This is a genomic window from Micromonospora noduli (assembly GCF_003264365.1).
In the GTDB taxonomy this organism is placed as follows: Bacteria; Actinomycetota; Actinomycetes; order Mycobacteriales; family Micromonosporaceae; genus Micromonospora; species Micromonospora noduli.
The window spans coordinates 1-54,312 of record NZ_PYAK01000009.1; the positions used below are offsets into that span (position 1 = coordinate 1).

Consider the following 54,312-nt stretch of genomic DNA (forward strand, 5'->3'; position numbering starts at 1 on the left):
CGCGTCCGGGCCGGCCCGCGCCGCGCCCGTCGCGCTGTCCGGCGTGTCGTCGGCCGAATCCGGTCGGGCGTGCGCCGGGCCCGCCAGCGATGATTCCGGTACGCCCACCGCCGGGTCGGACCGGGCGGGCCCGCCCGGCTCCCGGCTGGCCTGCACCGGCTGGCCGGCGCGCGGCAGCCCGTCGGGTGGGCTCACCGCACACGCGAGCACGGGAATTTCCCGGGTCGGCAGATCCGAGCGCACCTCGGCGACCCGGTACGTGTCGCGGCCCGCCGCCTTGGCCGCGTAGAGCGCGTCGTCGGCGGCCTCCAGCACCTCCCGCCCGGTGCTGCCGTGGTCCGGGAAGACGGCGATGCCCACCGACACGGTCACCAGGACCGGCCCGGCGTACGCCTCGACGGCGATGGGCGTGTCGCGCACCGCCGCGCCGAGCCGCTCGGCCACGATCGCCGCGCCCCGCGCGTCGGTCTCCGGCAGCAGCAGCACGAACTCCTCACCACCCTGGCGGAAGGCCAGGTCGACCTCACGGATCTCCCCGCGCACCCGCCGGGCGAACTCGGCCAGGACGGTGTCCCCCGCGGCGTGCCCGTAGGTGTCGTTGACGTCCTTGAACCGGTCCAGGTCCAATGCGAGGACGCTGAGCATCCGCCCGAAGCGGCTGGCCCGTTCCACCTCCCGCCGGATCGACTCGCGCAGGTAGCGGTAGTTCCACAGCCCGGTGAGCGGGTCGGTGAGGGAGAGCCGCTGCGCCTCCTCGTGCACCCGGACGTTGTCCACCGCGACGGCCGCATGACCGGCGAAAGTGCGCAGGGTGGCCAGGTCTTCGTCGTCGAACTCGTCGGCGCCCAGCCGGTCGTAGAGAGCCAGCACGCCGAGCGCGGCCGCCGCGTCCGCCTCGTCGACCGACCCGGAGGGTCCGCCGATGGTGGCCGTGGCACCGCCGGCCGGGGCGGCGAACGGAACCGCGACGTAGGTGCGGCAGTGTGGCTCGCCCGTTGGTGCCTCGGTCGGCTCCGCCCTGCCCCGCTGCGGTTCCCCGGTGGCCGCGACCTCACCGACCACGCCGACGCCGACCGGCACCCGGAGCGTCTGCGACCCGTCCGCCTCCTCGGCCGGCCAGCGCCCGTCCAACCCCTCGGTGCACTGCGCGACGAGCACCCCGCCGGTCTCCACCAGCAGTACGGCACCGGCACGCGCGCCGGTCGCCCCGATGGCACTGCGCAGGATCACCCGCAGGATGCGTTGCAGGTCGTGCGTGCTGGCCAGCGTGTCGCCGAGCACCGCGAGATGCCCGCGCAGCTGATCCCGGTTGCTGGTCAACGCCGCGACGTAGGAGCCGGTCTCCCGGGTCATCCGGTTGAACGCGGCGGCCAACCGTCCCAACTCGTCGCGACTGCGTACCGGCACCCGGGCGGTCAGGTCACCCTGGGCCACCCGGTCGACAGCACCGGCCAGCTCCGCCAGCGGCCGGGTGGTCACCCGGGCCAGCCGCCAGGCGGTCAGCACCGCGAGCAGCCCGGCCAGCACGACCACCCCGAGAAGCGTGGCGTGCAGCCCCGGTGGCCGTTCACTGGGCACGGAGAGCACCAGTGGCAGCGGCTGCGCGTCGGAGGGCCGGAGCCTGCGCACGTACCGGCCCTCGTTGGTCTCGGTGACCTGCTCGCCCCGGACGCCGACGGCTGCGGCCAGCACCGCGTCGCGGACGTCACGGGACTCGGTCGTGTGGGTGACCCGCGCGGCGCTCGCCCCACTGTCGAGCAGGGTGACCGCCACCCCGGTCACCGCCGCCAGCCGGGCCACGAAGGCCGGGTCGACCAGTTGCGCGGCGGTCACAGTGCCCAGCCGGGTGCCGGCGCGGTCGTGCAGGTCGACCTGGGCCGCCAGCGCACGGACCGGGCCGGCCGAGCCTGGGTTCGAGCCCCCGTTCGCGCCCTCGGTCGAGCCGGCGCAGTCCTGCCACGGGGTCGACGGCGCACCGGGCGACAGGTAGGTGACCTGGCCGGCCACGTCGGTGACCAGCACCGCGGCGGCCAGACCCCGGCCGACCAGTTGCGCGGCGGCGACGGCCGGGTCGGCGGTGAGCGCCACCGCGTCGGCGGTGGCGCGTAGCTGCTGGCAGAGCGCGTCGAGCGAGGTACGAACGGTGGACGCCGCCACCGCCAGGCGCTCGGTGGAGCGGCTGCGGTCGACCGCCGCGAGGGTGGAGGCGACGAAGAGCGCGCCGAGCAGGACCGGCCCGAGCACCACCACGAGGAAGGCTGCCGTCAACCGCCCGCGTAGCGTCACTCGGTCCCCCCGGAAGTTCCGCCTCCGTTGCTTGCGATGCTGACACAGTGCAACCGTGGGAGAGGCGTTGCGTCAGGAGTGTTGCGTGCCGGAATTTTCTGATGAAGCGGAAGTGACCCGGATGGCGAAGCGGGACGCCCGCGTCGAGCTGCTCGCTCGCCGCCGGTCGCTGCCCGTCGCCACCCGGGCAGCCGCCGCCGGGCGCGTGCAGGCCGAGCTGGTAGCACTGGTACGCCGGCTGCGCCCGCACCGGATGACGGCGTACGTGCCGGTCGGCTCCGAACCGGGCGGCGGCGACCTGCCCGAGGTGCTGCGGGCGGCCCTGCCGGCGGACGCCGAGTTGCTGCTGCCGGTGCTCCTCGCCGACCTGGATCTGGACTGGGCGGCCTATACCGGGCCGGATGCCTTGATCGCGGCGGGACGGGGTATCCGAGAACCGGTCGGTGCCCGCCTCGGGGTGACCGCCGTGGCGCACGCGGAACTCGTTGTCGTACCGGCTCTCGCGGTCGACCGCCACGGTCGGCGGCTCGGGCGCGGCGGCGGCTCGTACGACCGCGCACTCGCCCGGGTACCCGAGGCGGCCGTGACGGTGGTGCCGCTGCACGATGGTGAGCTGGTCGAGGCGCTGCCGGCAGAGCCCCACGACCGTCGGGTGCGCGCAGTCGTCACTCCCGCCGACGGGGTGCGTACGCTTGACGGCGGCCCGGGTGCGGCGCGCGGTGTCGCGCCCCACACGTCCGCTGGACGAACCCGGGGCGAATGACGCACCATTGGCACTCGAATACGTCGAGTGCCAACTGGCTGAGCCCAGATCCGGAGGAGAACGTGCCCACGTACCAGTACGCCTGCACCACGTGCGGTCAGCAGCTCGAGGCGGTGCAGTCCTTCTCTGACGAGCCGTTGACCGAGTGCCCGGCGTGTCAGGGGCGGCTGCGCAAGGTCTTCAACTCGGTCGGCATTGTCTTCAAGGGTTCGGGCTTCTACCGCACCGACTCCCGGGCTTCCGGTTCCGAGACGACCGCCGGCGGCACGGCCACCAAGCCGGCGAAGTCCGAGTCGTCCTCCGGTGACAGCTCGTCGTCCTCGTCGTCCTCGTCGGGGTCCTCGTCCTCGTCCGGGTCGTCCTCGGGCTCGTCGTCCTCCTCGGGGTCGTCTTCCGGGTCGTCCTCGGGTGGATCGGGCGGCGGCAAGGCGGCGGCGGCAAGTTCCACGTCCTGATCGCCGAGGCCCGACCCCCACGGGTCGGGCCTCGATCAACTCGGTCGCCCCCTCAGCACGCGGGTTGATCCACTCGGGTTCCAGGAAGTCGGCCTGTCCCCGTCGCTCTGACCACCCGGTTTCCGTGATCGCGAGTTGATCAAGGCAGGTGCCTTAGCAGGTCGAGGCGGCGGATGGGCGTTATCCACAGGCCGCGCGGTTGTCCACAGGCGTCGGCCAGAGGGTCAGTCGAGGCGGCGAAAACTGCCTAGCCTGCCGTCCATGGGTGCCACTGCGGCGCTCGGGGACGGGAGGCGGCAGAGGCGATGGTCGATCCGGATTCCGCGCGGGCGTTGCGCCCGCTGCGCCAGCTCACTCTGCCCGGCGGGCGCACCCTGCTCCGGGCCGGTCTGGTCGCCGCGCTGCTCGGCCTGGCCGCCGCAGTCCTGCACACCCCGACCGGATGCCCGCCGGCCGCCGTGCCCTCCGACGCGCCATCGGTGGCCGACGACACGCGGTGAGCTGGTTGAGCCGCCGGGGTCAGTCCCAGTGCGGGGGACGTTCGGCGAGCAACCAGTCGTCGTTGCCGCCGGACCGCTCGCCCCAACCACGGTCGGTGTCGTCAGAGGTCTGCTCGGGCAGCACCACGAAGTCTTCGCTCAGGTCGACGGCGCGGTCGTCGTCTCCAGGTGCGCCGTGCGTGCCGGGGTCTTCGGTGCTCACGAGCGGCAAGACTAGCGCAGCCGACGACGGTAGACCTGACCGTCGACCGTGGCACGCCGGCCAGAAGCGACCGGGCCGCCGGTGGCGTTGGTAGCGTCGGACGGCGTGACGACCCCCAGCGGTGGCAGCACCTCGGACGACTACTGGCGACGGCCCGACACCGACGACGACGCCGCGGCGGACGAACCTCCCGCCGCGCCCGCGGCCACACCGCCGGCCGGGGGTCCTGCCACCGGATACTCCGGCCCGCCGCCGAGCGTGGCGCCGCCGGCGGGTTGGCGTCCACCCGTACATCTGCAGCCGGCGCCGCCACGACAGTTGCCGCCGCAGGACATGGCCGACCTGGACGCGGCCGAGCAGCGCTCGCAGCGGGTCACCTACGGCTTCGGCGCGGCGGCCGGCGTGGTGCTGCTGGTTCTACTCTGCCTGCTCTGCTCGCGAGTGATCTTCTGATCCTCAGCCCTGGGCAGCAGCGACACTGGCTTGGAGGAACAGGCCCGGGAGCGCAACCTCCAGCATGCGTGTTGGCTGGCCTGGCACGTCGATGTGCTGTTGAGCCGCATACCTCAGAGTCATATTCATACCTCTGAGGTATACCGCTCAATACCGTGTCCGCCCCGACGGAGGCGACCGCCGGCTGCGCCCACAGCCCCAGCCAGGCCAGTGCAGTCGATCAGTAGGGCAGCAGCTCAGAGGGTGGTGCCCCAAACCGTCTCGGCACCGGAGTGGCCGGTCAGATAGACGTAGACCAGGGCGGCAATGGAAAGCCCCACGGCCGCTACCGCCAGCACCGGGATGACCAGCGCGGGCAGCTGCGGCACCCGGGGGTGCCCACTCGTCGCCACGAGCAGCAGGATGGCCACGATCCCGAGCGGCACCACGACGCGCAACAGGATGTCACCGTAGCGGGAGTGCTCGAAGATCTGATCGAGGATCGGCCCCTGGAAGCCCCGGGCCACCAGCGCGTCGGTGAGCGCCTCACCCGACTTGACCGCGACGTAGGCGGTCACCGGCGCGGCCACGGCGAGGAGGCCCAGGGCCCAGTCCAGCCGGTGCCGCCACCGCGGTAGTCCCACGTACGCGATGGCCAGCACCGCCAGCAGCGGCACGAACACGACGACCGCGTGGATTACCAGGACATGCACCGGTAGACCCAGGATCTCCTCGAACATCGAACCCTCCAGGTGGATCATGGTCAGGGGTGGTCAGCCTATGGTCCGCCGATCGTCCCCAGGCTCTCGACCGGTGACACGCGCGCCGCGTCGATCGGGTTCATCCTCTGGGCCGTACTCCCGATCTTGCCTGGCTGTGTCGGTGGCCACCCGGAGCGGGCGACGGTTGTCGATGTGGGTCGGGCGTGTTGTCATTGGCCAATGTCGGGTGCCGAGGAGCTGCTGCGGTCGAGGGGCCTGCGTGTCACGCGGCCACGCCTCGCGGTGCTCGACGTGCTGGCCGGCGGCGGCCACCTGGAGGTCGACGAGATCACCCGGCGGGTTCGCGAACGCCTCGACTCGGTCTCCACCCAGGCGGTCTACGACGTGCTGGGCGCGCTGTCCCGGGCCGGGCTGTCACGCCGGATCGAGCCGGCAGGCAGTCCCGCCCGCTATGAGGCACGGGTGGGCGACAATCACCACCACGTGGTCTGCCGGGGCTGCGGCGAGATCGCCGACATCGACTGCGCGGTGGGCAGCGCCCCGTGCCTGGAGCCGAACAGCGCGCACGGGTTCGAGGTGGACGAGGCCGAAGTGACCTTCTGGGGTCTCTGCCCGGGCTGTCGGGCCCGCCGCTCCGCCGACGTCTGATCAGCGGCACCGGTTGGCACGTGACCGGCGAGGTCGGCCCCACCGTGGCACTCTTGAGCGGTGGACTCCGATGACCTCGGCCTTTTCGGTCCGGGTTCGGTCACGTGGAAGGTGCACGAGGAGCCGATCCTGATCGTCGCCGGCCTGCGCTCGCTCTACCTCCAGGCGTTGCACCCCCGGGCCATGGCCGGGGTCGCGCAGAACAGCAACTACCGCACCGACGCCTGGGGCCGGCTGGTCCGCACCGCGACCTACGTGGCGACCACCGTCTACGGGACCACCGCCGAGGCGGAGGCCGCCGGGGCCCGACTGCGTCGTCTGCACGACCGGATGCGGGCCACCGACACGCTCACCGGTGAGCAGTTCCGGATCGACGAACCAGACCTGCTGCGCTGGGTGCACGTGACCGAGGTCGAGTCGTTCCTGAGCACGGCCCGACGCGCCGGGCTGCCGCTGACCGACGACGAGGTGGACGGCTACTACACCGAGCAGCGCCGCGCCGCCGCCCTGGTCGGCCTGGACCCGGCCACCGTCCCGGGCACCGCCGCCGAGGTCGCGGACTACTACGAGGCAGTACGGCCACAGTTGCGGATGACCCGGGAGGCCGCCGAGACAGCGGTGTTCCTCACCGCCCCGCCGCTGCCGTGGAAGCTCAGCCTGCCGGTCCGGTTGGGACTGACGCTGGGCCCGCCACGTTGGGCGTACCTGGGAATCGCCAGCACCGCGTTCGCGCTGCTGCCGACGTGGGCACGCCGGATGTACGGAGGTCTCGGTCTACCGACCACCGCGCTGTCGGCGGACCTGACCGTGCGCGCGCTGCGGCTCGCGTTCGCTGCCGTCCCTCGCCGTTACCTGGAGGGGCCGTTGATCCAGGCGGCCAAGGAGCGGGCCGCGCGGCACGCCGCCGCCTCGCTGGCCGGTTGACCCGACCCTCGACAGCGGGATCAGCCGCCGGCCGGCCGGTCCATGGCCGCCCACGGCTCCTTGCCCGGGGCCTGCGCGCCCGTCGGGCAGTGCCGCCGGAAGTCGCACCAGCCACAGCGCGGGCTGGGCGCCACCGGGAAAGCCTCGTCCGCGTCGGCGCCGTCGGCGACTGCCCGCTCGGCGGCCATGATGTCGCGGGCTGTCTCTTCCGCGCGGGTCAGTTGTCGGGCCAGCGACTCGACGGTGTGGTCGTGGCCGGCGACCGTGCCGGTCGGCAGGTGGTGCAGCTCCACCCGGCGGCACGGCCGACGGAACACACGCTCGGCGGCGTACGCGTAGAGCGCCAGCGCCTGCGAGCCCCGGGCGTCGTCGGTGTCCAGCCCGGTGCGGCCGGTCTTGTAGTCGACGATGACCAGCTCCGGCCCCTCGGGGCCGGGCCGCGAGTCGATGCGGTCGGCGCGACCGTTGAACGCCAACACCGCGGTCTTGACCGCCACCACCCGCTCCACGCCGAGCGGGTCGGAATCCGGCTCCAGCGTCTCGACGTACGCCTCCAGCCATCCCAACGCCCGCCGGTAGGCGGCCCGCTCCTGCTCATCGTCGCGGTAGCCCTCGCGGACCCAGGTGCCCTTGAGCAGCGTGGCCAGCGCCTCGGGACGCCGCCGGTCGGCGGGCAGCGCATACCAGTTCTTCAGGGCGGTGTGCACGCTGGCGCCGAGCGAGTTGTGCGCCCACGGGGGGCCCTTGGGTGGGGCGGGCCGGTCGACGTAGGAGTAGCGGTAGCGACGCGGGCAGTCCGCGTACGTGCCGAGCCTGCTCGGGGTGCAGACGAACAACCGCTCCGGCATGCCCTCGAAGCCGAGCTGCTCGGCGTCGCCGGCGCGCTGCCGCGGGGCCCGGCCGCCGGCGGCCGGCCGCCCCGCTGATGAGGATCGTCGCACGCCTGAGATCCTGCCATCCACCTCCGACATCGCGCGCGTGCCGTCAGGCCATGTTCACGTACTGCGTGACGAAGGCGGCCACCGCGTCGGCGATGAGCTGCACGGCGATCGCGGCCAGCAGCAGGCCGGCGATCCGGGTCAGCACCTCGATCCCGCCCGGACGGAGGATCTTCACGATGCCGCCGGAGAAGCGCAGGACGATCCAGACGGCGACCATCACGGCGAGGATCGCCACGGCGATGGCGCTGAACTCTCCCAGCCCGTCGGCCTGCTGGACGAAGAGCATGGTGGCCACGATGGCGCCCGGGCCGGCCAGCAACGGCGTGCCCAGCGGCACCAGCGCGATGTTGGAGGTGACCTGCTGGCTCGGGTCGTCGGCCTTGCCGGTCAGCAGTTCCAGGGCGACGAGCACGAGCAGGAGCCCACCGGCCGCCTGCAACGCCGGCAGGTCCACGTGCAGGTAGTCGAGCAGGGTCTGCCCCGCCACCGCGAAGATCACGATGACGCCGAGCGCCAACGCGACGGCCTGCCAGGCTGCCCGGTTACGGTCACGGGCGGGCAGCGGGCCGGTCAGCGCCAGGAAGATCGGCATCATGCCCGGCGGGTCGGTGATCACCAGCAGGGTCACGAAAACCTCGCCGAACAGCTTCAGATCCACGTGATCAACCTAGCCGCGCCACGATGGGCGAAATACCCGGATCAGCCCGAAGCGACCTCGGTCACCCCCTCGGCGACGATCCGCTCGTACGCCTCGACGCTGGTGCTGAAAGCGCCGAGCTGGACGGTCTTGTGGGTGCCGTGAAAATCCGAGGAGCCGGTGACGAGCAGACCCAGCTCGGCGGCGAGCGCCCGCACGTGTTCCCGCTCGGCCGGGCTGTGGTCCTCGTGGTCCGTTTCGAGCCCGGCGAGCCCGGCGGCGGCCAGCTCGGCGATCAGCTCGTCGGGCACCACCCGGCCACGTCGGGTGGCGCGCGGGTGGGCGAAGACCGGCACGCCTCCGGCCTCCCGGACCAGTCGAACGGCCCGGAACACGTCGATGTCCTCCTTGGGCAGCCGGTACCGCTCGCCCAGCCAGTCCGGGCCGAACGCCTCCCGGATGCTGTCGACCAGGCCGGCGCGGATGAGTGCCTGCGCGATGTGCGGACGTCCCACGGTGCCGCCACCCGCGCCGGCCAGGATGTCCGGCCAGTTCACGTCGATGCCGTCGGCCCGCAGGAGGCCGACCATCCGTTCGCCGCGCTCCTCCCGGGCGGCCCGGACCCGCGCCAGCTCGGCCACCAGCTCCGGGTGGTCCGGATCGAACAGGTACGCGAGCAGGTGCAGCGGCACCGCCGGCTGCGCACCGGACCAGCGACACGACAACTCGGCGCCCCGGATCAGACGCAGACCTGGCGGCAGCGCGCCCACGGCCGGCGTCCAGCCGGCCGTGGTGTCGTGGTCGGTGATCGCCAGCACGTCCAGCCCGGCGTCGAAGGCCGCGCCGACCAGCTCGGCCGGGGTCAGCGTGCCGTCGCTGGCTGTCGAGTGGGCGTGCAGGTCGATCCGGGGGGCGGAGTCGGTACGCGAGGTCACCGCCCGACGTTACCGAGGAAACAGCGAGCCCGGCTCACATGGGCCACCCGGGGTCAGAAGCCCTGCACCAGGATCGGCCGCTCTCCGGGCGGCACGCCGGGCACCGCAGCGGGGCTGGCGGGCTTTCCCGCCCGCACCTGGCCGACGTCGACCCGGACCAGCTCGCCGGTGCCGTCGAGGTAGGAGGCCTGGGTCCCGTCGCTCCACACGACCGCCCCGGTCATCGGCGGCCCGGCCGCAACGGCGGTCGCCGCCGGCCCGAGCCGCTGCAGGTCGACCAGCAGGGACCGACCGGCGGTGCCGCTCCCACCGTTGACCAGCAGCCAACGGCCGTCCGGCGAGACCCCGCCGACGCCGTCCCGGCTCAGGTCTGGACCGCAGCCGGTGCGTACCGGGTCCAGGCGACGTGTCGGGGCGAGGATGGCGAGGCAGGTCCGGCCCGGATCGGTCGTGGTGACCTGCCCGACGAGCCGCCCGTCGGGCAGCCGCCCGTACACGTTGAGGCTCTTCTGGTCGATGGCCTCGGGCAATGGCCCCGCACCGGGCCGCCAGAGGGTGTGACCGGCGCTGGCCGGGTCGAGCCGGACCAGCACGCTGTCAGCGACGAACCGGACGGGCTCCGCCGCCGCCGGCACCGGGGTGCGCACCGCCCCGATGAGTTGGGTACCGACCACGCCCGCCACCAGCAGATCGTCCCCGTCGCGCCAGGCGACCTGGAGGCTGTCCGGGGCCAGGACGATCGCGCCGGCACCGGCCAGCAGCACCTGCACCAGGCCGTCGTCCTGCACCACCCACAGGGAGCGTCCTGCGGTGCTCGGCGCGCCGACCACCAGCCAACCGCCGCCGCTGGGCAGCGGCTGGACGTGTTCGGCCGGCCCCACGTCGGGCAGCACCAGCCGCCGTCCGTCGGCGTTGACAAGCGTCTCACTGAAGACGAGGGAGGCCGACGTCTTGGGCGAGGGGGCCGAGCCGGGAACGCTGGCCGTCGGGAGCGGCCGGTTGGTCGGGCCCGGGTCGCCGATCACGACGATGGGTGAGCCGTCCCGCCTGGTCTCGGCACCGAGCTGGGCCATGCCGGCGCTGAGCAGCACTGTGGTGACCGCCGCGAGGGCGAGGCCGGCGGCGTTGCGTCGACGCCGGATCCGATTCGCGCGGCGGATGGCCTGACCGGCCGGATCGACGCTCAGTGGGCGGGCAACGGCGACCTGGTGCGAGAGTGTCTCCCGCACCGCACCTTCCAGCTCGTCAGGCCGCACCTGGTATGAACGCTGCGGGCCGTCCGTCAGGTTGTCGCGCCCGCCCGGGAACTGACTCACTGCTGTTCCCCGGAGCCCGTGCCGACGGGCACGGCCGCCGGGGCGGTGGGTAGTACGACCTGCTGGCTGATCGCACGCGGCACGGCGGCGCGGGGAGCGGCCGGTCGGGGCACGGGTCGGCCAGCCGCCCGTTCGGGACGGGGTGTGGCAGCGGCACCGGTGGCCGGGACTCGCCCGGTCCGGGAACCCGAGCCCGTCGTCCGGCGGGCGGCACCGGTCGCGGCCCCTGCACCGGCGGGAGCGACCGACCGGCCGGCGATGCCGGCGGCGGCTGCGAGCTCCGGTGCGTCCGCGCCCAGTCGCCGACGGAGCGTGGCGAGCGCCCGGGACGCCTGGCTCTTCACCGTGCCCGGTGAGATGTCCAGCATCGCGGCGGTCTGCGCCTCCGACATGTCCTCGTAGTAGCGCAGCACCAGCACTGCCCGCTGCCGGTTGGGCAACTCCCGGAGGTGCCGCCAGAGCAGGTCACGGTCAAGTTGCTGCTCGATCTCGTCGACGCCGGCCCGTTCGGGCAGGACCTCGGTCGGGCGTTCGCCGTGCCAGCGCCGCCGCCACCAACTGGTCGACGTGTTGACCATCACACGCCGGGCGTACGGCTCGACCGCCTCGATGCCGCCGAGCCGCTTCCACGCGAGGTAGGTCTTGGTCAGCGCCGTCTGGAGCAGATCCTCGGCCGTGGCCCAGTCGCCGGTGAGCAGATAAGCGGTGCGTAGGAGCGCGGCGGAGCGGGCCGCGACGAACTCGCGGAACTGCTCCTCCAACGAGTCCTTGCTCGCCACCGCCCACCTCCACACCCCTGCCGTCCTGGCAGAGTGCCACGTCAGGGGCGCTCTGGTCCATGACGAAAGGTGCGCACTTGCTCCGATGTTCGGTCGAAAACCTTCACGCCCCGTCGTCGGCCTTGGCCTCGTCGGCCTCCTTGCCGAGCCGCGCCTCGACGGCCTGAGGCTCGTACATCTCCTCGACGACGCGCAGGTAGAGCTCGTTCGGGTTGGGCAGATTCTTGATCTCGCGGAGCGCCTGCTCCTGGCCGGCGGACTCCAGCACGAAGGTGCCGTAGTTGAGCGCCCGGCCGGTCGGAGTCTGCTCGTACTTCATGTCGGTGACCCGGACCAGCGGCATCATCGCCACCTTGCGGGTGACGATGCCGTTGACCACCATGACCCGCTTGTTCGTCAGGATGAACCGGTCATACCACCAGTCGGCGACCTTCCACGCCACCCAGCCCATGACCGCGAACCACAGCAGCACGGCGATGGTGGTCAACGCGCCGACGTCCTGGCCGGCGAGGAAGCCGGAGAGGTAGCCGAGCACGAAGGTCGCCGCGACGCCGATCAACAGCGGGTTGGTGAGGTGGATCCAGTGTCGCTTCCACTCGCCCCGGTAGCGCTCGGTGGGGAAGAGGTAGCGAGCCACCAGCGAACTGGGCTCGTCTTCCAGGGGCAGCACCCGCCGAGGGGTCGAGCCGGTCGCGTCGGCGCGCAACCCGGCCAGCTCGTCCTCGGAGATCTGCGGTGGCTGGTAGCTGGCCTCCGGATCACGGATCCACCCCCGACCGGAACGACCCTGACCGGCATAGCCGGGCCCGTCGCCGTAGCCGACGTCGTCCGAAAGGGACGGACCGTCGGACAGGCCGGGACCGGCCCCGTAGCCCGGGCCGTCATCAGGCCCGATCCGCGGGATCGGCTCGGTGTCTCGCTCGCGACGTTCCCGGTCGGGGTCGTCCGGGTCGAAGGGTGGACCGGAGGGGCTGCCCATCGGCGGCTAGGCGACGAGGCTGGTGAAGAAGTCGCCAAACCCCTGGGCGATATCCATGATCCCGCCGCCGAGCGACTTGAACACGTCCGCCGCAGAGTTTGGCCGGTAGGCGACGAAGAAGATCAAGAATGCGATTCCGGCCCAGGTGAGGACCTTCTTGACCATGGCGGGCCATCCTCTCGCGCGGCGCCGGGTCCCATTACCGCAGCGGCACCCAGAGTATCAGTGTGGTGTCGTACAGTGAATATCTGCGTCCGTTCTCCGTCAATCCGGAAGAGTTGTCAAGCTCTACCAGGTAGATACGGGGACGGTGCGCCGTACACGAGTTCGGGCGGAGTCCACTCGGTCAGGTCGTGTAGCACGACGTCTTCCGCGAGCAGGTGACCCGCACTCGCCGGCCAGGCTATCGCATGGAGCCACATTCCCCGAGCCTCGCCGGCGTACGCGCTTCGATCCTTTGGTGAATTCACCAACCACAGTGGAGTAGGGTGCCCGCCGACCTTGATCTTCGCCTGTCCGACGTGGTCAGGGTGACCGGACCCCGGGTCGGTCAACGCGTCCACCAACTCCGGTCCCGGATCCGGGCCGGTCAGACCGGCGAGCCGGGTGCCCAGGCCGACACCGGGTTCCTCGGCCACGAAGACCAGATCGGCCGGACCACCACCGAGCGGTGCCGGGCCCGCGCAGGCCACCACTGTCGCCCGCACGCCCGTCCGGTCGTCCCCGGCGTACGCCACGCCGGTGAGTGTCCAACCGGGCGGCAGCGGCCACGGGCACCACAACGGCGTCACCGGCGGATCGCCGGTCGCGGTGATCCGTTCCACCACGCTCGCCACGATGTCCGCTCCGATGTGCTCGGGCACGTGCAACGGCGGCACCGGGCCGCAGCGCACACACCTCGAGTCGGTGTTCATCAGATCCGGCGCCCTTACCGGGCCCCCGCATCTCGGACAACTCACCGCGACACTCACATCCCCACCGTCTCCCCGGACCGCCGGCACGTCAAGCCGGAACGTCCGATTCGGCACCGTACGGGGGTCAGTCCGGTGGCGAACCGGCGTGCGCACGGATCCAGGCGTGCATGGCGATTCCGCTGGCCACGCCCGCGTTGATCGACCTCGTCGAGCCGTACTGGGCGATGGAGTAGAGCTGATCGCAGGCGGCACGGGCCGGCGCGGAGAGGCCGGGCCCCTCCTGACCGAACAGCAGCACGCAGTCCCGCGGCAGGGTGCCGGTCTCCAGCGGACGCGACCCGGGCAGGTTGTCGATGCCGAACACCGGCAGCTGCCGCTCGGCCGCCCAGGCGACGAACTCCTCGATCGTCTCGTGGTGTCGTACGTGCTGGTACCGATCCGTCACCATCGCGCCGCGCCGGTTCCACCGTCGCCGTCCGACGATGTGCACCTCGGCGGCGTTGAACGCGTTGGCGTTGCGCACCACAGTGCCGATGTTGAAGTCGTGCTGCCAGTTCTCGATCGCGACGTGGAAGCCGTGCCGGTGCCGGTCCAGGTCGGCGACGATCGCCTCGTGCCGCCAGTAGCGGTAGCGGTCGACGACGTTGCGCCGGTCCCCCTCCGCCAGCAGTTGCCTGTCGTAACGGGGGTCGTCCGGTGGGTCCCCCGGCCAGGGGCCCACGCCCACCTCAAGCTGGTCGTCGGTCACGGTCATCAGAGGGTACGGACCGCGTCGGCGTCGGCCGCGACGACCTGCCGGTCAGCCCAGGTCGAGGGCGGCACCGAGCCGGTCCAGGAAGCGCCGGTCCGCCGGGCTGGCCGGTGGGTCCGCCCGGCGTGCGCCGGCGCCGGGCACCGCGCGACAGACCCGGGCCGCGACCGACTGCACCCACTGCCGGTACGCGGCCGAGTCGGCGGGGTCGGCCCGCCGCCGGAGGACCCGGCTCGCCGCCCGACAGGCGGCCAGCAGGTCCACCAGGTCGGTGAGCCGCTCAGCGGGTTGCGAGGTGCCGTCGTGGCGGGCGTAGATCGTGGCGACCACCGCGCGGACCAGGTCGCTGTCGGAGGCCCGGCCCGCGGCCACGGCATCCAGGCCGGCCAGGCCGGCCATCACGCCACGCTCCGTCCGGCCAGGACCGGGAGCCGCGGCGGCAACGAGAACCCGACCGGGCAGGCCGGTGAGCAGATCCCACTCGGCGGCGGAGTAGACAGCGGTGGTCAACGGTGCGGCTCGGCGGCCGGCAGAGGACGGCTCTCCCGCTACGGAGTGGCTCATCGGAACCTCCGGCGTCAGCATATGCCCCGCGACGGGCACAGGGCCCCTTCCCCAGCAGACCCGCGGTGGGGAAGGAGCCCGGTGTTCGTCGACGGTCGAGCCCGCCGCGACTGTCAGCGCGGCTCGGGGAAGCTGGGCCGCTCCGGATCCACTCCGTCGGGCACCGCAGCGGCCGCGTACTCCCGCTTGGGGACCATGACCTTGCGCCGGAAGACGCAGACCATCGTGCCGTCCTGGTTGTAGCCGCGGGTCTCCACCGACACCACGCCCCGGTCGGGTTTCGAGCCGGACTCGCGCTTGTCCAGCACCGTGGTCTCGCCGTAGATGGTGTCGCCGTGGAAGGTCGGCGCGACGTGCCGCAGCGACTCGACTTCCAGGTTGGCGATCGCCTTGCCACTCACATCGGGCACGGACATGCCGAGCAGCAGCGAGTAGATGTAGTTGCCGACCACGACGTTGCGCTTGAACTGGCTCGCCGTCGCGGCGTAGTGCGCGTCCATGTGCAGCGGGTGGTGGTTCATGGTGAGCAGGCAGAAGAGGTGGTCGTCGTACTCGGTGACGGTCTTGCCCGGCCAGTGCCGGTAGACCGCGCCGACCTCGAACTCCTCGTAGTAGCGACCGAACTGCATGCTGGTCCCTTCGACGGGCGGCGATGGAGTTCGGCACAGCATGCCTTACCGATGGTTAAGGCAACCGGCGGGGCGCGACGGCGGCGGAAATGTCACACCGGTCACTCGCCTGGGGGGAGACGCAATGAGCGGCGGGGCCCTCCCCGGCACCCGCCGCCCACGCTCTGATGTGAGGAATTCTGCCCTACGCCTGCGTAGGTTCAACAGAGATCGCGGTCACATTTATCTTTTTGTAACACTACTGAGCGTGACGAACCGGAGGTTGATCAGCGATCTCCGCAGGCCGGATACCTCCTTGTCAAGGCCCAAGTTACCGATTCGTAGTGCTCAATCGCGTGGATCTCCCTGGAAACGCTCCCATTACGGCAGGTCACGCAAGTGCGTCATGCACTTGCGTTCCGCAGGTCGGGTGTGAACAGATGCCCATCGATGACCCGCAGCACCCCCCGGCAGCCCCGGGCACGTTTCGCACCCCACCGCCCGGGAATTCGATACGGTCAGCCCTGGTTCTACGGGACGTAGATAAACCGCGGTGATCGGAGAGTGCAATGGCAACCGTTGAGCTGACCTCGGCGAACTTCGACGAGGTGACCGGCAACGACGGCATCGTCCTGGTCGACTTCTGGGCCGACTGGTGTGGTCCGTGCAAGCGGTTCGCCCCGGTCTACGAGCGCTCCTCGGAGAAGCACCAGAACATCGTCTTCGGCAAGGTCGACACGGAAGCTCAGCAGGAGCTGGGCGCGAAGTTCGACATTCGCTCGATCCCGACGATCATGGCGATCCGTGACGGCGTCATCGTCTTCGCCCAGCCGGGTGCCCTTCCCGAGTCCGCGCTGGAGAACCTGATCGAGCAGGTCGAGGCGCTGGACATGGACGACGTCCGCAAGCAGCTGGCCGAGCACAAGCACTGAGTCGTCCCCACGACGACACGCGAGGCCGGGCCCGATGCGGGCCCGGCCTTCGTCGTACCCCCACCAACTCCCGCATGATCACCTGCCTGGTCAGGCCGAACTGGCCGTCGGAGGGACCCGACGCCATCGGTACATCCCGTATCGTCACGACCCGATGGAGAACCTGACCACCCGCGGACGCGCGACCCGGCTGGGCGCGACCGCACTGGGCCTCGTCCTGCTCGTCGTCGGCACCTTCTGGGGCAGCGACGACGACTTCCCGTTCGGCCCGTTCCGGATGTACTCCACCTCCAACCCGCCGAACGCACCCGCACCCGACACCCGTGTCGAGGGGGTGAACAGCTCCGGGGCGGTGGTCGACCTCGACCAGAACGCGACAGGCATCCGCCGCGCCGAGATCGAAGGTCAGCAGGCCCGATACGCCGCCGACCCGACGCTGCTCACCGAGGTCGCCGACGCGTACGCCGAACGCCACCCGGACGCCCCCGCGCTGGTCGAGGTCCGCATCGTCATCCGTTGGCACGGCATCCGCGCCGGCCGACCGACCGGTCAACACACCGATCAGACCGTCGTCCGCTGGCAGGCCACCCGATGAACCGCTGGCTGACCGAGGCCGTACCCCGGGGCCGGGTGGCCGCCTTCCGCACCCTGATCTACCTGTTCGTCGCCGCCGATCTGGTGATCTTCACCCCCTGGGTACGCACCCGGGTCAGCGTGCCCGGCGACCTGTACCAGCCACTCCTGATCGGCCGCCTTCTCCCACTGCCGACGCCAACCGAGACGCTGGTGACGGTGATCTTCTGGGCGTTGCTGCTGCTCGCCCTCCTCGCCGCCACCGGACGAGCGCCCCGGCTGCTCGGCTGGGCGGTGTGCGCGCTGTACCTGGAGTGGATGATCATCGCGATGAGCTACGGGAAGGTCGACCACGACCGGTTCGGGCTGCTCGTCGCACTGGCCGTGCTGCCCACCGCCGGTCGCGCCCGACACGGCGACACCACCCGCACCGAGGCCGGCGGCTGGGCGCTACGCGTCACCCAGATCGCGGTGATCTGCACGTACTTCCTGGCCGCCTTCGCCAAGCTGCGCTTCGGCGGGCTGGACTGGCTGACCGGCTCGGTCCTGGCCCGCGCGATCATCCGGCGCGGCACCGACCTGGCGGACCTCATCGCCCAGGTGCCGTACCTGCTGATCGTCGCCCAGTTCGGCATCGTGGCGTTCGAGCTGCTGAGCCCGATGGTCTTCCTGCTGCCACCCCGCTGGCGACTCGCCATGGTCGGCTTCTTCTACTCGTTCCACGCGGTCACCATCGCGACCATCACGATCTCGTTCGCGCCACACCTGGCCGCGATGACCAGCTTCCTACCGCTGGAGCGGGTGCGCCCGCTGGTCTGGGCACGCCGACTAACCGGCCGCAGCCCTTCCGAGGCGGCGACCGACGTCCCTCCGGCGGACGCCGACGCGGTGCCGTCCGGCCAGGACCCCGTGGGAGCTGGCGTGGAGCGGGCGCTCGACGGTCAGGCGCCGGTGGTCGGGCGACCGGTCGGCCCGTAGAGCCGCTCCCGGGCCTCCTGGGGCAGGGAGCAGGCCGCCGTGCCACCGGGAAGCCGGTGCCGGTTGCGCGCCACCCAGCGGTACAACGGCCAGGCCGCGACGCGTACCGGAGGAATCCGCAGGCCGGCGCCGGCGATCCGCCAGAGCGGACCACTCGCGGCGAGCAGCTTCGCGATGGCGTCCGGACCGGCCGCGCGGGAGCCGTCCGCGCCGACCCACTGCACGGCCTCCTCGCACTCGGCCACGGTGAGGCCGAGCGCTTCCAGGTCGGCGAACTGCCAAGGCACCACCCGCGCGGCGGTGGGGATGCGGCGCTCGATGAACTCCGCACAGCTCGTGCAGAACGCGCAGTCCCCGTCGTAGACGAAGGTCGACGTCTCCATGGCGTCCATCCTCCCCTCTCCGACCACCCGGACGCCCACCGGTGTACGGCGGGTCACTTGCGCTCACCTCGTACACGTGTTCGAATAGTGCCCATGCGCTGGGACAACCTCACCGCTCCCCCGGTCGAGGGAGACCCCGAGCGGGCAGCGCCAGCGACGCCACCCCTGCCGCTGGCGCTGCCCGGCGCCGTCGCCCGCACCTTCGACACCCCCGAGTTCGCCGGGATGACCTTCTACGAGGTGCAGGCCAAGTCCATCCTCAACCGGGTGCCCGGGGAGTCCCGCGTCCCGTTCGAGTGGACGATCAACCCGTACCGAGGCTGCTCCCATGCCTGCACTTACTGTTTCGCGAGAAATACTCACACCTATCTCGATCTCGATGCCGGCGCTGACTTTGACCGGAAGGTGATCGTCAAGGTCAACGCCGGTGAGCTGGTCCGGCGGGAGCTGGCCGCGCCGCGCTGGCGGGGCGCGCACGTGGCGATGGGCACCAACGTGGACTGCTACCAGCGCGCCGAGGGTCGTTACCGGCTGATGCCGCAGATCATCGGTGCCCTGCGAGACTTCGCCAACCCGTTCTCGATCCTCACCAAGGGCACGCTGATCCTGCGCGACCTGCCGCTGCTGCGCGAGGCCGCCGAGGTGGCCACCGTGGGCATCTCCTTCTCGGTGGGGTTCGTCGACGAGCACCTCTGGCGCACCGTCGAGCCGGGCACGCCGCACCCACGCCGCCGGCTCGACGCCGTCCGGGCGCTCGCCGACGCCGGCTTCTCCGTCGGCGTGCTGATGGCCCCGATCCTGCCCGGCCTCAGCGACAGCGACGAGTCGATCGACGCCACCGTCTCGGCGATCGCCGCCGCCGGTGCGACGAGCGTGACCGCACTGCCCCTGCACCTGCGTCCCGGCGCCCGGGAGTGGTACGCGCACTGGCTCGCCCGCGAGCACCCGCACCTCGTCCCCCGCTACCGCGAGCTCTACCGGGCCGGTGCGTACGCCCCACAGGCGTACCAGCGGGAGTTGACCGCACGGGTGCGGATCGCCGCCCGTCGGCACGGGCTGCACCGCGGGGAGCGGGGCGACAACCGCAGCCTGCCCGAGCCGCCGCACCCGGTGGCGGCCGAGCAGCTGACGCTGTTGTAGTCGGAGCTACAGTCGGCGGGTGCGTACCGCTTCGCAGATCCTCGCCGACTCCGCCGTGATCGCCGTCGTGGGCGCGTCCCGCGACCCGTTCAAGGCCGCGCACGGCGTGCCGTTGCAGATGCAGCAGTACGGCTGGCGCATCATCCCGGTCAACCCGACCGTCGACGAACTGTTCGGGGAACGGGCCTACAAGTCGCTGGCCGACATCCCGCACCCGGTCGACCTGGTGGACGTGTTCCGACCGGCGGCCGACGCCGCGCAGGTGGTCCGGGATGCGGCGGCGATCGGCGCCCCCGCGGTCTGGCTGCAACTGGGCATCGTCTCGGCCGAGGCGCGGCGGATCGCCGAGGAGGCCGGCATGGACTACGTCGAGGACCGCTGCCTCATCGTCGAACGCGCCGCCGCCAACCTGACCCGCCTGACCTGACCCTCGCGGGGCGGGGCGGGTCAGAGCTTGTATTCCTTGAGGAGACCTCGGGAGATGATTGTCTTCTGGATCTCTGAGGTGCCCTCGCCGATGAGCAGGAACGGGGCCTCCCGCATCAGCCGCTCGATCTCGTACTCCTTGGAGTAGCCGTAGCCGCCGTGGATGCGGAACGCCTCCTGGACGACCTCGGCGCAGTATTCCGAGGCGAGCAGCTTGGCCATCCCGGCCTCCACATCGTTGCGCTGGCCGGCGTCCTTGAGGCGGGCGGCGTTGACCATGAGGGCGTGCGCGGCCTCGATCTTCGTGCCCATCTCGGCGAGCTTGAAGGCGATCGCCTGGTGCTTGGCGAGGGGTTGACCGAAGGTCTTGCGCTGCTGGGCGTAGCTCACGGCCAACTCGAAGGCGCGGATGGAGATGCCGCAGGCGCGGGCTGCCACGTTGACCCGGCCCACCTCGATGCCGTCCATCATCTGGTAGAAGCCGCGGCCCACCTGGTCGGCGCCGCCGAGGATCGCGGAGTCCGGCACGGTCACGCCGTCGAGCACCATCTCGGTGGTCTCGACGCCCTTGTAACCCATCTTCTCGATCTTGCCGGGGATGGTGAGGCCGGGGGCGGTCTCGCCGAAGCCCGGCTCCTTCTCCAGCAGGAAGGTGCTCATGTTGCCGTAGACGGACTCCGCGCCGGTGTCGGTCTTGACCAGGGTGGCCACCACCGAGGAGTAGGCGCCGTTGGTGAGCCACATCTTCTGCCCGTTGAGGACGTAGCGGTCGCCGTCGCGGACGGCCCGGGACTTGATCGCCGAGACGTCGGAGCCGGTCTCGGGCTCGGACATGGAGAACGCCCCGCGCACCTCGCCGGTGGCCATCTTCGGCAGCAGCCGGGCCTTCTGCTCGGCGGAGCCGTGCTGGGAGATCAGGTACGCCACGATGAAGTGGGTGTTGACGATGCCGGAGATCGACATCCAGCCCCGGGACAGTTGCTCCACCACCAGCGCGTAGGTGAGCAGCGATTCACCGAGGCCGCCGTACTCCTCGTCGATGGTGAGGCCGAACAGCCCCATCTCGCGCATGCCGTCGAGGATGTCGGTGGGGTACTCGTCGGCGTGCTCCAACCGCTGGGCGTGCGGGATGATCTCCTTGTCGGCGAAGTCCCGAACGGTCTCCAGGATCGACTGTTGCACATCGGTCAGGCCGGGCGTCTGGGCGAGTCGGGCCATCTCAGCCTCCGGGGATCCGCGCACTACTCATGGGTAACTGAACGCTGGGTCAGTATCGGCCCCTCGGGTCGACGAGGCCAAGGTGACCAGTCCACACAACCGCTGTGAAAAGGTTCACCGCTGCGGGTAGCGTCCGGCAAGAGGGACTTTTCCGGCACCGGCAGGAGGAGGACAGCTGTGAGCTACCCGCCGCCGTCGGGACCGCCCGAGGACGAGCCGCCGCCGTCACCCTACGAGCCACCGAAGGACCAGTCGCCGTACGCGCCACCGCCGGCCGGTCAGTCGCCGTACGCGCCGCAGCCGGACCAGCCGGCGTACGAGCTGCCAGCGGAACGCTCACCGTACGGGCCACCGGCGGGCGAACCGTCGCCGTACGGCCACCAGGGGCCGCAGCAGTCGGCGCACTGGAGCCAGCAACCGCCGTACCCCCCGCAGGGCCCCTACGGTCAGTACGGCCCACCGCCGTCCGGGCCGGGTCGGGGCACCAACGTGCTGGCGATCCTGTCGCTGGTGTTCGCCTTCGTCTTTCCGCCGGCCGGCGCCGTCCTCGGCCACGTGGCCAAGCGGCAGATCCGCGCCAGCGGCGAGGAGGGCGACCAGCTCGCCACCTGGGGGCTGATCCTTGGCTACGTCTTCACCGGGCTCACCGTGCTGGCCTGCTGTGGTTGGCTGGCGCTGGTGGCCTTCAGCAACACCGGCGACAGCGGCGGCTACTGACGAACGGCTCGGTGCCGGCCGGCGCGGTCAGCGGAAGCGGGCCTCGCGGACGCTGTTGCCGCCGTCCACCACGAGCATCTGCCCGGTGATGTACGAGGCGGCCGGCGAGCAGAGGAAGCTGATCGCCGCGGCGACCTCGTCCGGCGTGCCCGGTCGCCCCACCGGGGTGCCCAGCCCCTGCTTGATCTCGGCCATGGTGGACGCCGCGGTGTAGATGGTGCCGGGTGCCACCGCGTTGACGGTCACCCCGTCGGCGATCATCTCCATGGCCAGGGCCCGGGTCAGCCCGACGACCCCGGCCTTCGCCGCGGCGTACGCCGCCTCGGTGGGCAGTGCGTTGACCGGGCCGGCCGTGGCCGCCAGGTTGACGATCCGACCCCAACCCCGCTCGGCCATCCCTCCGATGAACGCCCGGCTGCACAGGAATGCGGTGGAAAGGTTGCGGTCGATCTCACCGCGCCACTCGTCGTAGGTCAGCTGCGCTACCGGCCGCAGCACTCCCTGGCTGGCGCGACTGGCCAGGCCGGCGTTGTTGACCAGCACCTCGACGTCGCCCAACTGCTCGGCGACCGCATCGGCCAGCGCGCCGACCTCGGACTCGTCGGTCAGGTCCGCGACGAAGCCGGTCACCCCCAGCTCGGTCGCCCGCTCGTGGATGCGTCGGGTGGTGGAGACAATGGCCACCCGCGCGCCCAGATCGGCGAGTCGCCGGGCGGTGGCGTAACCGATGCCGTCCGGGCTGCCGGCCCCGGTGACCAGGGCGACCCGCCCGTCGAGGCGCATGGTGACCGGGTCAGTGAGCGCGACCGGCTCGTCGGGACCGGGGCTACCCGCCGGGGCGGCCGTCCGGGCGCGCCGGGCCGCACCCGGGCGGCTGACGTCCCGTCGGGGTCGACTGCCGGAGCGGTCCGCGGCGCGCGCGTCGTATGCCATGTCAGGGATCCTGCCCGTTACGACCGGCCCGAGCAACGCGGCACCCGGAAGCAGGGGCGTCGGGTTTGGGCGGCGCTGGCTACCCTGTCTCCGCACCCCAACCCGACGGAGAGTTCGCATGACCAATCCCCCGCCGCCCGGCAACTGGAGCGATCCCACGTGGTCGGCCCAGCCGTCGAGCCCCGCACCGGACCCGACCCTCGTGGCCGGTCAGCCGGTGCCCGCGCAACCTGGCCCGGTCGACCCGTACGCCCCCGATCCGTACGCCCCGGACCCGTACGCCCCGGTCGACCCGTACGCCGGCGCGAAGCAGCCAGCGGCCCAGCCGATGCCCGGCTACGCCCCACCCGGATACGCCCAGCCTGGCTACCCGCCGCAGTACCCCGGCTACGGCTACCCGCAGCCCCCGAAGACCAACGGGATGGCCATCGCGGCGTTCGTGCTGGCCCTGATCGGTTTCACGTCCTGCATCACCGCGCCGATCGGCGCGATCCTCGGCCACGTGGCGCAGAAGCAGATCCGACTCAGCGGCGAGGGCGGGGCGGGGATGGCGAAGGCCGCCATCATCGTCGGCTGGATTCTCACCGGGTTCCTGGTGCTGGTGATCGCCATCTACGCCGCCGCGATCATCTACGCGATCGCGACGAGCGACAACAGCAGCAGTTACTGACCGGCCCGCGGGCGGGCCGGCGTACCGGCGGTTGTCGGGCCGGACCGACAGCCGGCGGCGGTCGTCCCGGCCCGGCCGGTCACTGCGCCGGTGGGGTGAACGACGAGGTACGGCTCATCCCGGCGGCCCGGCCCTTGGCCGCGACCACCAGCGCCATCTTGCGGGACGCTTCGTCGATCATCTCGTCGCCGAGCATCACGGCACCGAGCCGGCCGCCGGCCTCCGAGGTGTAGTGCTCGTACGCGTCGAGGATCAGCTCGGCGTGGTCGTAGTCGGCCTGCGCCGGCTGGTAGACCTCGTTGGCGGCGTCGATCTGGCCCGGGTGCAGCACCCACTTGCCGTCGAAGCCCAGCGCGGCCGAGCGCTTGGCCACCTCGCGGAACGCGTCGACGTCGCGGATCTGCAGGAACGGGCCGTCGATGGCCTGCTTGTCGTGCATCCGCGCGGCCATCAGGATCCGCATCAGGATGTAGTGGTACGGGTCGCCCGGGTAGTCCGGGATCAGGCCGCCGACCACCATCGACTTCATGTTGATCGACGCCATGAAGTCGGCCGGGCCGAAGATGATGGTCTCCACGCGCGGCGAGGCGGCGGCGATCGCGTCCACGTTGACCAGGCCGGCGGCGTTCTCGATCTGCGCCTCGATGCCGATCCGACCGACCTCCAGGCCGATGGTCTTCTCGATCTGGGTGAGCGTCAGGTCCAGCCACTGCACCTGGGCGGCGGTCTGCACCTTCGGCAGCATGATGCAGTCGAGGTTGGCGCCGGCGCCCTCGACGACCTCGATGACATCCCGGTAGGTCCACGGGGTGGTCAGGTCGTTGACCCGGACCACCCGGGTCTTGCCGGCCCAGTCACCCTCGTTGAGGGCGGCCACGATGTTCTTGCGCGCGTCCGGCTTGGCCAGCGGGGCGACGGCGTCCTCCAGGTCCAGGAAGACCTGGTCGGCCGGGAGACCCTGGGCTTTGCCGAGCATCTTCACGCTGGAACCCGGCACGGCGAGGCAGGACCTGCGGGGGCGACCGACTGCGGCCATGGATGCGCTCCTTCCAGCGTCCGGCGGGCATGCCGACGCCACCTGACGACAGATCCGGGACCTTAACGATCCCAAAGGGCGTTGTGACGCCACGGTAACCTCGCGCCATGACCGGGGTGAATGGACCTGTGGAAGATCTCACTGGGCGCCGACTGGTGGTGGTGACCGGGGCCAGCTCCGGCATCGGGCTGGCCGCCGCCGTACACCTGGCCTGCCGGGGCGACCAGGTGGTGCTGGTCGGGCGGGACCCGGCCCGCCTGCAGGCCGCAGCCGTTCGGGTACGGGAGAACTCCGGTGAACGTCCGGAGCTGTTCCGGGCCGACTTCGCGGTCCTCGACGACGTACGCCGGCTGGCCGAGCAGCTCCGGGCGGCGTACGACCGGATCGACGTGCTCGCCAACAACGCCGGCGCGATCGCGTTGCAACCACTGAGCACTGTCGACGGCTTCGAGATGTCGATCCAGGCCAACCACCTGGCCCCGTTCCTGCTGACCAACCTGCTCGCCGACCGGGTGGGCCGGGTCGTGGTGACCGCCTCCGGCGCGCACCGCTTCGGCGCACTGGACCCGGACGACCTGAACAAGCCACTGCGTGACTACCGGCCGATGGGCGCGTACGGCACCAGCAAGCAGGCGAACGTCCTGTTCACCGCCGAGGCCGCCCGGCGCTGGCCGGACGTTGCCGCGTACAGCTTCCACCCCGGGGTGGTCCGCACCCGCTTCGCCAACGACAGCAGGCTGGTCGCGTTCGGCATGCGGTTCATGCCGTTCCGCAGCCCGGAGAAGGGCGCCGAGACCCTGGTGTGGTTGGCCAACCAGGAGCGCTCCCGGCTGATCAACGGGGGTTACTACGTCGACCGTCGGCCGCGTCGACCGCTCCGCAAGGCGGCCGATCCGCAGCTCGCCGCCCGGCTGTGGGCGGCGAGCGCCAAGGCCGTCGGTCTCGATGGCTGACCGGGCCGGTGTGCTGACGCTCGTCGCGATCGTCGAGTTCGCCGTCGGGGCCGAGGCCGCCGGGCAGCGCTACGAGGACGCCGTGCTGGCCCTGCTCGAACGGCACGGCGGCCGGCTGGAGCGGCGGCTGCGCGGCACCGACGGGCAGGCCGAGGTGCACGTGATCCGGTTCGACGGGCGGGCCGGCTACGAATCGTTCCTCGCCGACCCGGACCGGGCGGCGCTGCGTACCGCCCTCGGTGAAGCCGCGCCGACGACCCGGGTCATCGAGGTGCACGAGGGCTGACCTAGGCGGGGGCCTCGGTCCGTTCGTGTCGCGTCGTCAGTCGGCCAGCGGAGTCGGGTCGGCCGGCAGGGCGCTGGGTTCGCTCCGCCGGCCGCCGAGCACCACCACCGCCACGCCGGCCAGCAGCAACGCCATGCCGAGCAGCGCGTACGGGCGGGGTAGCTGACCCAGCCAGGCCCAACCGAGCACTGCCGCGCCGGGCGCCTCCAGCAGGATCAGCACGCTCACAGTGGTTGCCGGGATTTTCCGCAGGGCGTAGTTGAACATCGAGTGCCCGAGCAGTTGGGCGCCGGCCACCAGGGCCAGGATGGCCAGCCAGGTACGCCCCTCGAAGCCGGTCAGCCGTACGCCGCCGACCAGGCACAGGGCCAGCAGGATCAGCGCGCAGATCCCGTAGCAGATGGTGGTGTAGGTGGTGGTGCTGATGCTGGCCCGGGCCCGTTCCCCGAAGGCGGTGTAGACGGCGGCGAACACGCCGCCGGTCAGCGCCAGCACGTCGCCGAGGACGGCCCGGCCGGAGACCCCCACGTCCACCCCGGTGGCGACCGCCGCGCCGCCGACCGCCACCGCGATGCCGATCCACACCACCCGGGGCAGCGGACGCCCCTGGGCGCGGGCGATCAGCCCCTGCCAGACCGGCTGGGTGGCGACCAGGGCGGTGGACGTGGCGACCGAGGTGAGCTGAGCGCTCGGCACCCAGGTCGCGAAGTGCCCGGCCAGGGCGACCCCGGACAGAACGCAGAACAGGCCCTCCCGCCGCCCCGCGCCAACTGTCAGTCTGCGGAACTCGGCGCGGCGTCGGACCAGCGCGAAGGGGCTCAGCACGGCCACCGCGAGCAGGTTGCGCCAGAACGCGATGGCCAGCGCGGGGGCGGCGGCGTACGCGATCAGCGGCGCGGACGACGACACGGCGACCACGGCCAGCCCGACCGCGCCGGTGGTCAGCGGATCCACTGATGGCCGGGGTGAAGGTGGGGGCACGGGACGTAATCCTCACACGTGTGATGGCCAGCACGGACGGTCATCACTCCGTTACGATCACGCGGGTTCGCGCCGACGACCCTCGACCGCCCGGAGGCGCTCCCCCATGGCCAGCTACCAGGCGGTGCTGTTCGACTTCTTCGGCACCCTGACCCGTTCGGTACAACGCGGTGTCGCGCACGTCGGCACCGCCGAGCTGCTCGGGTGTCCCACCGAGATCTTGACCGAGGTGCTGAACCGCACCTACTACGAGCGGGCCAGCGGCCGGCTCGGCGACGCGGAGGCGACCCTGCGCTGGGTGTGCGCCCAGGCCGGCGTACAGCCCAGCGACCACGCGGTACGGGCAGCGGTGGCGTCCCGGCACCGGGCGGTCCGCGCCGACACCTGGCTGCGGGCCGACGCGGTGCCGGTGCTGGCGGCTCTGCGCCAGCGCGGCCTGCGCACCGGCGTGATCAGCGACTGTACGCACGAACTGCCGGCCTTCCTGCCGCAGCTCGCGATCGCCCCCCTGCTCGACGTACGGGTCTTCTCGGTGCAGGTCGGGCGGTGCAAACCGGATCCGGCGCTCTACCTGACGGCCTGCCAGCGGCTCGGGCTCGCGCCGGGCGACTGCCTCTACGTCGGTGACGGCGGCAGCCAGGAGCTGACCGGCGCCGAGCGGGCCGGGATGACCGCCGTCCGGCTCGCCGCACCGGATCTGGCCACGCACATGGTGTTCAACGCCGACCGGGACTGGCGCGGCCCCACGCTCGGCACCCTGGGCGAGGTGCTCGCCCTTGTCGACGCCGACGCCGCGGTGGCGGGCGTCGGCGGTCGGACCTGATCAACCGATCAGCGGCGGCGGACCCGGTGCAGGCGGAACGGCTTACGGGTGGCCCGGACCGCCGGAGTCGCCCGGGGTGGCTCGGCCTGCGCGTCGGCCGGCAACTCCGTTCCGGCCAGCGGCGTACCGGCCGGGGCGAGGCGGTTCACGGCGCATCCGTCGGCAGCCCATCGGGCCACCAGGTCAGCGGTCGGACCGGGCGCGTTGAGGCGCTTCGCCGCCACCAGCGGCGCGGTGACCTCCCACGCCTCGGTGCCCGGTTGCAACCGGCTCACCCGGGCCGGCCAGGTGACGATCCGACCGCCGTGGTCGCCGCGCAGGGTGACCTGGGCCTCGGTCGCGTCGGCCAGACCCGGTGCGGCCTGCTCGCCCGGCCCGCTGACCACCAGCAGCGCGCCCTCCAGTGGGGCGCACCAGAGCGCGAGCGCCGGCCCGCCGGCAACGCTGACCCAGGCCACTGCGGCCTTCTTCATCGCCTCGTCGACCAGTGGGGTGCCCCCGGGGGCGTCCTCGTCCGTCACACCCGCATCCTCCCGCATCGGCGCCTGCGCTCAACCCACGAACGGCGGCACGGCGATCTCGCCGCGGGCCACCGGCACCACCTGGCCGGCGACCGTCGCGCCGACCGCCACCCCGTTCGCCGCGGTGACCGTGCAGGCCAACGCGGACGGACGGTTCATCTCCACGCCCTGACGGACCGCGTACTCCGACCGCCCCTCGCCGGGCAGCAGACCGCTCGCCACCAGCCAGACACCGAGGCCGAGCGCCGCCGAACCGGTCGCCGGGTCTTCCGGAACGCCCATCCCCGGCACGAAGACCCGGGCGTGCGCGGTTTGCGCGCTCGCGTCCCAGGAGAAGACGCTGACGTGCGACACCCCGTACCGCTGCGCCGCCGCCGGGTCCACCCGGGCGCGGGCCACCGACTCCGGACGCACCGGCAGGTACGGGAACTCCAGCCCGCAGCCGGCGACCCGTGGGGCGGGCCCGACGTGGTCGTCGGCGACCAGCCCGGCGATCTCCAGCAACGGCTCCGGGTCCAGCTCCGGGCCGAGGGTCGGGGTGCCACCGGTCAGCGTCGCCCCGGACGCGGTCACCTCGATCGGCAGCACACCCGCCCGGCACTCCTGGGTGACCTGCCCCACACCGAACATGCCCCGTCGGCAGGCGGTGACCGCCGCGCCGACGCTGGGGTGCCCGGCGAACGGCAACTCCTCCACCGGAGTGAAGATCCTGGCCCGGTAGGTGCTGCCGACCTGGGTCGGCGGCAGCACGAACACCGTCTCGGACAGGTTGAACTCCAACGCGAGCGCCTGCATCTGCTCGGTGGCCAGCGCCTCCGCGCCGAACACCACCGCCAGCGGATTGCCGGCGAAGGGGCGATCGGTGAAGACGTCCACGATCTCGTAGGCCAAGGTCGACATGTTGATAAACACTAGGCGCTTAGGCTGGTGCCCGTGAGTACGCCGACCCGGGTCTACATCGCCCGTCTCGCCGGAGTCGCCGTCTTCGACCCGAACGGCGATCAGGTGGGCCGGGTTCGTGACGCCGTGGCACGGCTGCGGGCGACGAAGCGTCCGCCGGAGGTGGTGGGCCTCGTCGCCGAGATGCCGATGCGTCGTCGGATCTTCCTGTCCATCAACCGGATCACCTCCATCGACGCGGACGCCGTCGTGCTCGGCTCCGGCACCCTCAACCTGCGCCGGTTCGAGAAGCGCCCGAACGAGCTGCTGGTGCTCCAGGAACTGCTCGACCGGCGGGTGCAACTCGACCCGGGCGGCCAGCCCGGCGCGGTCGTGGACGTCGCGATGGAGTGCTCCCGGGGTGGCGAGTGGTCGCTGACCCGTGTCGCCGTACGCGAGCAGACCGGTCGGCTCAGCCGGCGCGGCCACCTGCACCAGGTCGAGTGGGACCGGGTGCGCGGGCTCAGCGGCATCGCCGACAACCGGGGTACGGCGAACCTGCTCGCCGTCCTGGAGGACATGCGCCCCGCCGACCTGGCCAACGCGTTGCAGGATCTGCCCGACGCGCGGCGCAACGAGGTCGCGGCCGCGTTGGACGACGAGCGCCTGGCCGACGTGCTCAGCGAGCTGCCGGAGCACGACCAGGTGGAGATCCTCGCCGCCCTCGACCGGGAGCGGGCCGCCGACGTCCTGGAGGAGATGGACCCGGACGACGCCGCGGACCTGCTCAACGAACTGCCCCCACCCGAGCAGGACGTGCTGCTGGACCTGATGGAGCCGGACGAGGCCGACCCGGTACGCCAACTGCTGAAGTACACCCCCGGCACGGCAGGCAGTGTGATGACCTCGGAGCCGGTCATCCTGCCGCCGGACGCCACAGTCGCCGAGGCGCTGGCCCGGATCCGGGAGCCACAGCTCTCCCCCGCCGTCGCCGCGCAGGTCTTCGTGACCCGGGCACCGCAGAACACGCCGACCGGCCGCTACCTGGGCATGGTGCACTTCCAGGCGCTCCTGCGTGAACCGCCGGCCGACCTGCTGGGCAAGGTGGTGGTCAACGACATCGACCCGCTGCGCCCCACCACCCCGTTGCCGGAGATCACCCGTCGGATGGCCACCTACGACCTGGTCGCCATGCCGGTGATCGACCGGAGCAACCGGCTGGTCGGCGCCGTGACCGTGGACGACGTGCTGGACCACTCGCTGCCCCGGGACTGGCGGGACCGCGACGCCCTGGCCGCCCCGGGCACCACCGACGCGGCGCTGGACGGCGCGGATGGCTGAGCAGCGGCGGAACGAACGGCTCGACCAGCCGCGCGAGCCCCGGGGCATCAAGCTGCCCCGGTTCGACGCGGAGGCGTTCGGCCGGTGGTCGGAGGGCATCGCCCGGGGCATGGGCACCGCGAACTTCATCGTCGTCATGACGGTGGTGATCACGATCTGGTTCCTCTGGAACACCCTGGCCCCGGCGGACCTGCGCTTCGACCCGTACACCTTCACGTTCCTGACCCTGGTGCTGTCGTTGCAGGCCAGCTATGCGGCCCCGCTGATCCTGCTGGCCCAGAATCGGCAGGCCGACCGGGACCGGGTGGCCCTGGAGGAGGACCGGCGGCGAGCCACCGCGCAGAAGGCGGACACCGAGTACCTGGCCCGGGAGATCGCGGCCCTGCGGATCGCGCTGGGTGAGGTCGCCACCCGGGACTTCCTCCGCTCCGAGCTGGCCCGGCTGGCCGAGGAGCTGGACGAGATGGGGCAGCGCCGGCAGAGGCTGGAGCGCCGCCAGCAGGAGAAGGACAGCCGGCAGGAGCGACGTGGCCAGCGGCCGACCGACGGCGTCGGCCTGGAAGAACCCCGCGATGACCTGGACGGCGACCTCACCCGGGACGCCCGGCCGGACGGCACCGGCCCGCGCCGGTCAGAGAGCTGACCAACGGGTCATCGATTGGCTCACACCGCCCCGGGCAGCGGCGGCAACGGATGCCCCGCGACGTAGCATTGCGGGCATGTCAGCACCCGTGAGCACCGTCGAGGACGCGATCCAGGCCGCCCTGGCCACCGTCAACGACCCGGAGATCCGCCGGCCCATCACCGAGCTGGGCATGGTCCGCTCCGCCACGATCGGTGCCAGCGGTGTCGTCCGCGTCGAGCTGCTGCTCACCGTCGCCGGCTGCCCGCTGAAGGACAAGCTGCGTACGGACATCACCGCCGCCGTCGCCGCGGTGCCCGGCGTCACCGGCGTGGAGATCGACTTTGGGGTGATGACCCCCGAGCAGCGGCAGTCGTTGCAGTCGCAGTTGCGTGGCGGCGGCGCCACCGAGGAGCCCGTCATCCCGTTCGCCCAGCCCGGCTCGCGCACCCGTGTGTACGCGGTGGCCAGCGGCAAGGGTGGCGTCGGCAAGTCCAGCGTCACGGTCAACCTGGCGGCGGCGCTCGCCGCCCGTGGGCTCTCCGTCGGCGTGGTCGACGCGGACATCTACGGCCACTCGGTGCCCCGGATGCTCGGCACGGAGGCCCTGCCCACCCGGGTCGAAGACATGATCATGCCGCCGCAGTCGCACGGCGTGAAGGTGATCTCCATTGGCATGTTCACGTCCGGCAACGCCGCCGTCGTGTGGCGCGGCCCGATGCTGCACCGGGCACTGCAGCAGTTTCTGGCCGACGTCTACTGGGGCGACCTGGACGTGCTCCTGCTCGACCTGCCGCCGGGCACTGGTGACGTGGCCATCTCGCTGGCCCAACTGCTTCCCAACTCGGAGATCCTGATCGTCACCACCCCGCAGACCGCCGCCGCCGAGGTGGCGGAGCGGGCCGGGGCGATCGCCCTGCAGACCCACCAGCGGTTGGTCGGCGTCATCGAGAACATGTCCTGGCTGGAGCTGCCGGACGGCTCCCGGATGGAGATCTTCGGCGCTGGCGGTGGTGAGGCGGTGGCCGAGTCGCTGAGCCGGACCATCGGCGCCCAGGTGCCGCTGCTCGGTCAGATCCCACTGGACACCCGGGTCCGCGAAGCCGGCGACGCCGGCAACCCGATCGTGCTGGCCGAGCCGGAGTCCCCGGCCGCCCAGGCGCTCGGCACGATCGCCGACCGGCTCGCCCTGCGTCGCGAGTCACTGCTCGGCAAGCCACTCGGTCTCAAGCCCGCTGGGCGCTGACCACCCGGTACACCGTCAGCCCGTCGGCCACTGTTGGCCGGCGGGCTGAGTCGCGTCGGCGGGTGGTCCAGCCAGGCCGCCGCGACGTGGCTGGCGGCCGGCACGGGCAGGCGGTCGGCACGGGCAGGCGGCCGGTACCGGCCGGCGTGGCCGGCATGGTCAACTCGGGTTTCAGGAAGTCGGCCGCTCAAACGGCGTGGGATACCGCGACTTCCGGGGACCCGAGTCGATCAAGCCGGCGCCGGGCCCAGGCGGGCACGATCCGGCCGAGTCCGGGCAGGGCGAACTGGCCGGTCGGGGTACGGGTCGGTCAGGTGGCGTCGTCGTAGCTGGCGCGGGGGGCCGGAGCCGAGGGGCTGCTGGTGGCCGTGCCGGACCGGGCCTCGTTCGACCGCAGGTCGGCGGCGTTGGCCACGTCCTTCAGGTCGTTGTGCACGCCGCTGACGTCCGCGCGCAGGTTGTCGTAGACGCCCTGCAACGGCTTGCGGATCGCCGCCTCGTCCTCCTCGCTGAGGAGGTGCTTGCGGATGAACGCCTTCGGGTGCAGGTCTTCCAGCTGGATGTCGGTGCCCAGCTCACGGCTCAGGTCGCCGGTGGCGTTGCGGGCCATGTTGCGCAGGTTGCGCACCAACCGCAGGCCGTCGGTGATCACAGCGGGGAGCCGGTCGCCGAAGATCAGCAGCGCCAGGAGCAGCAGCGCACCGATCTCCCACCAGTTCAGGTTGTCGAGCATCCCGCGGGCCTCCTCTCGGCGTCAGCAGCAAGACTACGCACGGCGGACGGCTTTCGGGCAAGGGGTGCGCCGCTGTTCACTTCGCTTCCGCGGTGAGTCACTTCGCGTCCGCGGCGAGAGTTACCGAGGTGTTCTGCCGGGCGGAGCCCCGCCGATACTCGACGGTCACGACCGAGCCCGGCGCGTACTTGCGGACCAACGCGGTCAGATCCGTCGGCTCGGTCATCGGCCGCCCGTTGATCTTGAGGATCACGTCGCCCACCTTCAGTCCGGCGCCGTCCGCGGGGCCGGACGGCTCCACCTCGGCCAGCCGCAGACCGCCCCCGACGACCCCGGTCGGGCCGTCCGCCCGGGCGCCGATCACCGTACGCCGGGCCTTGCCGGTGCCGATGATGTCCTGGGTCACCCGCTTGGCCTGGTTGATCGGGATGGCGAAGGCGAGCCCGATGTTGCCCGCCTCCTGCCCCTCGGCGACAAGTGACTTGATGGTGGAGTTCACGCCGACCACCCGGCCGGCGCCGTCGACAAGTGGGCCGCCCGAGTTGCCGTGGTTGACAGCGGCGTCGGTCTGGATGGCGGCGTAGTAACGCACCGGCCCGCCCGGCTCGCCGGCCTGCATCGTCCGGTCCAGCGCACTCACGATGCCGGCGGTGACCGTGTTGGCCAGCGACAACGGCGAGCCGATGGCGAGCACGGGGTCTCCGACCGCCAGCGCGTCGGAGTCGCCGAACTCCACCGGCCGCAACCCGGGACGACTCACCTTGATCACCGCGATGTCCGACTCCGCGTCCTGACCGACGATGGTCGCCGGCGCGGTGCTGCCGTCGTTGAAGACCACCGAGGCCTTTCCGGTGCCGCCGGCCACCACATGGTCATTGGTGATCACATGGCCGTCGGCGGTGGCGACGAAACCGGAGCCCTCACTGGTCCCGCCGAGGCTGCTCACCCGGACGGTGACCACGCTGGGCAGGACCCGTTCGGCGACCCCGGCCAGCGACTCCGGTTTGCGCTGCGCCAGCGCCGGCACCTCCGCGGGCGCACCGCCGAGGACCGCCGCACCAGCGCCGCCGCGCACCGCGAACGCGTAGCCCAACGCACCGCCGAGGGTGCCGGCCAGCAGCGCGGTGATCACGGGAATGAGCAACAGGTGGCGCAGTGTCGGCCGGCCCGGCGCGTCTGGGTCGGTGACCGGTTCGGGCTCGGCGCCGGGGGTCACCACCCCGGGGACCACCACAGCGGTCGGGGCCGCCGGGTCGCGCCAGGGGTCGGCGAGCGCGTCCGACCACCAGGCCGACGCGTCGGCCGAGTTGGGCCCGCCCGCAGCCGGCGCGCCGTAGGACGCCGGCCCGACGGGAGACGCCGGCCAGCCCGGTGTCGTTCCGCTGCCTGGCGAGGCGAGGGGCGTGCGGTCAGCCCCCGGCATGGTCGGCGGCCCCACCGACGGGGCTCCTGCCCCGGGCGGTCGCGCCGGAGCCGGAGTCTCACCGCCCCGGCGCCAGTCCCAGCCGTCGGTCACGTCGGTGCCTCCCAGTCCGTCCCCGGATCCCGTGCCGCGTCGCCCGGCCACGGGCCGGTCTGGTCGCGGCTGACGGGATACCGCCTCCAGGATTGCACGGATGGACGCGGTGCAGTCAGCGGTTGCCCCGGTGATCGCTTCCGGCGGAGGCGCGGCTGCGCCCCACGACGGTCGCCTCTACGCTCACAGTGCCAACCCGCCCCCGCACCACGCACCGCCCCCGGAGGTGCCCCATCGCCACGGTCGCCGGTTCCGGCAGTTCGACGACACAGGCCCAGCACTTCGCCGAGTCGTACGTCACCGAGGATCTCGTTCTGCGTACCGCCCGCAGCCTGGCCCGGGAGGTGGGCCTCGACGCGGTCACCCCCGGCGCGGGGGCGGCGCTGCGGCTGCTGGCCGCCGCCGGCAACGCCCGTGCGGTGGTGGAGATCGGCACCGGCACCGGAGTGAGCGGCGTCTGGCTGCTGCGCGGCATGCGCGTCGACGGCGTGCTCACCACCATCGACGTGGAGGTGGAGCACCAGCGGATCGCCCGGCGGATCTTCGCCGAGGCGGGTTTCGCGGCCGGGCGTACCCGGATCATCACCGGTCGGGCGCTCGACGTGCTGCCCCGGCTCGCCGACGGTGCGTACGACCTGGTCTTCGTGGACGCGGAGGCGACCGGCTTCCACGCCTGTGTGGAGGCGGCGCTGCGGCTGTTGCGCCCGGGGGGCGTGCTGGCGCTCAACGGTGTGCTGGCCAGCGACCGGATCGGCGACCCGTCCGCCCGGGACGCGGAGACGGTGACGGTCCGCGAGACGATCAAGGCGGTCCGGGAGTCGGAGCACTGGATTCCCGCGCTGCTTCCGGTCGGGCACGGGCTGCTCGCCGCGGTGAAGTGCTGATTCGAGCCCAGGACAGGTCAGAGCCCCGGTCGCGCCGAGGCTCTGACCTGCGCCCTAGTTGACGTCGGCCAGCCAGCGCAGCAACGACCGGACGCCCCAGCCGGTGGCGCCACGACTGACCTCGGCCTGGTCGCCGTCGGCCCAGGACGGGGCGGACATGTCCAGGTGCAGCCAGCGGTCCCGTAGGTCGCCGGTGAACTCGCGCAGGTAGAGCGCGGCCATCACCGAGCCGGCACCCTGCGTCGGTGCGCTGAAGAGGTCGGCGATCTCGCTGCCGAGGTACTCGACGTAGTCGGTGTGCAGCGGCATTCGCCACGCCGACTCGCCGGCGGCCTCAATCGCCGCCAGCACGCTGGCGGCCAGCTCGTCGTTCTCGCTGTACAGGGCGGCGGTGCGCTTGCCCAACGCCACCGAGTTCGCGCCGGTGAGCGTGGCCAGGTCGAGCAGCAGGTCCGGTTTGAGCTGCTGCACCGCGTACGCCAGCGCGTCGGCGAGGACCAGCCGACCCTCGGCGTCGGAGTTGGTCGTCTCGCTGGTCGTACCGCCGTAGTGCCGGATGACGTCGCCGGGGCGGAACGCCGAGCCGCTGACCATGTTCTCGGCCAGCGGGGTCAACGTGGTGATCCGGACCGGCAGTCGCAGCGCGGCAGCGCCCAGGGTGGCGGCGACGACCGCGGCCGCGCCCGCCATGTCCTTGCGCATCAGCTTCATCGACGCCACCGGCTTGATCGAGATGCCGCCGGTGTCGAAGGTGATGCCCTTGCCGATCAGCACCACGTGGGTGCGCGCGTTGGCGGGGTGCCAGTCCAGTTCGACCAGCCGGGGTCCGCTGGCGGAGCCACCGCCCACGGCGAGGATCCCGCCGAAGCCCTCGGTGGTCAGCTCGGCCGGGCCACGCACCCGCAGCCGCAGGTCCGGAAGGTCGGCTGCGGCGGAGGCCACCTGGTCGGCGAACCACTGCGGGGTCTTCACCGAGGAGGGGGTGTTGGTCAGGTCCCGGGCGAGATGGGTCATCGCGGCCGTGGTCCGGGCCGTGGCGATGGTGTCCTCGTACCCGGTCGGGTCGTCGAGCAGCAGGTCGACGTCGGTGAGCGCCGGTCGGTCGCCGGCCTCGGTGAGTCGGAACCGGTACGGGGCGAGCAGCAGCCCCTCGGTCAACCCGCGAACCGCGGCCGGAGTCACCCCGGCCGGCAGCGCGATGGTGATATGCGTCTCAGCTGAAGCTGAGCGGGCCAGGGCCGCGCCGGCCGTCCGCCAAGCCGCCTCGCCGCCGTCACCGATGCCGAGCAGCAGCAGCCGGCCGGGGGTACGCCCGGGGCGCAGCTGAGTGTGGATCTCGCCGGATCGGCCCGTCAGCCGGGCCGCTGACGCCAGCGCGGCCGCCTCGTCGTCCGTGCCGTCCGGGCCCGCCACGGCGGTCGGTACGGGCTCGGCCGAGGTGTCGCCTTCCGCCGTCGAATCGGCGGAGCGGACGGGCAGGACGAGGACGTCGAGCCGGTCGGGCTCGGCGATCAGACGGATGGCGAGCACGCGGAACCGTACCTCCAGGAAAGTGTCGCGGACCGGCGGCGAACCCACCTGACCGCAGCGTTGAAGACCCTGAGCCACCGGCGATTCCGGTGGCTCAGGGCCCAAAGAACGTTCCGGGCGGCGTGAGCCGCCCGGAGCACTCCTTACTCAGCCAGCCGCTGCCTTCAGTGCGTCACCGAGCGCGTTGGCCTCGTCGGGAGTCATCTCGACGACGAGCCGGCCACCGCCCTCCAGCGGGACCCGCATGACGATGCCCCGCCCCTCCTTGGTGACTTCCAGCGGACCGTCGCCCGTCCGCGGCTTCATCGCCGCCATGTTGTCTCCCCTCAGACCTACACCAGGGTCGGTGGGTTGCCCCACAGCCACTTCGTCACGACCACCCGCAACGGTCACGGGGGTGTCGACCAACGATTTTCCCTGATGAACACCGCCGGACCCAAACCGGAGCAGCATTGATGTAACAGCATCTAGCTTATCTTGAGAAGGCCTGTCACAATGTGCGGTCATGCAGGCACGGTCGGCACTCTTCGACCTGTACGGCGACCACCTCCGTCCGAGGGGTGGCCGGGCACCGGTTGCTGCCCTGGTCAAGCTACTGGCGCCGCTGGGAATCGCACCGCCAGCAGTTCGCACCGCCGTCTCCCGGATGGTGCGTCAAGGCTGGCTCGAGCCCCTCCGGTTGGTCTCCGGACCGGGATATTCGATCACACCGAAAGCTGCCCGCCGACTCGACGAGGCAGCGGCCCGGATCTACCGGACCGGCCGGGTCACCTGGGACGGCCGGTTCGATCTGCTGGTGTTGGAGGCCCCGGGCTCCCGGCGGGACCGCCAGCGGCTCGCCGCCAACCTGAGCTTCCTCGGCTACGGGACGCTCGACGAGCAGACCTGGGTCGCCACCCGTCCCGCCGAGGATGTCGACCTGCTCCTCGCCGAGACCGGCATCCGGTTCGAGCGGTTCACCGCCTCGCACTTCTCCGGCACCCCCGGCGCGATGGGCGTGGTCCGACGCGCCTGGAACCTGGCCGAAATCGGCCGCGCCTACGAGCGGTTCGTCGCGGACCAGCGCCCGCTGCTCGCCGCGGTCACAGTGCGCAGCAGCGACGAGGAGGCGTACGCGACGCGGTTCCGCCTCGTGCACGCGTGGCGTACGTTCCTCTTCCAGGATCCGCAGCTGCCCCCGGCGCTGCTGCCCGAGCGGTGGCCCGGCACCGCCGCGGCCAGTTTCTTCGACCGGCACGCAGCCCGCCTGCGTCCGGCCGCCGACCGGTACGTCGAACAGTGCCTCGACGCCGGCAACCGCATCGTCCGACAGAAGGGTCGTTAGACACGTGACCGAGCCGCTGCTGGTCGACCGGACCGATGCCGTCGTCACCCTCACGCTGAACCGGCCGAACGCGATGAACGCGCTCGACGTGGCGCTCAAGGAGGCGCTGCGGGACGCCCTCGCGGAGCTGGAGACCGACCGGTCCTGCCGAGCGGTTGTCCTTGCCGGGGCCGGCGGGTCGTTCAGCGCCGGTCAGGACCTGCGCGAGCACGTGGCCACCCTGGAAAACGCCGCCAGTGACCCGTTGGGCACCGTGCGGGCGCACTACAACCCGATCGCCGCCCGGCTCGCCAACCTGCCCAAGCCGGTGATCGCCGCGGTCCGCGGGATGGCCGCCGGGGCGGGCGCGTCGCTGGCGTTCCTGGCCGACATCCGCATCGGCGGTCCGACCACCAGTTTCCTGATGGCCTTCGCCAAGGTCGGTCTCGCCGCCGACACCGGTGCCTCCTGGACGCTGCCCCGGCTCGTCGGCCACGCCAAGGCGGTGGAGCTGCTGCTGCTGGCCGAGCCGGTCCGCGCCGAGGAGGCCTGCCGGCTGGGGCTGCTCAACCGGATGACGGACGACGACGAGCAGGTGTTGCCCATCGCCCAGGAGTTGGCCGCCCGCCTCGCCGCCGGCCCGACCGTCGCGTACGGGGCGATCAAGCGACAGCTCTCCATCGCCGACGCCGGTACCCTCGCCGACGCCCTCGCCGCCGAGGCGCAGGCCCAGTCGATCTGCGGTGCCACCGCCGACCACCGGGCGGCCACCCTCGCCTTCGTCGGCAAGCAGAAACCGGTCTTCGAGGGACGCTGAACGCGATCCGGACGCCGCCCTTACCGTCCTCGAACACGGGACGCCTAGCGTCGGCCGGTATGAGCGATCGTGAATCGGTGGCGCACCTGCTGCGCCGGGCCACCTTCGGGCCGACCGCCGACGAGGTGGACGCGGCCGAGCGGGCCGGGCCGGCGGCGACACTGGACCGGCTGCTCACCCGGCCCGCCACGGACCGGGGTGCGGCGGCCACGCCGGTTCCGACGCTGCCCCCGGACCCGTACGCCGGTCTGACCAAGGACTCCACCCGCGAGCAACGGCAGCAGGCCAACGCGGAGCGCCGCAAGCAACTCCAGCAGGTCACCGAGTGGTGGCTGGACCGGATGGTGGCCGCCGAGGACGGGCTGACCGAGAAGCTGCTCTTCTTCTGGCACGGGCACTGGGCCACCAGCGCGCAGAAGGTCAAGTCGGCGCGACTGATGGTGGGCCAGCTGGAGACGCTGCGCCGGCACGGTCGTGGGCCGTTGGGCCCGCTGGTCGCCGCGATGGTGCGCGACCCCGCCCTGATCGTCTGGCTGGACGGGCAGAAGAACACCCGCAAGGCGCCGAACGAGAATCTGGCCCGCGAGCTGATGGAACTGTTCACCCTCGGCATCGGCGCCTACAGCGAGGCCGACGTGAAGGCCGGCGCGCGGGCCCTGACCGGCTGGGTGGTCGACCGGCGTACCGGCGCGGTCCGCTTCGAAACCAAGCGGCACGACCCTGGCGAGAAGAGCATCCTCGGGCAGAGCGGCCGGTTCGACGCCGAGGCGTACGCCGGCCTGCTGGCGGCCCAACCGGCGGCGGCGACCTTCGTGGCCGGTCGGCTCTGGTTCCGTTACGCCGGCACCGCAACCCCGGCGCCGGATGGCCTGGCCGGCGCGGACACCATCGCGACAGTGCGCGCGCTCTTCTCCGCACCGGCCTTCGCGCAGACCCGGGGCACGCTGGTGAAGCAGCCGGTGGAGTGGTTGGTCGGTGCGCTGCGGCAGCTCGGCATCCGACCGTCCGCGTTGCCCGAGCAGCAACGTAGACAACTGCTGGCCGGTCTGAACGCGCTCGACCAGGTGCCGTTGCGCCCACCGAGCGTGGGCGGTTGGCCGGCCGGGTCCGCCTGGCTGACCACCTCGTCGTTGCAGGCCCGGCTGCGGACGGCCGGGGTGCTCGCCGCCGCCACGGCACCAGCGGTGCTGGCCCGGCTGACCGCCGCGCCCACCGCCGGCCGACCGGACGCGCTGGCCCGACTGCTGGTGGTCGACGGCTGGGGCGCGCGCACCCGCGCCGCTCTCACCCCGCTGGCTGGTGAGCCCCGCAAGCTGCTGGCCGCCGGCCTGGTCAGCCCCGAATACACAGTCAGCTGAGCGGAGGAGTCGACATGGACACAGTGACCCGACGCAGGTTCCTACTGACCAGCGGGGTGGTCGGCGCGGGCGCGTTGGCCGCCGGGGCCGGCGCGTACAGCCTGCGGGACCTGCTGGACACCGGCGGGGACCGGGACCCGCAGTCCCGCACGCTGGTGCTGGTGACCCTCTACGGCGGCAATGACGGTCTCAACACGGTCATTCCGTACGGCGACCCGGCCTACCGGGCGGCTCGCCCGGAGCTGGCCTACCCGGACGGGGAGGTGCGGCGGTTGGACGACGACTTCGGCCTCAACCCGGCGCTGGCCGGCCTGCACCAGCGCTGGTCCGGCGGTGGGTTGGCGATCGTGCGCGGAGTCGGCTACCCGAAGCCGGACCGCAGCCACTTCCGTTCGATGGACATCTGGCACACCGCGCAACCGGACCGGCCCGGCAACACCGGCTGGCTCGGGCGGTGGCTGGACCGCGCCGGTGGCGACCCTCGGCTGGCGGTCTCCTTCGAGCCGGCGCTGCCGCCGCTGCTGGCCGGGGCGGTGAGCGCCGGTGCGGCCGTGCCCGTGACCGACCGGAAGGCCGCAAAGGGGCTGCCCGCGGCGACACTGACCGCGTTCGCCGCCGCCGAGGCGGGCGAGTCGGCGGCCCGGGGCCGGGCCGCCGCCTGCTTCGCCGACCTGCGGTCGGTGGACGAGATGATCCGCCAGGTGCGCGACTCCGCCGACCCGGACACGGCGGACCCGGACGGCGAGCAGGCCCCCGCGACGGCCACCGGTGGGGCCCGCACCCCGCTGGACGCGCAGCTCGACCTGGTCGCGCAATGCGTCGAGGCGGGAGTGTCCACCCGGGTCTTCTCGGTGTCGCTGGGCGGCTTCGACACGCACGCCGACGAGAAGCAGTTGCAGGCCGTGCTGCTGGGTCAGCTGGACCGGGCGTTGACCGGGTTCGCCGACCGGATGAGTCGCACCGAGGCTGGCCGGAAGGTGGTGGTGGCTGTCTACTCCGAGTTCGGCCGTCGGGTACGGGCCAACGCCTCGGACGGCACCGACCACGGCACGGCCTCGGACGTGCTGCTGCTCGGCGCGGGCGTCCGGGGCGGCTGGCACGGCGCACCACCGAGCCTCACCGACCTCGACGACGGCGACCTGAAATACACCACCGACTTCCGGGACGTCTACGCCACGCTGCTGGAGCGGGTGCTGGACACCGACCCGGGCCCGGTCCTCGCCGACTGGCGGGGACGAGTGGACAAGCTTTTCTAGTCGTCCTCTTCCGGGTCCTGGTTGGCCTGCTCGCCCAGCACGAACGCCTGCATGGCCAGCTCGTCGCCGGCCGGCGAGACGAAGGCGGGCAGTTCACGCGGGCCCAGCTCCTGCACGTAGGACCAGAACAGCCGAACCGCCTCGGCCGGCGTGCCGGCCTCGATCGGCAGGTCGAGGCTGACCAGCCAGGTGCGCCGCGCCGGGGGCGGGCCGAGCTGGTCGGCCAGCGCCCGGAAGGCCGCCGGCTCCACAGCGGTGACCGGCCCGTCGAGCGTCAGCAGGTCGGCCGGCACCGGCTCGTCGAAGGCCCGCCGGGTGTACGCGACGACGAGCGTGCCCGGCTCGACCGGGGACTGCGGGTCGTCCGGGTCTTCGCGGTGGCGTCGACCCGGCGCGGTGACCCGGCCGAGGGCCACCAGCCGTGGCGGCGCGTCGACCAGCACGGCGACCTGGTCGCCCAGCGCTGGTCGGGTGACGTCGGTGAGCCCGGTCAGCTCCAGCGTGTCGTGGTGCACGAGCCGCTCGGCCTCGTACCGTTCGGCGGGCAGCAGCACCGCCCAGGTGCCCACCCCGTCGGCGTTGCCGGCCGCACCGGCCCGGTGCGCGGTCTCGGTCGTCATGCCTGCCATCTCATCACGCCGCCGCTGGAAGGGTGACGTGACAGCCGACGATGTGATCGTCGACCATCCCGGTGGCCTGCATCAGCGCGTACGCGGTGGTCGGGCCGACGAACCGGAAGCCGCGCTTCTTGAGTGCCTTGGCCATCGCCGTCGACTCCGGGGTGATCGGCGCCAGTTCGGCGAACGAGGCGGGACGAGTTGGCCGGGGATCCGGCGCGAAGGACCAGAGCAGCGCGGACAGGCCCTCCGGCAGCTCCAGTGCGGCGCGGGCGTTGGCGATCGCCGCCTCGATCTTGGCCCGGTTGCGGACGATGCCGGCGTCGGCGAGCAGCCGGGTCACGTCGGAGTCGTCGTAGCGGGCGACGGTCGGGATGTGGAAGTCGTCGAAGGCCAGTCGGAACGCCGGACGCTTGCGCAGGATGGTCAGCCAGGACAGCCCGGACTGGAACGCCTCCAGCGTCATCCGCTCGTAGAGCGCGTCGTCGCCGCGCAGCGGCCGCCCCCACTCCGTGTCGTGGTAGATGGCGTAGTCGGGGGTGCTCGACCCCCAGGCGCAACGAGCCAGCCCATCTGCGCCGATCACCAGGTCAGTCACCCCGTACACGCTAGGGCATCGCACCGACACCCCATTGCCACCGGCCGCCCGGCTGCCTATGGTGCTTGTTACCGACCGGTAGGCCGAGGTCACCAGATGGTGCGCCCCGACCGGTGACGGCGAGCGGAGGCCGCGGTGAAGGAGTTCCCGGACGTCATCGCCTGGTCGATCCCGGCCTTCGTGCTCCTCATCGTGCTGGAGCGGGTCTCCTACCTGCTGCACCGCGACGACGACGAGGTCGGCTACGGCGGCGCCGACACCGCGACCAGCCTGACGATGGGGCTGGGCAGCATCTTCGCCGACCTGCTCTGGAAGGTGCCGATCGCCGCCGCGTACGCGCTGCTCTACGCGCTCACCCCGCTGCGGGTCGCCGAGCTCTGGTGGACCTGGCCGCTGATCCTGCTCGCGCAGGACTTTTGCTACTACTGGTCGCACCGCGGCCACCACGTGATCCGCATCCTCTGGGCCTCGCACGTGGTGCACCACTCGTCGCAGCGGTTCAACCTCTCCACCGCCTTGCGCCAGCCGTGGACCGGCCTGACCAGTTGGGTGTTCTACATCCCGCTGATCGTGGCCGGCGTCCACCCGGCCGTGGTCGCGTTCTGCGGCTCGGTCAACCTGCTCTACCAGTTCTGGATCCACACCGAGCGGATCGAGAAGATGCCGCGCTGGTACGAGGCGGTGTTCAACACGCCGTCGCACCACCGGGTGCACCACGCGTCGCAGGGCAGCTACCTGGACCGCAACTTCGGCGGCATCCTGATCGTCTGGGACCGGCTCTTCAAGTCGTTCGCGCCGGAACGGGAACGTTGCGTGTACGGCCTGACCAAGAACGTCGCCAGCTACAACCCGATCCGGGTGGCCTTCCACGAGTACGCCTCGATCGCCCGGGACCTGCGCGCCGCGGCGACCTGGCGGCACCGGGTCGGGCATCTCTTCCGCGCACCGGGCTGGCAGCCGGCACCCGGCTCCCCGGTCAGGGCAGCCGGCCCTGCTCGACCAGACGGGCGAACCTCTTCAGCGCCTGGGTGAGACCGAGCTTGGAGCCGGGCCAGAGCACCGGCCACGCCAGTCGACCGGCCCGACCGCCCGGCAGGTGGAACCACTCGTGCCAGACGACCTGGGTGCGGTCCCGGTCCAGCTGGGTGCAGCGCAGCACTCCCGGGCCGCGCAGCAGCTGGCCATGGTGCACGACGCCGATCTCGTACGGCTCGTCGACCCGGACCACCCGCATCTCGTCGCGCAGCGTCGCCCGGCCGAGCGCGGTCACCGCCTCGATCCGGCTGCCCTCGCGCCCGTCGCCCTCGACCACCCGGACGCGGGTGAACGGAATCCAGTCGGACTGACGTTCCCAGGCGAGCAGCGCCGCGAACACCCGCTCCGCCGGGGCCTCGACGATCACCGTGGCGGTCACCTCACCCGCACCGGGTCGGGCCGCCTCGCGAAGATCGTCAGCGCCCTCCGGCTCGGTCACGCCGACTCCGACCGAACCACCGCGTCGCGCTGCTCGGTGCCGGCGGTCTGCTCACGATCAGCCGGCTCGTCGTCGGTGGGCGCGGCGGCAGGCGCCACCCCATCGGAATCCGCCGGGGACGAGCTGGCGGCGGGCAACGGGCCGGGAGTCGTCGAGCCGACCGGGGCGGAGCCCGCCTCGCCGGTCAGCGGCGCATCCTTGCCCGGCTCCGCTGCCTTGCCCGGCTCGGCCGGCTCGCCCGCGTCCGCGGTGGTCACCTTGCTGGCGGACTGCTCGCGGGCCTGCCGCAGCACGTCCGCATCGTCGGTGCGCCCCTCACGCAAGGCGATGACCTCCGACTCCAGTACGCCGATCAGCTCGGACTTGTAACCGATGTCGTAGGCGGCACGGCGCAACGCCTGATCGACCTGGTCCATCCGGTACCCGCGCAACCCGGTGTCGAAACGGACCGCCCCCACGTCGGATTCGCGCAACGGGCGGGTGCCCGGCAATGCCACGGCCTGCGAATCCGGCTCGGCCGGCACCAGGCCGGGATCACGCCCGCTGACCAGCACCGTCACGCCGAATATCACCGCCGCGACGGTCAACGCCACGACCAGGAGGAGCAGAAGCTGACCCATGTACTGATCGTGGCATGGCAGCCGGCCGGGAGCGACCCCGCCACCCGCCTCGATCACGATCGGTGCCGACGCCCGCCCGGAATCCTGGACGGGCGACCGACTAGCGTCGGGACCGGCCGACGCGGCGGCGACGGCGTGAACTTCCAGGAGGCGGGCATGGCCGGGGCGCTTCGGCTGGGTGGGCACACGTTCGCCCCCGGCGAGCTGGTGGTGATGGCGATCATCAACCGCACGCCGGACTCGTTCTTCGACCGCGGGGCCACCTACGCCGCCGACAGCGCTCTGCGTGCGGTGGAGCGGGCGGTGGACGAGGGCGCGGCCATCATCGACATCGGCGGTGTCAAGGCCGGCCCCGGCGCGAACGTGGACGTCGCCGAGGAGATCCGGCGCACGGTGGACACCATCGCCGCCGTCCGAGCCGCGTTTCCGGAGGTGGTGATCTCCATCGACACCTGGCGGGCCGAGGTGGCGACGGAGGCCGTGGCGGCCGGGGCCGACCTCCTCAACGACACCTGGTCGGGCGTCGACCCGGCGCTGGTCCGGGTGGCCGCGCGGACCGGCGCCGGCCTGGTCTGTTCGCACGCCGGCGGGCTGACGCCGCGGACCAGGCCGCACCGGGCCGCCTTCACCGACGTGGTCGCCGACGTGGTCGCGACGGTGACCGGGCTCGCCGAGCGCGCGGTGGCGGCAGGGGTACGCCCCGACGGCATCCTCATCGACCCGGCGCACGACTTCGGCAAGAACACCCGGCACTCGCTGGAGATCACCCGCCGACTGGACGAGCTGACCGCGACCGGCTGGCCGGTGCTGGTGGCGCTCTCCAACAAGGACTTCATCGGTGAGACGTTGGGCCTGCCGGTGGCCGAACGGCTGGAGGGGACGCTCGCCGCGACGGCCGTCTCGGCATGGTTGGGCGCCCGGGTCTTCCGGGCCCACCAGGTCGGCCCGACCCGCCGGGTGCTGGACATGGTGGCCTCAATCCGAGGCGACCGCCCGCCCACGGCCACCCGCCGGGGACTCGCGTGACCGGTCGTCGCCGTAACCGACCGCGAACGGACGGACGGACCGACACGATCGCCGGAGGCAGTAGCGCTCAGGTCCAGCGGAGGATGTTCCTACGCCAGGCGTAGAGGATGCCGAGCGCGAGCACGGCCACGAACACCGCCATCTCCACCACCGTCACCAGACCGAAGCCCGGCCGGTCGAAGACCACCGCCCAGGGGAAGAGGAACACCGCCTCGACCGCGAACAGCACGTACAGGTAGGCGTACACGTAGTAGCGGATCTGCATCTGCGCCCAGTCGGCACCGACCGGGTCGAGCCCGCACTCGTAGCTGGCCCGCTTGCCCGGCGGATCGGCCGGACGCGCCGGGCGTAACACCCGATTGGCCGAGAACGCCGTAACAAAGAAGAGAACGCTGGCGAGCAGCAGGAGCCCGAGCGTCGCGTACGAGCCCAGGTATCCGTTCACAGTCGGCAGCCTACCGTCCGCTCGGACCGGCCGTCCCAAACACGTTACGGATTTGTTTCCGGATGGGACTAGTGCACAGGGGCAACTGTTACCGAATATTGGACACCCACCCATGTCACCGGAGGTCAGATGGCCCGCGTGAAGGCATCGCCCGGTAACCGGGCGGAGGGGCGACGTTCCACGCCCCTGCTGGCGACCGCGCTCGCGCTCGGCCTGCTCACGGCGCTCGCCGTGGGACCGGCCTGGGCCAGCGCGGCCGCGCCGGACGCGGACCCGGTCGCGACCTCGGCCGAGCCGGTCAACGAGCCGGGAGGCGAGGTGCCCCCGACCACACCGGCGGAGGAGCCCACCCCGACCGAAGACCCGGGCGGCGAACCCGAGCCGACCGACCCGGCACCGGAGACCACCGCGCCGCCACCGGAGACGACGCCACCGGCGCCGGTGACCACCGCCCCGGACGTCCCGCCGGCGCCGACCACCAGCGCGCCCGCGCCGGGCGGCACCACCCGACCGCCCAGCCCGGCTCCCCCGGTGCCACCGACGACGCCCCCCGCCCCGCCGACACCGCCGGCGCCGACGGTCCGCCCGCCCGCCCCCGGTTCGGCGCCGCCGCCGCAGAGCCCGCTGGGCGTGCAGGTCACCACCGGCGACGTCACCCTCACCGAGGCGTACTGGAACACGCCGAGCACGGCCGCCACCCTCCAGGTCACTGTGCACAACACCGGTACCACCACGGAACAGATCCGACTCTCGTACACGCTGCCCGCCGGGCTGACCGATGCCGGCACGAAGGGCTGTGCCGCCGCCGGTGGTGGGACGTACCGATGCGGGGCCTGGACCGCCGGAGCGGGCGTCCGGTTCAGCACCGTGCTGCGGCTGCGGGTCGCTGGCACGGCGTGGAAGCAGATGCCGCTCAGCGGCTCCGTCCAGGTCATCGCGGACGCGCCGGGAGCGGCCGGAGAGGCGACCGACGACCAGGGCTTCGCTGTGCTCTTCCCAGCGGGCCCGCCGGTGCCCGGGATCGCGCTCGCCGCCGACGAGGTGGCCTTCGACATCAGCGGCGGCCCCAGCACCCTCACGCTCCGGCTGGGCAACACCGGCGCGGTGGACGCCGCCGGCCGGGTCGAGGTCGTCCTGCCGGCCGGGGTGACAGTGCCGACCCCACCGATCGGCTGCGTGGCGGTCGACCCGACGCGTACCCGCTGCGACGCCGGTTTGGTGCTGGCCGGCACGACGGCCGAGGTGCAGCTGCCGGTGGAGGCGACGCCGCAGGCGCAGCGGGAAGCGCCGCTGTCCGGGGCCCTGATCGGTCAACTCGATCCACGCAGCGGTCCGACCCGTCGGGTGCAGATGAGCTTCCGGATCACCGCGGCGGCCGCACTGGCCACGCCGGTGGTCTCCCCGCCCGCACCGACCGGCTCGCAGGGCGTACTGCCCGCCGGCGCCACGACCGGAGGCGGCGGGTTGACCTCGGTGCAGCGCACCGCGGTGATCCTGATCGGGGTCTCCACGCTGCTGGTGGTGCTGGCTCTCACGCTGGCCACGACCTCGCTGCGCCGGCGGCTCGGCGGCTCGCCTCCGGAGCCCGCGCCCAACCCCGCCGACTGATCGACGGATGACCCCGGCAGCGCGCGGTCGGGGTCATCGGCGCGACCCGGTGGTGATCTGAATTACGGCGGGCGGGGCGTAACACCGCAAATGTGGGCGTTTCACGACTACTTCGGGTCCCAGTCGGCGGACCTCCGGGGATGGTTAGGGCTCCCTTAGACGTAGGCTCTCAGGTGAGGAACGACAGCGGCCGGACCAGCCTGGGGCGGTGCGGTGAAGCGTTGCGTCAGGGAGGTTCCGTGGCCGGGCAAGCCCCGCAGTCGCGAACGAAGGTGGCACAGTGACCAAGCAGATCCGTCAACTCGACCGCGTGGTCATCCGGTTCGCCGGTGACTCGGGCGACGGCATGCAGCTGACCGGCGACCGGTTCACCTCGGAGACGGCGCAGCTCGGCAACGACATCTCCACGCTGCCAAACTTCCCCGCCGAGATCCGGGCTCCCGCCGGCACCCTGCCGGGCGTGTCGAGCTTCCAGGTGCACTTCGCCGACTACGACATCCTCACACCGGGCGACGCGCCCAACGTGCTGGTGGCGATGAACCCGGCGGCACTGAAGGCCAACCTGGCCGATCTGCCACGCGGCGCGGACATCATCGTCAACACCGACGAGTTCACCAAGCGCAACCTCGCCAAGGTCGGTTACCAGACCAGCCCGCTGGACGACGACTCGCTGGCCGGTTACGTCGTGCACCCGGTGGCGCTGACCTCGATGACGGTCGGCGCGCTCGCCGCCCACCAGGTGTCCAAGAAGGACGCCGAGCGGTCGAAGAACATGTTCGCGCTCGGCCTGCTCTCCTGGATGTACTCCCGGCCCTACGAGTCGACGCTGCGCTTCCTGGAGCGCAAGTTCGCGGCCCGTCCGGAGCTGGTCGCCGCGAACGTCGCCGCCTTCAAGGCCGGCTGGAACTTCGGCGAGACCACCGAGGACTTCGCGGTCCGCTACGAGGTCAAGCCGGCCAAGATGAAGCCGGGCACGTACCGCAACATCACCGGCAACGCGGCGCTCTCGCTGGGGTTGGTCGCCGCCGGGGTCCGCTCCGGGCTGCCGGTCTTCCTCGGCGCCTACCCGATCACGCCCGCGTCGGACATCCTGCACGAGCTGAGCAAGCACAAGCGCTTCGGCGTTCTCACCGTGCAGGCCGAGGACGAGATCGCCGCCGTCGGCGCCGCACTGGGCGCCTCCTACGGCGGGTCGCTCGGCGTGACCACCACCAGCGGCCCCGGCGTGGCGCTCAAGAGCGAGACGATCTCGCTCGCGGTGGCACTGGAGCTGCCGCTGGTGATCGTGGACGTGCAGCGCGCCGGCCCGTCGACCGGCATGCCGACCAAGACCGAGCAGGCCGACCTCAACATGGCGCTCTACGGTCGGCATGGTGAGGCGCCGGTCGCGGTGATCGCGCCCCGGTCCCCGTCGGACTGCTTCTTCGCGGCGCTGGAGGCGGCCCGGATCGCGCTCACCTACCGCACCCCGGTGATCCTGCTGTCCGACAACTACGTCGCCAACGGCTCAGAGCCGTGGCTGCTGCCGGACGTGGAGTCGCTGCCCGACCTGCGGGTCGAGTTCGCCACCAAGCCCAACGGCGAGGACGGCACCACCTTCCTGCCCTACCTGCGTGACCCGGAGACCCTGGCCCGGCCGTGGGCGATCCCCGGCACCGCGGGCCTGGAGCACCGGATCGGCGGTCTGGAGAAGGCCGACAAGACCGGGGACATCTCCTACGACCCGGCCAACCACGACTTCATGGTGCGCACCCGGGCCGCCCGGATCGAGACGATCCCGGTGCCGGACATCGAGGTGGAGGACCCGGACGGCGACGCCCGGGTGCTGGTCCTCGGCTGGGGCTCGACGTACGGGCCGATCGGCGCGGCGTGCCGCGGGGTCCGCCAGCGTGGCCTCTCCATCGCCCAGGCGCACCTGCGGCACCTGGCACCGATGCCGGCCAACCTCGGTGAGGTGCTCCGCTCGTACGACAAGGTGGTCATCCCGGAGATGAACCTGGGCCAGCTGGCCCACGTCATCCGGGCCCGCTACCTGGTCGACGCGATCAGCTACAACCAGGTCCGCGGCCTTCCGTTCACGGCCGCCGAGCTGGAGACGACGCTGGAAGAGGTGCTGAAGAATGTCTGAGCCCGTCGCCGTAAAGCTCACCGCGAAGGACTTCAAGTCCGACCAGGAGGTGCGCTGGTGCCCCGGCTGCGGTGACTACGCGATCCTGGCAGCCATCCAGCAGTTCATGCCGGAGCTGAACATCCCCCGGGAGCGCACCGTCTTCGTCTCCGGGATCGGCTGCTCGTCCCGCTTCCCGTACTACATGAACACGTACGGGATGCACTCGATCCACGGTCGGGCCCCGGCGATCGCGACCGGCCTGTCGGTGTCCCGGCCGGACCTGTCGGTCTGGGTGGTCACCGGCGACGGCGACGCGCTCTCCATCGGTGGCAACCACCTGATCCACGCGCTGCGGCGCAACGTCAACCTCAAGATCCTGCTGTTCAACAACCGGATCTACGGTCTGACCAAGGGCCAGTATTCTCCGACGTCCGAGGTCGGCAAGATCACCAAGTCGACACCGGCCGGCTCGGCGGACGCCCCGTTCAACCCGCTCTCGCTCGCTCTCGGCGCGGAGGCCAGCTTCGTCGGCCGCACCATCGACTCCGACCGCAAGCACCTCCAGTCGGTGCTGCGGGCCGCCGCGGAGCACGAGGGCTCGGCCTTCGTGGAGATCTACCAGAACTGCAACATCTTCAACGATGGGGCGTTCGACCAGCTCAAGGACCCGTCCACCCGGGACGACTACCTGATCCGCCTGGAGCACGGGCAGCCGATCACCTTCGGCGCCGACGGGCAGTTCTGCGTGGTGCACCCGCCGGGTGGCTTCGGCCTGGAGGTCCGGGACACCAGCTCGGTCCGCCCGGAGGAGATCGTCGTGCACGACGCGACGGTGACCGACCCGGCGTACGCCTTCGCGCTGTCCCGGCTGCCCGGCCTGGACCTGCGCAACACTCCGATCGGGGTGTTCCGCTCGGTGGACCGACCGTCCTACGACAGCGTGGTGCAGGCGCAGCTCGCGGCCGCCAAGGCGACTGTCACCGAGACCCCCGAGCAGCAGCTCGCCGGCCTGCTGGGCAGCGGCGACACCTGGACGATCATCTGACCCGTCCGTACTGACGAGAGCGGCCGTCCCCGATCCGGGGGCGGCCGCTCTCGTCAGTACCGGCACTGCCTCAGCGCTGGGCGGTGGCCGGCGTCCACAGGTTGTCGATCTCCTTCTCGGCCGCCGCGAGACTCGCCTCGTGCAGCGGGATCAGCTCGGCCATCGCCGGCACCGACGGCGCCAGGGTCAGCTCGGCGCTGATGAAGCGCGGCTGCATGCCGGTCATCGACAGGCCGTGCGGGAGCCACGGCTCGGCGTGGTCCCAGCCGTAGCGAGGGGTGCCCTCGCCGTAGCCGCCGCCCCGGGTGGCCAGGACCACGAACTCGCGCCCACCGAGCAGGCCCTCCTGCGTCGTCGGGTCGTACGCCAGCCCGGGAACGATCAGGTGGTCGACCCAGGACTTGACGCTGCTGGGCGCGCCGAAGTTGTAGAGCGGCAGGCCGAGCAGCACCACGTCGGCCTGCTTCACCTCGTCGACGAGCCGCTCGCTGAGCTGCCAGGACTCGCGCTGGGCCGGCGTGTGCTGATCCGGAGGGGTCATTCGCGCCAGCCCACCCTCCGAGTCCAGGTGCGGCAGCGGCTCGGCGCCCAGGTCCCGGTAGGCCACGGTGCCGTCCGGGTGGGCCGCACGCCATGCGTCGACCGCGCGGGAGGTGAGTCGCCGGCTGACCGACCAGTCACCGCGGATGCTCGAATCAATATGTAGCAGGTGCATCATTCCTCCTCTAGGAATCGTTCGTGAAGCAGCAACTATTTATAGCAGGCCGATGTTCCGCAGGGTCGGTAGACTGGGTCACATGTCCGCGCAGCCGCTCGACTCCTCCGAGCACCGCTCGGGCGCACTCCTGGACCATCTGGCCCGGCGGATGCGACTGCGGTCCGAGTCGGTGCTGGCGCCGCTGGGGCTACGCCCCCGGCATCTGGTCGCGCTCACCGTGCTGCGCGCCGGCGGCGGCACCGGGCAACAAGCGCTCGCCACCATCCTGGAAATGGACAGCACCAACATCGTCGGGCTGCTCAACGACCTGGAGGCGAAGCAGCTGATCGAGCGTCGGCGCTCGCCCGAGGATCGCCGCCGACACGTCGTCGAACTCACCGAAGATGGGGCAAAACGCCTCAGTGAGGCCGAATGCGCCCTGGCCGGCGCCGAGGACGAGGTGCTGGGCGCACTGGATCCCGCCGAGCGGGAGACGCTCTACAAACTGCTCAGCCGGGCCTCCGCCGGCACGGCAGTCAACTGCACCGAGGCGATCTGCGTCGCCGACGACGCCTGCTGACGCCGCCTCACCACAGCGGCGACAGCGGCGCCGTCATGCCAACGGTCACACCGGCCGATCGCGGTGGGACGATCAGGCGGTGGTGGCCGACTGGGGGCGGTCGTCGCGTACGTGCACCAGCATGTCGCCGGTCTCGATCACCGCTCCGGCCCGGTCGGCCAGGGTGACCACCTTGCCCCGCCGCACCAGGGCGATCACCAACGACTCCAGCTCGCGCGGCGAGCGACCCACCTCGTCCCGTTCGGCGGAACGCATCGCCAGCGCCATGCCCTGGCCGGGAGTGAGCAGGTCCTCCACCACGTCGATCAGCGGCGGCGCCGACGTGGACAGGCCGAGCAGCCGGCCCGCCGTGGCCGAGGAGACGATCACATGGTGCGCGCCACTCTGCTTGAGCAGCGGGGCGTTCTCCGCCTCCCGGGCCGCCGCGATGATGCGGACCTGCCCAGCGGTGAGCTGCCGAACCGTCAGCGCGACCAGCACCGACGCGTCGTCGCTGTCGGTCGCGATGATCACGGCCTTCGCGCTCTTGACGTGCGCCTCGTTCAGCACCGACGAACGGGTCGCCGAGCCCTCGATCGCCACCAGCCCGGCGGAGGTGGCCTGCCGCAGGGCGGCGGCACTGCGCTCCACCACCACGATCCGCGAGCGGTCCAGACCGTTCTCCATCAGGGCGGAGACAGCGCTGCGCCCCTTGGTGCCGTAGCCGCAGATGATGACGTGGTCCTTCACGGCTCTCCTCCACCGCGACAGGCGACGGCCGGTCCGGTACTGCTCGGTCAGAACTTCCAGGGTGGTGCCGACCAGGATGATAAGGAAGATCACTCGGGCCGGGGTGATGAAGAGGACGTTGACCAGCCGGGCTGACGGCGCGGCCGGGGTGATGTCCCCGTAGCCGGTGGTCGAGAGCGACACGACCGCGTAGTAGAAGCAGTCGAGGAGGGTGAGGCCGTCCTCGTTGACATCGCGGTAGCCGTCCCGGCCCAGGTAGACCGCGGCGACCACGGCGAAGACCAGGCCCAGTGCGGCGGCGAGCCGAAGGCTCAGCGCGCTCAGTGGGCCCCGGCGCTGCGCGGGAAAATGGATCACTGTCGAACCTGCTCCCCCGCCGTCGCCTGCACGCCCACAACATAGCGGTTACACCGCCGACCGCACGCCCGGGTTGCTGCGGGCAACCGGCGGCGCGCCCGCACCCGACTACCGGACGACAACGACGAACCGGTGCAGGCCGGCAGACGGAGGGGGCGCGACCCTCGTGACGACGAGCGGCAGACGGCGAGCCGAGGCCGACGACGAATACACCGAGTACGTCCGGTCCCGGATGGTGCAGTGGCGGCGCACCGCCTACCTGATGTGCGGGGACTGGGACCGGGGCGACGACATCCTGCAACGGGTGCTCACCGAGCTGTACCGCTCGTGGGCACGCGCCCGGCAGGCCGACCACCTGGACGCGCTGGTCCGCACGATGTTGGTGCGGCGACTGATCGACGAGCGGCGGTTGCGGTGGGCGCGGGTCCGCCTCGGCGCCGCGCTGCCCGACGTGTCCAGGGCCTTTGCCGACCCGACCGACCGGATCACAGTGGTGGGCGCGCTGCGGCAGGTGCCGCCACGCCAACGCGCGGTGCTGGTGCTGCGCTACTTCCAGGACCTCAGCGTCGAGGAGACCGCCCGGGCCATGGGCTGCTCGACGGGGACGGTGAAGAGCCAGACCGCCAAGGGCCTGGCCACCCTGCGCACCCTGCTCACCCCCACCCTGACCGCGAACTGAGAGGAGCGACGATGCTGGACGAACGCCAGATCGGCGACCTGATGCTGACCGAGATCGAGTCGGCCGAGCGGCCCTCCGTCGTGCTGGACGTGGAAGGGGCGATGAGCACGGCACGGCGGCAACGGCACCTCGCTCAGGGTGCCGGCGCCGCGCTGCTGGCGGTGGCGCTGACCGTCGGCGGGCTCACCCTTCCCAACCTGCTCACCCCGGACCGACCGCCGGCCCCCGCCCCGCTCGGCACGGCACCCGCCGGTGGCGAGACCGGCCTGCCGGTCGCGCTCACCACTGTCGACCCACAGCGGGTGTACGTCCGGTT

At 72.0% G+C, this 54,312-nt stretch carries 64 protein-coding genes and 1 pseudogene (1 of these 65 only partly in view); 32 read left to right on the top strand and 33 right to left on the bottom strand.

Annotated elements, in window-relative coordinates; all coding sequences use genetic code 11:
- The coding region (locus GUI43_RS09460; protein WP_211326668.1) for a diguanylate cyclase at positions 1–2,286 on the bottom strand (2,286 nt) is incomplete at its 3' end.
- 85 nt (positions 2,287–2,371) lie between these two features.
- On the opposite strand from GUI43_RS09460, the gene GUI43_RS09465 reads away from it, so the two are divergent.
- Both GUI43_RS09465 and GUI43_RS34485 read left to right on the top strand, forming a co-directional pair.
- On the top strand, positions 2,372–3,049 hold the full coding sequence (locus tag GUI43_RS09465) for a 5-formyltetrahydrofolate cyclo-ligase (protein ID WP_112698567.1): 678 nt from the start codon (positions 2,372–2,374) through the stop codon (positions 3,047–3,049).
- A pseudogene (locus GUI43_RS34485) lies at positions 3,046–3,252 on the top strand (FmdB family zinc ribbon protein); the annotation flags it as partial. The gene GUI43_RS09465 and the pseudogene GUI43_RS34485, both read left to right, overlap by 4 nt.
- 14 nt (positions 3,253–3,266) lie before the next feature.
- Here the strand turns inward: GUI43_RS34485 and GUI43_RS34490 are convergent.
- Positions 3,267–3,497 (bottom strand): hypothetical protein, encoded by a 231-nt coding sequence (locus tag GUI43_RS34490; RefSeq protein ID WP_225855171.1) that lies wholly within the window; start codon positions 3,495–3,497, stop codon positions 3,267–3,269.
- A gap of 312 nt (positions 3,498–3,809) precedes the next feature.
- On the opposite strand from GUI43_RS34490, the gene GUI43_RS09475 reads away from it, so the two are divergent.
- The gene (locus GUI43_RS09475; protein WP_249037691.1) at positions 3,810–4,004 is read left to right on the top strand and encodes a hypothetical protein; all 195 of its coding nucleotides are present in this window, start codon (positions 3,810–3,812) and stop codon (positions 4,002–4,004) included.
- 19 nt (positions 4,005–4,023) lie between these two features.
- Here GUI43_RS09475 and GUI43_RS09480 read toward each other — a convergent pair whose 3' ends face one another.
- A complete protein-coding gene (locus GUI43_RS09480) occupies positions 4,024–4,206 on the bottom strand; it encodes a hypothetical protein (RefSeq protein WP_112698653.1) in 183 nt (60 codons plus the stop codon).
- 105 nt (positions 4,207–4,311) lie between these two features.
- Here GUI43_RS09480 and GUI43_RS09485 point away from each other — a divergent pair, with 105 nt between their 5' ends.
- Complete coding sequence (locus tag GUI43_RS09485) at positions 4,312–4,659, top strand: hypothetical protein (RefSeq protein ID WP_112698654.1); 348 nt, start codon at positions 4,312–4,314, stop codon at positions 4,657–4,659.
- A 236-nt stretch (positions 4,660–4,895) separates the two neighbouring features.
- Here GUI43_RS09485 and GUI43_RS09490 read toward each other — a convergent pair whose 3' ends face one another.
- Positions 4,896–5,378 (bottom strand): DUF2231 domain-containing protein, encoded by a 483-nt coding sequence (locus GUI43_RS09490; protein ID WP_091397283.1) that lies wholly within the window; start codon positions 5,376–5,378, stop codon positions 4,896–4,898.
- A 201-nt stretch (positions 5,379–5,579) separates the two neighbouring features.
- On the opposite strand from GUI43_RS09490, the gene GUI43_RS09495 reads away from it, so the two are divergent.
- Both GUI43_RS09495 and GUI43_RS09500 read left to right on the top strand, forming a co-directional pair.
- Entirely contained in the window at positions 5,580–6,008 is a 429-nt protein-coding gene (locus GUI43_RS09495) for a Fur family transcriptional regulator (protein ID WP_112581661.1), read from the top strand.
- A gap of 60 nt (positions 6,009–6,068) precedes the next feature.
- Positions 6,069–6,932 carry an oxygenase MpaB family protein gene (locus GUI43_RS09500; RefSeq protein WP_112698568.1) on the top strand — a complete coding sequence of 288 codons (864 nt, stop codon included), beginning with the start codon at positions 6,069–6,071 and terminating at the stop codon, positions 6,930–6,932.
- 20 nt (positions 6,933–6,952) lie between these two features.
- On the opposite strand, the gene GUI43_RS09505 is transcribed toward GUI43_RS09500, so the two are convergent.
- The 11 genes from GUI43_RS09505 to GUI43_RS09550 form a co-directional block, all read right to left on the bottom strand.
- On the bottom strand, positions 6,953–7,903 hold the full coding sequence (locus GUI43_RS09505) for a RecB family exonuclease (protein ID WP_373861852.1): 951 nt from the start codon (positions 7,901–7,903) through the stop codon (positions 6,953–6,955).
- Positions 7,904–7,916: 13 nt separating this feature from the next.
- Positions 7,917–8,531, bottom strand: coding sequence for a MarC family protein (locus tag GUI43_RS09510; protein WP_091394729.1), 615 nt, complete (start codon positions 8,529–8,531; stop codon positions 7,917–7,919).
- A 41-nt stretch (positions 8,532–8,572) separates the two neighbouring features.
- Positions 8,573–9,445: a PHP domain-containing protein gene (locus tag GUI43_RS09515; RefSeq protein WP_112698569.1), complete on the bottom strand. Its 873-nt coding sequence runs from the start codon at positions 9,443–9,445 to the stop codon at positions 8,573–8,575.
- A gap of 53 nt (positions 9,446–9,498) precedes the next feature.
- A complete protein-coding gene (locus GUI43_RS09520) occupies positions 9,499–10,761 on the bottom strand; it encodes a hypothetical protein (protein WP_112604095.1) in 1,263 nt (420 codons plus the stop codon).
- Positions 10,758–11,540: a SigE family RNA polymerase sigma factor gene (locus tag GUI43_RS09525; protein ID WP_112581666.1), complete on the bottom strand. Its 783-nt coding sequence runs from the start codon at positions 11,538–11,540 to the stop codon at positions 10,758–10,760. The genes GUI43_RS09520 and GUI43_RS09525 overlap by 4 nt, the downstream gene beginning before the upstream one ends.
- A gap of 103 nt (positions 11,541–11,643) precedes the next feature.
- Complete coding sequence (locus tag GUI43_RS09530) at positions 11,644–12,519, bottom strand: PH domain-containing protein (RefSeq protein WP_088951386.1); 876 nt, start codon at positions 12,517–12,519, stop codon at positions 11,644–11,646.
- 6 nt (positions 12,520–12,525) lie between these two features.
- Positions 12,526–12,684: a hypothetical protein gene (locus GUI43_RS33810; protein ID WP_007455302.1), complete on the bottom strand. Its 159-nt coding sequence runs from the start codon at positions 12,682–12,684 to the stop codon at positions 12,526–12,528.
- Between the two features lie 116 nt (positions 12,685–12,800).
- Positions 12,801–13,547, bottom strand: a complete 747-nt coding sequence (locus GUI43_RS09535; protein ID WP_346265195.1) for a DUF6758 family protein — start codon at positions 13,545–13,547, stop codon at positions 12,801–12,803.
- 10 nt (positions 13,548–13,557) lie between these two features.
- Positions 13,558–14,181, bottom strand: coding sequence for a TrmH family RNA methyltransferase (locus GUI43_RS09540; RefSeq protein WP_112581851.1), 624 nt, complete (start codon positions 14,179–14,181; stop codon positions 13,558–13,560).
- A 51-nt stretch (positions 14,182–14,232) separates the two neighbouring features.
- Positions 14,233–14,769: a hypothetical protein gene (locus GUI43_RS09545; protein ID WP_181518623.1), complete on the bottom strand. Its 537-nt coding sequence runs from the start codon at positions 14,767–14,769 to the stop codon at positions 14,233–14,235.
- Positions 14,770–14,861: 92 nt separating this feature from the next.
- The gene (locus GUI43_RS09550; RefSeq protein WP_030486570.1) at positions 14,862–15,377 is read right to left on the bottom strand and encodes a MaoC family dehydratase; all 516 of its coding nucleotides are present in this window, start codon (positions 15,375–15,377) and stop codon (positions 14,862–14,864) included.
- A gap of 548 nt (positions 15,378–15,925) precedes the next feature.
- Here GUI43_RS09550 and trxA point away from each other — a divergent pair.
- The 3 genes from trxA to GUI43_RS09565 all read left to right on the top strand — a co-directional run bounded on the left by trxA (position 15,926) and on the right by GUI43_RS09565 (position 17,839).
- The gene (trxA, locus tag GUI43_RS09555; RefSeq protein ID WP_074316526.1) at positions 15,926–16,288 is read left to right on the top strand and encodes a thioredoxin; all 363 of its coding nucleotides are present in this window, start codon (positions 15,926–15,928) and stop codon (positions 16,286–16,288) included.
- Positions 16,289–16,442: 154 nt separating this feature from the next.
- Entirely contained in the window at positions 16,443–16,883 is a 441-nt protein-coding gene (locus GUI43_RS09560) for a hypothetical protein (protein ID WP_112604099.1), read from the top strand.
- A complete protein-coding gene (locus tag GUI43_RS09565; RefSeq protein WP_112698571.1) occupies positions 16,880–17,839 on the top strand; it encodes an HTTM domain-containing protein in 960 nt (319 codons plus the stop codon). Before GUI43_RS09560 ends, GUI43_RS09565 begins: the two co-directional genes overlap by 4 nt.
- Here GUI43_RS09565 and GUI43_RS09570 read toward each other — a convergent pair.
- Positions 17,803–18,222 carry a thiol-disulfide oxidoreductase DCC family protein gene (locus GUI43_RS09570; RefSeq protein ID WP_112698656.1) on the bottom strand — a complete coding sequence of 140 codons (420 nt, stop codon included), beginning with the start codon at positions 18,220–18,222 and terminating at the stop codon, positions 17,803–17,805. The genes GUI43_RS09565 and GUI43_RS09570 overlap by 37 nt on opposite strands.
- 93 nt (positions 18,223–18,315) lie before the next feature.
- Here GUI43_RS09570 and GUI43_RS09575 point away from each other — a divergent pair, with 93 nt between their 5' ends.
- Positions 18,316–19,362, top strand: coding sequence for an Rv2578c family radical SAM protein (locus GUI43_RS09575; RefSeq protein ID WP_112698572.1), 1,047 nt, complete (start codon positions 18,316–18,318; stop codon positions 19,360–19,362).
- 19 nt (positions 19,363–19,381) lie between these two features.
- Positions 19,382–19,789 carry a CoA-binding protein gene (locus GUI43_RS09580; protein ID WP_112698573.1) on the top strand — a complete coding sequence of 136 codons (408 nt, stop codon included), beginning with the start codon at positions 19,382–19,384 and terminating at the stop codon, positions 19,787–19,789.
- Between the two features lie 20 nt (positions 19,790–19,809).
- Here the strand turns inward: GUI43_RS09580 and GUI43_RS09585 are convergent, their stop codons facing one another.
- Positions 19,810–21,006 carry an acyl-CoA dehydrogenase family protein gene (locus GUI43_RS09585; protein WP_091394755.1) on the bottom strand — a complete coding sequence of 399 codons (1,197 nt, stop codon included), beginning with the start codon at positions 21,004–21,006 and terminating at the stop codon, positions 19,810–19,812.
- A gap of 177 nt (positions 21,007–21,183) precedes the next feature.
- Between GUI43_RS09585 and GUI43_RS09590 the strand changes: the two genes are divergently transcribed.
- Positions 21,184–21,723, top strand: a complete 540-nt coding sequence (locus GUI43_RS09590) for a DUF4190 domain-containing protein (RefSeq protein WP_112698574.1) — start codon at positions 21,184–21,186, stop codon at positions 21,721–21,723.
- Positions 21,724–21,750: 27 nt separating this feature from the next.
- Here GUI43_RS09590 and GUI43_RS09595 read toward each other — a convergent pair whose 3' ends face one another.
- Positions 21,751–22,656, bottom strand: coding sequence for an SDR family NAD(P)-dependent oxidoreductase (locus GUI43_RS09595; protein WP_091394758.1), 906 nt, complete (start codon positions 22,654–22,656; stop codon positions 21,751–21,753).
- Positions 22,657–22,774: 118 nt separating this feature from the next.
- Here GUI43_RS09595 and GUI43_RS09600 point away from each other — a divergent pair, with 118 nt between their 5' ends.
- Complete coding sequence (locus GUI43_RS09600; protein WP_112581674.1) at positions 22,775–23,326, top strand: DUF4190 domain-containing protein; 552 nt, start codon at positions 22,775–22,777, stop codon at positions 23,324–23,326.
- A gap of 79 nt (positions 23,327–23,405) precedes the next feature.
- Here GUI43_RS09600 and GUI43_RS09605 read toward each other — a convergent pair whose 3' ends face one another.
- A complete protein-coding gene (locus tag GUI43_RS09605) occupies positions 23,406–24,362 on the bottom strand; it encodes an HpcH/HpaI aldolase/citrate lyase family protein (protein WP_091394764.1) in 957 nt (318 codons plus the stop codon).
- Between the two features lie 128 nt (positions 24,363–24,490).
- Here GUI43_RS09605 and GUI43_RS09610 point away from each other — a divergent pair, with 128 nt between their 5' ends.
- Positions 24,491–25,315, top strand: a complete 825-nt coding sequence (locus GUI43_RS09610; RefSeq protein ID WP_112581675.1) for an SDR family NAD(P)-dependent oxidoreductase — start codon at positions 24,491–24,493, stop codon at positions 25,313–25,315.
- Positions 25,308–25,601 (top strand): hypothetical protein, encoded by a 294-nt coding sequence (locus GUI43_RS09615; protein WP_112698575.1) that lies wholly within the window; start codon positions 25,308–25,310, stop codon positions 25,599–25,601. Before GUI43_RS09610 ends, GUI43_RS09615 begins: the two co-directional genes overlap by 8 nt.
- Before the next feature lie 36 nt (positions 25,602–25,637).
- On the opposite strand, the gene GUI43_RS09620 is transcribed toward GUI43_RS09615, so the two are convergent.
- Positions 25,638–26,582, bottom strand: coding sequence for a DMT family transporter (locus GUI43_RS09620; protein WP_112698576.1), 945 nt, complete (start codon positions 26,580–26,582; stop codon positions 25,638–25,640).
- Between the two features lie 106 nt (positions 26,583–26,688).
- Here GUI43_RS09620 and GUI43_RS09625 point away from each other — a divergent pair, with 106 nt between their 5' ends.
- Complete coding sequence (locus tag GUI43_RS09625) at positions 26,689–27,405, top strand: HAD family hydrolase (RefSeq protein ID WP_112581678.1); 717 nt, start codon at positions 26,689–26,691, stop codon at positions 27,403–27,405.
- 8 nt (positions 27,406–27,413) lie between these two features.
- Here GUI43_RS09625 and GUI43_RS09630 read toward each other — a convergent pair whose 3' ends face one another.
- Positions 27,414–27,944 carry a hypothetical protein gene (locus GUI43_RS09630; RefSeq protein WP_112581679.1) on the bottom strand — a complete coding sequence of 177 codons (531 nt, stop codon included), beginning with the start codon at positions 27,942–27,944 and terminating at the stop codon, positions 27,414–27,416.
- Between the two features lie 12 nt (positions 27,945–27,956).
- Entirely contained in the window at positions 27,957–28,826 is an 870-nt protein-coding gene (locus GUI43_RS09635) for a PhzF family phenazine biosynthesis protein (protein ID WP_112698657.1), read from the bottom strand.
- Positions 28,827–28,859: 33 nt separating this feature from the next.
- Here GUI43_RS09635 and GUI43_RS09640 point away from each other — a divergent pair, with 33 nt between their 5' ends.
- From GUI43_RS09640 to GUI43_RS09650, 3 genes are all read left to right on the top strand, one after another.
- Entirely contained in the window at positions 28,860–30,146 is a 1,287-nt protein-coding gene (locus tag GUI43_RS09640) for a magnesium transporter MgtE N-terminal domain-containing protein (protein WP_091394782.1), read from the top strand.
- Entirely contained in the window at positions 30,139–30,789 is a 651-nt protein-coding gene (locus GUI43_RS09645) for a DUF1003 domain-containing protein (RefSeq protein WP_112604108.1), read from the top strand. Before GUI43_RS09640 ends, GUI43_RS09645 begins: the two co-directional genes overlap by 8 nt.
- 76 nt (positions 30,790–30,865) lie before the next feature.
- Complete coding sequence (locus GUI43_RS09650; RefSeq protein WP_112581682.1) at positions 30,866–32,014, top strand: Mrp/NBP35 family ATP-binding protein; 1,149 nt, start codon at positions 30,866–30,868, stop codon at positions 32,012–32,014.
- Positions 32,015–32,324: 310 nt separating this feature from the next.
- On the opposite strand, the gene GUI43_RS09655 is transcribed toward GUI43_RS09650, so the two are convergent.
- A complete protein-coding gene (locus GUI43_RS09655; protein ID WP_091394791.1) occupies positions 32,325–32,747 on the bottom strand; it encodes a twin-arginine translocase TatA/TatE family subunit in 423 nt (140 codons plus the stop codon).
- A gap of 97 nt (positions 32,748–32,844) precedes the next feature.
- The gene (locus GUI43_RS09660; RefSeq protein ID WP_373861026.1) at positions 32,845–34,278 is read right to left on the bottom strand and encodes a S1C family serine protease; all 1,434 of its coding nucleotides are present in this window, start codon (positions 34,276–34,278) and stop codon (positions 32,845–32,847) included.
- Between the two features lie 299 nt (positions 34,279–34,577).
- Here GUI43_RS09660 and GUI43_RS09665 point away from each other — a divergent pair, with 299 nt between their 5' ends.
- On the top strand, positions 34,578–35,147 hold the full coding sequence (locus GUI43_RS09665; RefSeq protein ID WP_112581855.1) for an O-methyltransferase: 570 nt from the start codon (positions 34,578–34,580) through the stop codon (positions 35,145–35,147).
- 54 nt (positions 35,148–35,201) lie between these two features.
- Here GUI43_RS09665 and GUI43_RS09670 read toward each other — a convergent pair whose 3' ends face one another.
- Both GUI43_RS09670 and GUI43_RS09675 read right to left on the bottom strand, forming a co-directional pair.
- On the bottom strand, positions 35,202–36,677 hold the full coding sequence (locus GUI43_RS09670) for a leucyl aminopeptidase family protein (RefSeq protein ID WP_112698658.1): 1,476 nt from the start codon (positions 36,675–36,677) through the stop codon (positions 35,202–35,204).
- Positions 36,678–36,824: 147 nt separating this feature from the next.
- Positions 36,825–36,992 (bottom strand): DUF3117 domain-containing protein, encoded by a 168-nt coding sequence (locus GUI43_RS09675; protein ID WP_007455245.1) that lies wholly within the window; start codon positions 36,990–36,992, stop codon positions 36,825–36,827.
- Between the two features lie 190 nt (positions 36,993–37,182).
- Here GUI43_RS09675 and GUI43_RS09680 point away from each other — a divergent pair, with 190 nt between their 5' ends.
- Genes GUI43_RS09680 through GUI43_RS09695 form a run of 4 tightly spaced genes read left to right on the top strand, consistent with a single transcriptional unit; the run spans position 37,183 to position 41,411 of the window.
- On the top strand, positions 37,183–38,001 hold the full coding sequence (locus GUI43_RS09680; RefSeq protein WP_091394799.1) for a PaaX family transcriptional regulator: 819 nt from the start codon (positions 37,183–37,185) through the stop codon (positions 37,999–38,001).
- Between the two features lie 4 nt (positions 38,002–38,005).
- Positions 38,006–38,797 carry an enoyl-CoA hydratase-related protein gene (locus tag GUI43_RS09685; RefSeq protein ID WP_112698577.1) on the top strand — a complete coding sequence of 264 codons (792 nt, stop codon included), beginning with the start codon at positions 38,006–38,008 and terminating at the stop codon, positions 38,795–38,797.
- Positions 38,798–38,856: 59 nt separating this feature from the next.
- Positions 38,857–40,155 (top strand): DUF1800 domain-containing protein, encoded by a 1,299-nt coding sequence (locus GUI43_RS09690; RefSeq protein ID WP_112698578.1) that lies wholly within the window; start codon positions 38,857–38,859, stop codon positions 40,153–40,155.
- Positions 40,156–40,169: 14 nt separating this feature from the next.
- Complete coding sequence (locus tag GUI43_RS09695) at positions 40,170–41,411, top strand: DUF1501 domain-containing protein (RefSeq protein WP_112698579.1); 1,242 nt, start codon at positions 40,170–40,172, stop codon at positions 41,409–41,411.
- Here GUI43_RS09695 and GUI43_RS09700 read toward each other — a convergent pair.
- Together GUI43_RS09700 and GUI43_RS09705 are read right to left on the bottom strand one after the other, a co-directional pair.
- Complete coding sequence (locus GUI43_RS09700) at positions 41,408–42,031, bottom strand: hypothetical protein (protein WP_112698659.1); 624 nt, start codon at positions 42,029–42,031, stop codon at positions 41,408–41,410. The genes GUI43_RS09695 and GUI43_RS09700 overlap by 4 nt on opposite strands.
- Positions 42,032–42,044: 13 nt before the next feature.
- On the bottom strand, positions 42,045–42,626 hold the full coding sequence (locus GUI43_RS09705) for a DNA-3-methyladenine glycosylase I (RefSeq protein WP_112698660.1): 582 nt from the start codon (positions 42,624–42,626) through the stop codon (positions 42,045–42,047).
- A 135-nt stretch (positions 42,627–42,761) separates the two neighbouring features.
- On the opposite strand from GUI43_RS09705, the gene GUI43_RS09710 reads away from it, so the two are divergent.
- The gene (locus GUI43_RS09710) at positions 42,762–43,658 is read left to right on the top strand and encodes a sterol desaturase family protein (protein ID WP_112698580.1); all 897 of its coding nucleotides are present in this window, start codon (positions 42,762–42,764) and stop codon (positions 43,656–43,658) included.
- Here the strand turns inward: GUI43_RS09710 and GUI43_RS09715 are convergent.
- The gene (locus GUI43_RS09715) at positions 43,603–44,100 is read right to left on the bottom strand and encodes an SRPBCC family protein (protein ID WP_091394820.1); all 498 of its coding nucleotides are present in this window, start codon (positions 44,098–44,100) and stop codon (positions 43,603–43,605) included. The two genes, GUI43_RS09710 and GUI43_RS09715, sit on opposite strands and share 56 nt — an antisense overlap.
- Positions 44,097–44,720 carry a DivIVA domain-containing protein gene (locus GUI43_RS09720; protein ID WP_112604132.1) on the bottom strand — a complete coding sequence of 208 codons (624 nt, stop codon included), beginning with the start codon at positions 44,718–44,720 and terminating at the stop codon, positions 44,097–44,099. Before GUI43_RS09720 ends, GUI43_RS09715 begins: the two co-directional genes overlap by 4 nt.
- A gap of 156 nt (positions 44,721–44,876) precedes the next feature.
- Here GUI43_RS09720 and folP point away from each other — a divergent pair, with 156 nt between their 5' ends.
- Positions 44,877–45,746 (top strand): dihydropteroate synthase, encoded by an 870-nt coding sequence (folP, locus tag GUI43_RS09725; RefSeq protein ID WP_112698661.1) that lies wholly within the window; start codon positions 44,877–44,879, stop codon positions 45,744–45,746.
- A 67-nt stretch (positions 45,747–45,813) separates the two neighbouring features.
- Here folP and ndhC read toward each other — a convergent pair whose 3' ends face one another.
- Positions 45,814–46,191, bottom strand: coding sequence for an NADH-quinone oxidoreductase subunit A (gene ndhC, locus GUI43_RS09730; RefSeq protein ID WP_091394827.1), 378 nt, complete (start codon positions 46,189–46,191; stop codon positions 45,814–45,816).
- Between the two features lie 129 nt (positions 46,192–46,320).
- On the opposite strand from ndhC, the gene GUI43_RS09735 reads away from it, so the two are divergent.
- The 3 genes from GUI43_RS09735 (at position 46,321) to GUI43_RS09745 (ending at position 50,954) form a co-directional block, all read left to right on the top strand.
- Complete coding sequence (locus GUI43_RS09735) at positions 46,321–47,799, top strand: hypothetical protein (protein WP_112698581.1); 1,479 nt, start codon at positions 46,321–46,323, stop codon at positions 47,797–47,799.
- A gap of 280 nt (positions 47,800–48,079) precedes the next feature.
- A complete protein-coding gene (locus tag GUI43_RS09740) occupies positions 48,080–49,927 on the top strand; it encodes a 2-oxoacid:acceptor oxidoreductase subunit alpha (protein WP_112581690.1) in 1,848 nt (615 codons plus the stop codon).
- On the top strand, positions 49,920–50,954 hold the full coding sequence (locus GUI43_RS09745; RefSeq protein ID WP_112581691.1) for a 2-oxoacid:ferredoxin oxidoreductase subunit beta: 1,035 nt from the start codon (positions 49,920–49,922) through the stop codon (positions 50,952–50,954). The genes GUI43_RS09740 and GUI43_RS09745 overlap by 8 nt, the downstream gene beginning before the upstream one ends.
- Positions 50,955–51,024: 70 nt before the next feature.
- On the opposite strand, the gene GUI43_RS09750 is transcribed toward GUI43_RS09745, so the two are convergent.
- Positions 51,025–51,669: an FMN-dependent NADH-azoreductase gene (locus GUI43_RS09750; protein ID WP_225855377.1), complete on the bottom strand. Its 645-nt coding sequence runs from the start codon at positions 51,667–51,669 to the stop codon at positions 51,025–51,027.
- An 82-nt stretch (positions 51,670–51,751) separates the two neighbouring features.
- Between GUI43_RS09750 and GUI43_RS09755 the strand changes: the two genes are divergently transcribed.
- Positions 51,752–52,231, top strand: coding sequence for a MarR family winged helix-turn-helix transcriptional regulator (locus GUI43_RS09755; RefSeq protein WP_112581693.1), 480 nt, complete (start codon positions 51,752–51,754; stop codon positions 52,229–52,231).
- 72 nt (positions 52,232–52,303) lie between these two features.
- On the opposite strand, the gene GUI43_RS09760 is transcribed toward GUI43_RS09755, so the two are convergent.
- Positions 52,304–53,317: a potassium channel family protein gene (locus GUI43_RS09760; protein WP_030329269.1), complete on the bottom strand. Its 1,014-nt coding sequence runs from the start codon at positions 53,315–53,317 to the stop codon at positions 52,304–52,306.
- Positions 53,318–53,483: 166 nt separating this feature from the next.
- Between GUI43_RS09760 and GUI43_RS09765 the strand changes: the two genes are divergently transcribed.
- Together GUI43_RS09765 and GUI43_RS09770 are read left to right on the top strand one after the other, a co-directional pair.
- On the top strand, positions 53,484–53,996 hold the full coding sequence (locus GUI43_RS09765) for a SigE family RNA polymerase sigma factor (RefSeq protein ID WP_249037692.1): 513 nt from the start codon (positions 53,484–53,486) through the stop codon (positions 53,994–53,996).
- Between the two features lie 11 nt (positions 53,997–54,007).
- Positions 54,008–54,312: the 5' end (the start) of a hypothetical protein gene (locus GUI43_RS09770; protein ID WP_112698582.1), read on the top strand. Its footprint extends 814 nt past the window's final position; only the first 305 of its 1,119 coding nucleotides appear in the window; its start codon is at positions 54,008–54,010; its stop codon lies beyond the right edge, outside the window.

Bases quoted from the DNA above. Each gene is read 5' to 3' on its own strand.
- GUI43_RS09505 (WP_373861852.1), bottom strand. From the start codon at position 7,903: ATGTCGGAGGTGGATGGCAGGATCTCAGGCGTGCGACGATCCTCATCA.
- GUI43_RS09550 (WP_030486570.1), bottom strand. From the start codon at position 15,377: ATGCAGTTCGGTCGCTACTACGAGGAGTTCGAGGTCGGCGCGGTCTAC.
- GUI43_RS09570 (WP_112698656.1), bottom strand. From the start codon at position 18,222: ATGGAGACGTCGACCTTCGTCTACGACGGGGACTGCGCGTTCTGCACG.
- GUI43_RS09750 (WP_225855377.1), bottom strand. From the start codon at position 51,669: ATGCACCTGCTACATATTGATTCGAGCATCCGCGGTGACTGGTCGGTC.
- GUI43_RS09700 (WP_112698659.1), bottom strand. From the start codon at position 42,031: ATGACGACCGAGACCGCGCACCGGGCCGGTGCGGCCGGCAACGCCGAC.
- GUI43_RS09605 (WP_091394764.1), bottom strand. From the start codon at position 24,362: ATGGCCGCAGTCGGTCGCCCCCGCAGGTCCTGCCTCGCCGTGCCGGGT.
- GUI43_RS09645 (WP_112604108.1), top strand. From the start codon at position 30,139: ATGGCTGAGCAGCGGCGGAACGAACGGCTCGACCAGCCGCGCGAGCCC.
- GUI43_RS09695 (WP_112698579.1), top strand. From the start codon at position 40,170: ATGGACACAGTGACCCGACGCAGGTTCCTACTGACCAGCGGGGTGGTC.
- GUI43_RS09625 (WP_112581678.1), top strand. From the start codon at position 26,689: ATGGCCAGCTACCAGGCGGTGCTGTTCGACTTCTTCGGCACCCTGACC.
- GUI43_RS09630 (WP_112581679.1), bottom strand. From the start codon at position 27,944: ATGCGGGAGGATGCGGGTGTGACGGACGAGGACGCCCCCGGGGGCACC.
- GUI43_RS09635 (WP_112698657.1), bottom strand. From the start codon at position 28,826: ATGTCGACCTTGGCCTACGAGATCGTGGACGTCTTCACCGATCGCCCC.
- GUI43_RS09585 (WP_091394755.1), bottom strand. From the start codon at position 21,006: ATGGCCCGACTCGCCCAGACGCCCGGCCTGACCGATGTGCAACAGTCG.
- GUI43_RS09675 (WP_007455245.1), bottom strand. From the start codon at position 36,992: ATGGCGGCGATGAAGCCGCGGACGGGCGACGGTCCGCTGGAAGTCACC.
- GUI43_RS09530 (WP_088951386.1), bottom strand. From the start codon at position 12,519: ATGGGCAGCCCCTCCGGTCCACCCTTCGACCCGGACGACCCCGACCGG.
- GUI43_RS09680 (WP_091394799.1), top strand. From the start codon at position 37,183: ATGCAGGCACGGTCGGCACTCTTCGACCTGTACGGCGACCACCTCCGT.
- GUI43_RS09575 (WP_112698572.1), top strand. From the start codon at position 18,316: ATGCGCTGGGACAACCTCACCGCTCCCCCGGTCGAGGGAGACCCCGAG.
- GUI43_RS09600 (WP_112581674.1), top strand. From the start codon at position 22,775: ATGACCAATCCCCCGCCGCCCGGCAACTGGAGCGATCCCACGTGGTCG.
- folP (WP_112698661.1), top strand. From the start codon at position 44,877: ATGGCCGGGGCGCTTCGGCTGGGTGGGCACACGTTCGCCCCCGGCGAG.
- GUI43_RS09690 (WP_112698578.1), top strand. From the start codon at position 38,857: ATGAGCGATCGTGAATCGGTGGCGCACCTGCTGCGCCGGGCCACCTTC.
- GUI43_RS09650 (WP_112581682.1), top strand. From the start codon at position 30,866: ATGTCAGCACCCGTGAGCACCGTCGAGGACGCGATCCAGGCCGCCCTG.
- GUI43_RS33810 (WP_007455302.1), bottom strand. From the start codon at position 12,684: ATGGTCAAGAAGGTCCTCACCTGGGCCGGAATCGCATTCTTGATCTTC.
- GUI43_RS09495 (WP_112581661.1), top strand. From the start codon at position 5,580: ATGTCGGGTGCCGAGGAGCTGCTGCGGTCGAGGGGCCTGCGTGTCACG.
- GUI43_RS09595 (WP_091394758.1), bottom strand. From the start codon at position 22,656: ATGGCATACGACGCGCGCGCCGCGGACCGCTCCGGCAGTCGACCCCGA.
- GUI43_RS09615 (WP_112698575.1), top strand. From the start codon at position 25,308: ATGGCTGACCGGGCCGGTGTGCTGACGCTCGTCGCGATCGTCGAGTTC.
- GUI43_RS09755 (WP_112581693.1), top strand. From the start codon at position 51,752: ATGTCCGCGCAGCCGCTCGACTCCTCCGAGCACCGCTCGGGCGCACTC.
- GUI43_RS09545 (WP_181518623.1), bottom strand. From the start codon at position 14,769: ATGCTGACGCCGGAGGTTCCGATGAGCCACTCCGTAGCGGGAGAGCCG.
- trxA (WP_074316526.1), top strand. From the start codon at position 15,926: ATGGCAACCGTTGAGCTGACCTCGGCGAACTTCGACGAGGTGACCGGC.
- GUI43_RS09475 (WP_249037691.1), top strand. From the start codon at position 3,810: ATGGTCGATCCGGATTCCGCGCGGGCGTTGCGCCCGCTGCGCCAGCTC.
- GUI43_RS09735 (WP_112698581.1), top strand. From the start codon at position 46,321: ATGGCCCGCGTGAAGGCATCGCCCGGTAACCGGGCGGAGGGGCGACGT.
- GUI43_RS09490 (WP_091397283.1), bottom strand. From the start codon at position 5,378: ATGTTCGAGGAGATCCTGGGTCTACCGGTGCATGTCCTGGTAATCCAC.
- GUI43_RS09560 (WP_112604099.1), top strand. From the start codon at position 16,443: ATGGAGAACCTGACCACCCGCGGACGCGCGACCCGGCTGGGCGCGACC.
- GUI43_RS09565 (WP_112698571.1), top strand. From the start codon at position 16,880: ATGAACCGCTGGCTGACCGAGGCCGTACCCCGGGGCCGGGTGGCCGCC.
- GUI43_RS09720 (WP_112604132.1), bottom strand. From the start codon at position 44,720: ATGGGTCAGCTTCTGCTCCTCCTGGTCGTGGCGTTGACCGTCGCGGCG.
- GUI43_RS09655 (WP_091394791.1), bottom strand. From the start codon at position 32,747: ATGCTCGACAACCTGAACTGGTGGGAGATCGGTGCGCTGCTGCTCCTG.
- GUI43_RS09745 (WP_112581691.1), top strand. From the start codon at position 49,920: ATGTCTGAGCCCGTCGCCGTAAAGCTCACCGCGAAGGACTTCAAGTCC.